The organism is uncultured Bradyrhizobium sp., assembly GCF_936928535.1.
Taxonomy (GTDB): Bacteria; Pseudomonadota; Alphaproteobacteria; order Rhizobiales; family Xanthobacteraceae; genus Bradyrhizobium.
Genome location: NZ_CAKZHY010000096.1, coordinates 1 through 57,671 on the forward strand (window position 1 = coordinate 1; position 57,671 = coordinate 57,671).

The 57,671-nt window shown below is 63.8% G+C and carries 51 protein-coding genes (1 of these 51 running past the window's edge); 34 read left to right on the plus strand and 17 right to left on the minus strand.

Features of this window, described 5'->3' with window-relative positions; translation table 11 throughout:
• Positions 1–95: 95 nt before the first annotated feature.
• Positions 96–1,166 carry a glycosyltransferase family 4 protein gene (locus tag Q0687_RS18630; protein WP_298879516.1) on the minus strand — a complete coding sequence of 357 codons (1,071 nt, stop codon included), beginning with the start codon at positions 1,164–1,166 and terminating at the stop codon, positions 96–98.
• A gap of 278 nt (positions 1,167–1,444) precedes the next feature.
• On the opposite strand from Q0687_RS18630, the gene Q0687_RS18635 reads away from it, so the two are divergent.
• The 4 genes from Q0687_RS18635 to Q0687_RS18650 are packed head-to-tail and all read left to right on the plus strand — an operon-like array spanning position 1,445 to position 7,362.
• Complete coding sequence (locus Q0687_RS18635) at positions 1,445–3,208, plus strand: ABC transporter ATP-binding protein (RefSeq protein ID WP_298879518.1); 1,764 nt, start codon at positions 1,445–1,447, stop codon at positions 3,206–3,208.
• 59 nt (positions 3,209–3,267) lie between these two features.
• Complete coding sequence (locus tag Q0687_RS18640; protein ID WP_298879520.1) at positions 3,268–5,472, plus strand: amylo-alpha-1,6-glucosidase; 2,205 nt, start codon at positions 3,268–3,270, stop codon at positions 5,470–5,472.
• A 22-nt stretch (positions 5,473–5,494) separates the two neighbouring features.
• Positions 5,495–6,028, plus strand: coding sequence for a PRC-barrel domain-containing protein (locus tag Q0687_RS18645; protein WP_298879522.1), 534 nt, complete (start codon positions 5,495–5,497; stop codon positions 6,026–6,028).
• Between the two features lie 23 nt (positions 6,029–6,051).
• Positions 6,052–7,362 (plus strand): MFS transporter, encoded by a 1,311-nt coding sequence (locus tag Q0687_RS18650; protein ID WP_298879524.1) that lies wholly within the window; start codon positions 6,052–6,054, stop codon positions 7,360–7,362.
• Positions 7,363–7,404: 42 nt separating this feature from the next.
• On the opposite strand, the gene Q0687_RS18655 is transcribed toward Q0687_RS18650, so the two are convergent.
• The 4 genes from Q0687_RS18655 to fixL all read right to left on the minus strand — a co-directional run bounded on the left by Q0687_RS18655 (position 7,405) and on the right by fixL (position 10,963).
• Positions 7,405–8,103 (minus strand): helix-turn-helix domain-containing protein, encoded by a 699-nt coding sequence (locus tag Q0687_RS18655; protein ID WP_298879528.1) that lies wholly within the window; start codon positions 8,101–8,103, stop codon positions 7,405–7,407.
• Positions 8,104–8,358: 255 nt separating this feature from the next.
• On the minus strand, positions 8,359–8,781 hold the full coding sequence (locus Q0687_RS18660; RefSeq protein ID WP_298879531.1) for a response regulator: 423 nt from the start codon (positions 8,779–8,781) through the stop codon (positions 8,359–8,361).
• 43 nt (positions 8,782–8,824) lie between these two features.
• Complete coding sequence (gene fixJ / locus Q0687_RS18665) at positions 8,825–9,442, minus strand: response regulator FixJ (RefSeq protein ID WP_298879534.1); 618 nt, start codon at positions 9,440–9,442, stop codon at positions 8,825–8,827.
• A 3-nt stretch (positions 9,443–9,445) separates the two neighbouring features.
• Positions 9,446–10,963, minus strand: coding sequence for a sensor protein FixL (gene fixL, locus Q0687_RS18670; RefSeq protein WP_298879536.1), 1,518 nt, complete (start codon positions 10,961–10,963; stop codon positions 9,446–9,448).
• A gap of 198 nt (positions 10,964–11,161) precedes the next feature.
• Here fixL and Q0687_RS18675 point away from each other — a divergent pair, with 198 nt between their 5' ends.
• The 12 genes from Q0687_RS18675 (at position 11,162) to Q0687_RS18730 (ending at position 22,952) form a co-directional block, all read left to right on the plus strand.
• Complete coding sequence (locus Q0687_RS18675; RefSeq protein ID WP_298879538.1) at positions 11,162–11,992, plus strand: universal stress protein; 831 nt, start codon at positions 11,162–11,164, stop codon at positions 11,990–11,992.
• A gap of 37 nt (positions 11,993–12,029) precedes the next feature.
• On the plus strand, positions 12,030–12,455 hold the full coding sequence (locus tag Q0687_RS18680; RefSeq protein ID WP_298879540.1) for a CBS domain-containing protein: 426 nt from the start codon (positions 12,030–12,032) through the stop codon (positions 12,453–12,455).
• Between the two features lie 280 nt (positions 12,456–12,735).
• Positions 12,736–14,385, plus strand: a complete 1,650-nt coding sequence (ccoN, locus tag Q0687_RS18685; RefSeq protein WP_298879542.1) for a cytochrome-c oxidase, cbb3-type subunit I — start codon at positions 12,736–12,738, stop codon at positions 14,383–14,385.
• Positions 14,386–14,395: 10 nt separating this feature from the next.
• A complete protein-coding gene (gene ccoO / locus Q0687_RS18690) occupies positions 14,396–15,130 on the plus strand; it encodes a cytochrome-c oxidase, cbb3-type subunit II (protein ID WP_298879545.1) in 735 nt (244 codons plus the stop codon).
• 13 nt (positions 15,131–15,143) lie between these two features.
• On the plus strand, positions 15,144–15,308 hold the full coding sequence (locus Q0687_RS18695) for a cbb3-type cytochrome c oxidase subunit 3 (RefSeq protein WP_085399669.1): 165 nt from the start codon (positions 15,144–15,146) through the stop codon (positions 15,306–15,308).
• 6 nt (positions 15,309–15,314) lie between these two features.
• On the plus strand, positions 15,315–16,190 hold the full coding sequence (ccoP, locus tag Q0687_RS18700; RefSeq protein WP_298879555.1) for a cytochrome-c oxidase, cbb3-type subunit III: 876 nt from the start codon (positions 15,315–15,317) through the stop codon (positions 16,188–16,190).
• A gap of 121 nt (positions 16,191–16,311) precedes the next feature.
• Positions 16,312–17,778, plus strand: a complete 1,467-nt coding sequence (ccoG, locus tag Q0687_RS18705; protein WP_298879557.1) for a cytochrome c oxidase accessory protein CcoG — start codon at positions 16,312–16,314, stop codon at positions 17,776–17,778.
• 15 nt (positions 17,779–17,793) lie between these two features.
• Positions 17,794–18,279 carry a FixH family protein gene (locus Q0687_RS18710; protein ID WP_298879560.1) on the plus strand — a complete coding sequence of 162 codons (486 nt, stop codon included), beginning with the start codon at positions 17,794–17,796 and terminating at the stop codon, positions 18,277–18,279.
• A 24-nt stretch (positions 18,280–18,303) separates the two neighbouring features.
• On the plus strand, positions 18,304–20,493 hold the full coding sequence (locus Q0687_RS18715) for a cation-translocating P-type ATPase (RefSeq protein WP_298879562.1): 2,190 nt from the start codon (positions 18,304–18,306) through the stop codon (positions 20,491–20,493).
• Positions 20,493–20,663, plus strand: a complete 171-nt coding sequence (ccoS, locus tag Q0687_RS18720) for a cbb3-type cytochrome oxidase assembly protein CcoS (protein ID WP_298879564.1) — start codon at positions 20,493–20,495, stop codon at positions 20,661–20,663. The genes Q0687_RS18715 and ccoS overlap by 1 nt, the downstream gene beginning before the upstream one ends.
• 129 nt (positions 20,664–20,792) lie before the next feature.
• On the plus strand, positions 20,793–21,935 hold the full coding sequence (locus Q0687_RS18725; protein ID WP_298879566.1) for a patatin-like phospholipase family protein: 1,143 nt from the start codon (positions 20,793–20,795) through the stop codon (positions 21,933–21,935).
• 66 nt (positions 21,936–22,001) lie between these two features.
• Positions 22,002–22,952 carry an oxygenase MpaB family protein gene (locus tag Q0687_RS18730; RefSeq protein ID WP_298879568.1) on the plus strand — a complete coding sequence of 317 codons (951 nt, stop codon included), beginning with the start codon at positions 22,002–22,004 and terminating at the stop codon, positions 22,950–22,952.
• 344 nt (positions 22,953–23,296) lie between these two features.
• Here the strand turns inward: Q0687_RS18730 and glgA are convergent, their stop codons facing one another.
• Positions 23,297–24,712, minus strand: a complete 1,416-nt coding sequence (gene glgA / locus Q0687_RS18735; protein ID WP_298879569.1) for a glycogen synthase GlgA — start codon at positions 24,710–24,712, stop codon at positions 23,297–23,299.
• 184 nt (positions 24,713–24,896) lie between these two features.
• On the opposite strand from glgA, the gene Q0687_RS18740 reads away from it, so the two are divergent.
• The 4 genes from Q0687_RS18740 (at position 24,897) to Q0687_RS18755 (ending at position 28,929) form a co-directional block, all read left to right on the plus strand.
• Positions 24,897–26,093 (plus strand): CoA transferase, encoded by a 1,197-nt coding sequence (locus Q0687_RS18740; protein ID WP_298879571.1) that lies wholly within the window; start codon positions 24,897–24,899, stop codon positions 26,091–26,093.
• An 87-nt stretch (positions 26,094–26,180) separates the two neighbouring features.
• Positions 26,181–27,248, plus strand: coding sequence for an alcohol dehydrogenase (locus Q0687_RS18745; RefSeq protein ID WP_298879573.1), 1,068 nt, complete (start codon positions 26,181–26,183; stop codon positions 27,246–27,248).
• Positions 27,249–27,417: 169 nt separating this feature from the next.
• Positions 27,418–28,497 carry an isocitrate/isopropylmalate dehydrogenase family protein gene (locus Q0687_RS18750; RefSeq protein ID WP_298879575.1) on the plus strand — a complete coding sequence of 360 codons (1,080 nt, stop codon included), beginning with the start codon at positions 27,418–27,420 and terminating at the stop codon, positions 28,495–28,497.
• Between the two features lie 33 nt (positions 28,498–28,530).
• On the plus strand, positions 28,531–28,929 hold the full coding sequence (locus Q0687_RS18755; RefSeq protein ID WP_298879577.1) for an ASCH domain-containing protein: 399 nt from the start codon (positions 28,531–28,533) through the stop codon (positions 28,927–28,929).
• 50 nt (positions 28,930–28,979) lie between these two features.
• Here Q0687_RS18755 and Q0687_RS18760 read toward each other — a convergent pair whose 3' ends face one another.
• The 5 genes from Q0687_RS18760 to Q0687_RS18780 all read right to left on the minus strand — a co-directional run bounded on the left by Q0687_RS18760 (position 28,980) and on the right by Q0687_RS18780 (position 33,681).
• Positions 28,980–29,258, minus strand: coding sequence for a hypothetical protein (locus tag Q0687_RS18760; protein WP_298879578.1), 279 nt, complete (start codon positions 29,256–29,258; stop codon positions 28,980–28,982).
• Positions 29,259–29,545: 287 nt separating this feature from the next.
• Positions 29,546–30,361 (minus strand): enoyl-CoA hydratase, encoded by an 816-nt coding sequence (locus Q0687_RS18765; RefSeq protein ID WP_298879579.1) that lies wholly within the window; start codon positions 30,359–30,361, stop codon positions 29,546–29,548.
• A 109-nt stretch (positions 30,362–30,470) separates the two neighbouring features.
• A complete protein-coding gene (locus Q0687_RS18770; RefSeq protein ID WP_298879580.1) occupies positions 30,471–31,835 on the minus strand; it encodes a L,D-transpeptidase family protein in 1,365 nt (454 codons plus the stop codon).
• A 395-nt stretch (positions 31,836–32,230) separates the two neighbouring features.
• Complete coding sequence (locus Q0687_RS18775) at positions 32,231–32,602, minus strand: helix-turn-helix transcriptional regulator (RefSeq protein WP_020608151.1); 372 nt, start codon at positions 32,600–32,602, stop codon at positions 32,231–32,233.
• 29 nt (positions 32,603–32,631) lie between these two features.
• Entirely contained in the window at positions 32,632–33,681 is a 1,050-nt protein-coding gene (locus tag Q0687_RS18780) for a LysR family transcriptional regulator (RefSeq protein WP_298879582.1), read from the minus strand.
• Positions 33,682–34,164: 483 nt separating this feature from the next.
• Between Q0687_RS18780 and Q0687_RS18785 the strand changes: the two genes are divergently transcribed.
• Complete coding sequence (locus Q0687_RS18785; RefSeq protein WP_128953071.1) at positions 34,165–34,431, plus strand: hypothetical protein; 267 nt, start codon at positions 34,165–34,167, stop codon at positions 34,429–34,431.
• 208 nt (positions 34,432–34,639) lie between these two features.
• Positions 34,640–35,371: a cytochrome c biogenesis protein CcdA gene (locus Q0687_RS18790; RefSeq protein ID WP_298879588.1), complete on the plus strand. Its 732-nt coding sequence runs from the start codon at positions 34,640–34,642 to the stop codon at positions 35,369–35,371.
• 39 nt (positions 35,372–35,410) lie between these two features.
• Here Q0687_RS18790 and Q0687_RS18795 read toward each other — a convergent pair whose 3' ends face one another.
• On the minus strand, positions 35,411–36,868 hold the full coding sequence (locus Q0687_RS18795) for a sensor histidine kinase (RefSeq protein WP_298879932.1): 1,458 nt from the start codon (positions 36,866–36,868) through the stop codon (positions 35,411–35,413).
• Positions 36,869–37,292: 424 nt separating this feature from the next.
• On the opposite strand from Q0687_RS18795, the gene Q0687_RS18800 reads away from it, so the two are divergent.
• On the plus strand, positions 37,293–37,526 hold the full coding sequence (locus Q0687_RS18800; RefSeq protein WP_298879590.1) for a hypothetical protein: 234 nt from the start codon (positions 37,293–37,295) through the stop codon (positions 37,524–37,526).
• 155 nt (positions 37,527–37,681) lie between these two features.
• Here the strand turns inward: Q0687_RS18800 and Q0687_RS18805 are convergent, their stop codons facing one another.
• Positions 37,682–38,956 (minus strand): serine hydrolase domain-containing protein, encoded by a 1,275-nt coding sequence (locus Q0687_RS18805; RefSeq protein WP_298879592.1) that lies wholly within the window; start codon positions 38,954–38,956, stop codon positions 37,682–37,684.
• Positions 38,957–39,115: 159 nt separating this feature from the next.
• Here Q0687_RS18805 and Q0687_RS18810 point away from each other — a divergent pair, with 159 nt between their 5' ends.
• Entirely contained in the window at positions 39,116–40,033 is a 918-nt protein-coding gene (locus tag Q0687_RS18810) for an intradiol ring-cleavage dioxygenase (protein WP_298879594.1), read from the plus strand.
• 12 nt (positions 40,034–40,045) lie between these two features.
• Here Q0687_RS18810 and Q0687_RS18815 read toward each other — a convergent pair whose 3' ends face one another.
• Entirely contained in the window at positions 40,046–41,779 is a 1,734-nt protein-coding gene (locus Q0687_RS18815; protein WP_298879597.1) for a bifunctional protein-serine/threonine kinase/phosphatase, read from the minus strand.
• Between the two features lie 86 nt (positions 41,780–41,865).
• A complete protein-coding gene (locus Q0687_RS18820) occupies positions 41,866–42,705 on the minus strand; it encodes a formate/nitrite transporter family protein (protein WP_298879599.1) in 840 nt (279 codons plus the stop codon).
• Between the two features lie 681 nt (positions 42,706–43,386).
• Here Q0687_RS18820 and Q0687_RS18825 point away from each other — a divergent pair.
• The 9 genes from Q0687_RS18825 to Q0687_RS18865 all read left to right on the plus strand — a co-directional run bounded on the left by Q0687_RS18825 (position 43,387) and on the right by Q0687_RS18865 (position 55,602).
• Positions 43,387–44,769, plus strand: a complete 1,383-nt coding sequence (locus Q0687_RS18825) for an MFS transporter (RefSeq protein WP_298879600.1) — start codon at positions 43,387–43,389, stop codon at positions 44,767–44,769.
• 123 nt (positions 44,770–44,892) lie between these two features.
• Positions 44,893–45,321 carry a globin family protein gene (locus Q0687_RS18830; RefSeq protein WP_298879602.1) on the plus strand — a complete coding sequence of 143 codons (429 nt, stop codon included), beginning with the start codon at positions 44,893–44,895 and terminating at the stop codon, positions 45,319–45,321.
• Between the two features lie 10 nt (positions 45,322–45,331).
• Complete coding sequence (locus Q0687_RS18835; protein WP_298879604.1) at positions 45,332–46,549, plus strand: FAD-dependent oxidoreductase; 1,218 nt, start codon at positions 45,332–45,334, stop codon at positions 46,547–46,549.
• A gap of 15 nt (positions 46,550–46,564) precedes the next feature.
• Entirely contained in the window at positions 46,565–49,273 is a 2,709-nt protein-coding gene (locus Q0687_RS18840) for a nitrate reductase (RefSeq protein ID WP_298879606.1), read from the plus strand.
• 128 nt (positions 49,274–49,401) lie between these two features.
• The gene (locus Q0687_RS18845) at positions 49,402–51,393 is read left to right on the plus strand and encodes a methyl-accepting chemotaxis protein (RefSeq protein ID WP_298879608.1); all 1,992 of its coding nucleotides are present in this window, start codon (positions 49,402–49,404) and stop codon (positions 51,391–51,393) included.
• Between the two features lie 152 nt (positions 51,394–51,545).
• Complete coding sequence (locus tag Q0687_RS18850) at positions 51,546–52,442, plus strand: SMP-30/gluconolactonase/LRE family protein (protein ID WP_298879610.1); 897 nt, start codon at positions 51,546–51,548, stop codon at positions 52,440–52,442.
• Positions 52,443–52,494: 52 nt separating this feature from the next.
• Complete coding sequence (locus Q0687_RS18855) at positions 52,495–53,334, plus strand: aldo/keto reductase (RefSeq protein ID WP_298879612.1); 840 nt, start codon at positions 52,495–52,497, stop codon at positions 53,332–53,334.
• Positions 53,335–53,520: 186 nt separating this feature from the next.
• The gene (locus tag Q0687_RS18860; RefSeq protein ID WP_298879615.1) at positions 53,521–54,462 is read left to right on the plus strand and encodes a DMT family transporter; all 942 of its coding nucleotides are present in this window, start codon (positions 53,521–53,523) and stop codon (positions 54,460–54,462) included.
• A gap of 60 nt (positions 54,463–54,522) precedes the next feature.
• Positions 54,523–55,602 carry a zinc-binding dehydrogenase gene (locus Q0687_RS18865; protein WP_298879618.1) on the plus strand — a complete coding sequence of 360 codons (1,080 nt, stop codon included), beginning with the start codon at positions 54,523–54,525 and terminating at the stop codon, positions 55,600–55,602.
• Positions 55,603–55,717: 115 nt separating this feature from the next.
• On the opposite strand, the gene ppk2 is transcribed toward Q0687_RS18865, so the two are convergent.
• Both ppk2 and Q0687_RS18875 read right to left on the minus strand, forming a co-directional pair.
• Positions 55,718–56,638, minus strand: coding sequence for a polyphosphate kinase 2 (gene ppk2 / locus Q0687_RS18870; RefSeq protein ID WP_298879620.1), 921 nt, complete (start codon positions 56,636–56,638; stop codon positions 55,718–55,720).
• A 91-nt stretch (positions 56,639–56,729) separates the two neighbouring features.
• Positions 56,730–57,191 carry an Lrp/AsnC family transcriptional regulator gene (locus tag Q0687_RS18875; RefSeq protein WP_298879623.1) on the minus strand — a complete coding sequence of 154 codons (462 nt, stop codon included), beginning with the start codon at positions 57,189–57,191 and terminating at the stop codon, positions 56,730–56,732.
• Positions 57,192–57,322: 131 nt separating this feature from the next.
• Between Q0687_RS18875 and Q0687_RS18880 the strand changes: the two genes are divergently transcribed.
• Positions 57,323–57,671, plus strand: the 5' portion of a protein-coding gene (locus Q0687_RS18880; RefSeq protein WP_298879626.1) for a transketolase. Its footprint extends 2,015 nt past the window's final position; the window shows 349 of its 2,364 coding nt (coding positions 1–349); its start codon is at positions 57,323–57,325; the stop codon falls past the right edge of the window.

The following is a 57,671-nucleotide window of genomic DNA, read 5'->3' on the forward strand; positions in this document are numbered from 1 at the left end:
CGAATCTTCGCAAGACGATCGCTGCGGCGTATGGGTCCCGGATCGGCGCGCGCTTTAGGCGCGCTCGTCCGGGACGACACCGTTGGTGAGGCTGCTTACTCCGCGCTGCTCACCAGCTTGATCCGCGGTGCCTGGGCCTCGGTCAGGCTGCGGTAGGCGGCGAGATAGTCGAGGGCCATCCGCCGCGCGGTGAAGCGCGTTTCGAACTGCTTGCGGATCGCGGCGCGATCGAGTTGCGCGAGGCGGCTCACGACGCCGGCGGCGCTGATGACGTCCTCGACGACGAAGCCGGTGAGGCCCTCGTCGATGATTTCAGGCACCGAGCCGCGGTTGAAGGCGACCACCGGCGTACCGCAGGCCATGGCTTCGATCATCACGAGGCCGAACGGCTCCGGCCAGTCGATCGGCAGCAACAGGCCAAGCGCGCCGCTCAGGAAGTCCGACTTCTCGTGATCGCTGATCTCGCCGATGAAATCGACCAGCGGATTACCCACGATCATGGGCTTGATCAGCTCGTCATAATAGTCCTGGTCCGCGCGATCGACCTTGGCCGCGATCTTCAGCGGGATGCCGCAATGCATCGCGATCTTGATGGCGCGGTCGACACCCTTCTCGGGCGCGATGCGGCCGAGCACCGCCAGATATTCTTGCTTGGCCGGCTTCGGCGTCAGAAGGTTTTCCGGCAGGCCGTGATGGATCGTCGTCACCCAATTGGCCTGCGGCACCGGCCGCCGCTGCGCGTTCGAGATCGAGATGACGGGCATCTTGGAGAAAGTGTTGAACACAGGCTGATGCTCCGGCAGATCGAGCCGGCCATGCAGCGTGGTCAGGAACGGCGTCGGCTGCCGGTAGAACAGCGACCACGGATAATAGTCGAGATGGAAGTGGAGGAAGTCGAACTCCTCGTCGTCACATTTCTGCCGCACGCGCTCCAGCAGCACCATGTGCAGCGCGTTGGGGTCGCGCACGGAACCGTCCAGGCGAAGCGCCCGGGGCCATAACGCATCCAGCTTCGCCGAGGTCTGGGAGTCGCCGCTGGCGAACAAGGTGACGTCGTGCCCGAGCGCGACCAATTCTTCCGTCAACCAATGCACCACCCGCTCGGTGCCGCCATACAGCTTGGGTGGAACAGCCTCCGTCAACGGAGCTACCTGCGCGATGCGCATCTCACCATCTCCTATGCGATCATGTGAACGTTGAAACCCCCGCCGTGTATCGGCACCGGCATGCCGACAAGGGAACGTTCCCGCAGTTGCGAAGTTCCTCTCAACAAACGTTACTTATTCGACACATCGCGCGCGCGTCTCGATGCTGCCATCTGATCTTCTCAGATCGTCCGCATCCGCATGTCGTGATGACGTTGCCCGGGAACCGAGGCGAACTGGTCGATGTTCACTCGATCAGTCAGAACAATTGAAATCATCACGACGGGGTCGAGTGTCACATGGATCATCTTTCTGGATACGCGCGCAGGCCATTTGCCTTTGTCTTGCGCTATCTACGGCGACGACTGGCGTCGCATCTGGTGATCCTGACCGCCGTGGTCGCAGCGGTTGCCTGCTCCGTAGGCACGCAGTACGGCGTCAAATCTCTCGTCGACGCCTTGTCGGCGGGAACCTCACATGGCGGAAGCGTATGGCTGGCATTCATCCTGCTCATGTCGCTCATCGCCGCCGACAATTTTCTGTGGCGGATCGCGAGCTGGACGGCGAGCTTCACCTTCGTCCGTGTCACGGGCGATTTGCGTCGTGATATATTTCGTCATCTGACCGGACACGCGCCGAGTTACTTCCTGGACCGCATGCCGGGCATGCTGACGAGCCGCATCACGGCCACATCCAACGCGGTGTTCACCGTCGAGAACATGTTCGTCTGGAATGTGTTGCCGCCGTGCATTGCCACAATTGCGGCGATCGGGTTGATTGGAACCGTAAGTCCATACATGGCGGCGGGCCTGATCGTGATCGCAGGCGGCATGGTGGTGGCGATGTTCCGCCTGGCCGCGGCGGGCAAACCGTTGCATGACGACTTCGCCGACAAGGCGGCCGCCGTCGACGGAGAGATGATCGACGTCATCAGCAACATGCCGTTGGTCCGCGCCTTCTGCGGCATTGGCCACGAGCATGAGCGATTTGACGCCACGGTGGGCCGGGAAGTCAACGCGCGCGGACGCAGCCTGCGTTATCTGGAGAAGCTGCGGCTGCTGCATGCGGCCGTGACCGTGATCCTGACGATCGCCCTGATGGCCTGGGCCGTCACGCTTTGGCAGCAGGGCGAGGCGACCACCGGCGACGTCGTGCTGGTCTGTACCCTCGGTATCTCCATCCTGAGCGCGACCCGCGATCTTGCGGTTGCGCTGGTCGATGTCACCCAGCACGTCGCGCGCCTGACCGAGGCGATCGCCACGCTGCTGGTGCCGCACGAGCTGCGCGATCACCCCGAGGCCGAGCCGCTGGTCAAGAGCGGCGCCGCGATCGCGTTCAACAACGTCACCTTTGGCTATCCGGGCGGCGAGAAGATTTTTGAACGCTTCAGCCTGCGGCTCCAGCCCGGTCAGCGCGTCGGCCTGGTCGGGCAGTCCGGCGGCGGCAAGTCTACCCTTTTCACGCTGCTGCAACGCTTCTACGATGTCGACGAGGGCAGTGTGATGGTCGATGGCCAGGACATCTCCATGGTCACGCAGCAGAGCCTGCGCGAGGCGATCTCCGTGGTGCCGCAGGATATCTCGCTGTTTCATCGTTCGATCCGCGAGAATATCCGCTATGGCCGGCCGAACGCGACGGACGACGAGGTGCTGCGCGCGGCGATCGCGGCACGCTGCGATTTCATCGATAGCCTGCCTGACGGTCTCGACACCATGGTCGGCGACCGCGGAGTCAAGATGTCCGGCGGCCAGCGCCAGCGCATCGCGATCGCGCGCGCCTTCGTGAAGGACGCGCCGATCCTGCTGCTCGACGAAGCCACCGCGGCGCTCGATAGCGAATCCGAGGAGGCGATCCGCGAGGCGCTGTCACGCCTGATGCGCGGCCGCACCGTGATCGCGATTGCCCATCGCCTCGCGACGCTACGCAATTTCGACCGCGTGGTCGTGCTCAGGAACGGGAAGATCATCGAGGACGGTGCGCCCGACCGGCTGATGCAGGGGCACGGCCCGTACCGTGAGCTGGTGACGCAGGAAATGAGCCGGCTCGCGAAGTTCGCCGCGTAAACCCAACAGTTGCGTTTGCGTTGGTCGCGTTCGAAACACTGGCAGCAGGGGAGCAGCTCATGGCAGCCGAAGCCGCAACCAAGATCATGTCGGCACCACAGACCATCGAGACCGTCGCGGAGCAGCCGTTCTACATTCCGATGACGGGGCCCGCCGCGCGGCCCCGTCGCTCGCTCAAGCACGACGACACCTTCATCGTGCTGGACAGCCATGGCGATATCGGCGCCTCCGCCGGGGGCCCGGACGGCCTGTTCAACCACGACACGCGCTATCTGGCGCGACTGGAGCTGGTGCTCGACGATCTCCAGCCGCTGCTGCTCGGCTCGAACCTGCGCGACGACAATTCGGGTCTGACGGTCGACCTCACCAACCCCGATATCTATCGCCAGGGCCGCATCGTCCTGCAAAAGGACCTGCTGCACATCGTGCGCACGATCTTTCTGTGGCGCGGTACGGCCTATCAGCGCATCGGGCTGCAGAATCACGGCGAGCAACGTGCCAGCTTCGAGGTGACGCTGCTGTTCGACAATGATTTTGCCGATCTGTTCGAAGTGCGCGGCGAGCGGCGCCCGCGGCGCGGCACCGGCACCAGCAAGTTGCTCGGACCGACCGACGTGCTGTTCGAATATCGCGGTCTCGACGAGGCCGAGCGCACCACCGGCCTGCATTTCGACCCGCGCCCGACCCGGCTCTCGGTGAATGCCGCGACCTGGCAGCTCGAGCTCGATCCGCACGAAGCCAAGTCGCTGTTCGTGGCCGTGTCCTGCAACCGGCCTCTCGCGGAGAAGCCGGCACGCTTCTTCCGGGGCCTGCTGGCGCATCGCCGCGAGATGCGGCAGTCGACGATCGGCGCGGCCAGCATCGAGACCTCCAACAACATCTTCAACGAGGTGCTGTGCCAGGCCATGGCCGACCTCAACATGCTGATGACGGAGACGCCGCAGGGGCGCTATCCCTATGCCGGCATTCCCTGGTATTCGACGACGTTCGGCCGCGATGGCCTGATCACGGCACTCCAGATGCTGTGGGTCGATCCGCGGGTAGCGAAAGGCGTCTTGCGCCGGCTTGCACATTTCCAGGCCAAGACGGTCGACCCGCTTGCCGATGCCGCACCGGGGAAGATTTTGCACGAGATGCGCGGCGGCGAGATGGCGGCGCTGCGCGAGGTGCCGTTCTCGCAATATTACGGCAGCGTGGATTCGACCGCCCTGTTCGTGCTCCTCGCGGGGCGCTATTTCGAGCGCACTGGCGACGAGAAGACGTTGACCGAGCTTTGGCCTGCGATCGAGGCGGGGCTTGCCTGGATCGACGGTCCTGGTGATCCCGATCAGGACGGCTTTGTCGAGTACCAGCGCGCAACCGAAAAGGGGCTCGCGAACCAGGGCTGGAAGGACTCCTACGACGCCATCTTCCATGCCGATGGCAAGCTCGCGGAAGGCAATATCGCGCTCGCCGAAGTCCAGGGCTATGTCTATGTCGCAAAGCAGCTCGCCGCGCGATGCGCGCACAAGCTCGGCAAACCCGATCTCGCGCGGAAGCTCGAGGCGGAGGCCAAGTCGCTCGCTGAACGCTTTGAGGCGGCGTTCTGGTGCGAACAGCTTGGCACCTATGCGGTCGCCCTCGATGGTCAGAAGCGGCGCTGCGAGGTCCGCACCTCGAATGCCGGGCAGGTGCTGTTCAGCGGCATGATCCGTGAAGACCGCGCCCGGCTCGTGGCCGCCGATCTGATGCGCCCGCACTTCTTCTCGGGCTGGGGCATCCGCACCGTCGCCCGCGGCGAAGTTCGCTACAATCCGATGTCCTATCACGATGGGTCGATCTGGCCGCACGACAACGCACTGATTGCGCTCGGGCTCGCCCATTACGGGCTCAAGCACTCGGTCGCGCACGTCTTCAAGGGCTTGTTCGACGCCGCGACCTACATGGATCTGAGGCGGTTGCCGGAATTGTTCTGCGGCTTCCGTCGCGAGAAGCGGCGCGGCCCGACGCTCTATCCCGTTGCCTGCGCGCCGCAGGCCTGGGCCAGCGCAACGCCGTTCACGCTGCTGGAGGCGGCGCTCGGCATCGAGTTCGACGTCGCGCGCCGCGAGATCCGGCTGCGCAATCCGCATCTGCCGGCATTTCTGAACGAGGTCATTCTGCGCGACCTGCACCTGGGCGAATCCAGCGTGGACTTGCGCGTCAGCCGCCACGGCCACGACGTGGCGCTGGAGGTGCTGCGCACGCGCGGCCAGATCCAGGTTTCGATCGTGCTGGCGCGCTAGCGGCGCCGGCGAGGAGGGTGTCATGCGTAACGCTGGATGGTTGTCCCTGTGCTTCGCGGTCGTCACGGGATTGACGATTGCCATATCGCGTGCCGCGGAGGAGCAGCCCGCCTCCGCCAATGCAGCCCCGACCGAGGCGAACGCACCGCCGACGGCGGCGCCGCCGGCTTCGGTCGTGCCCGTCACCCCGAAGGATGCCGCGCCGCCGCCATCGGTGACCATCATCGGCGCCAGCGACGCCCATGGCGTGCTCGGGCGTGACGTGCGCAGTGCGGCGGATGAGGACATGGGGCGAATCGTCGACGTCATCGTCGATCGCGAGGGGCATGTCCGCGCCGCGGTGATCGATTTCGGCGGCTTCCTCGGCGTCGGTAGCCGCAAGATCGTGGTGGATTGGAACGCGCTGCGGTTCGGCAAGATTGCCAACAAGAAGGAAAGCATCACGCTGGAATTGACCAAGGCGCAGGTCGCGGCCGCGCCAGAATACAAGGAGGACACGCCGATGGTCGTTCTCGGTGCGTCCGGCAGTCTTCAACCGCTGCAAGCCATCCAGTGAGGAGGGGGGAGGGCTGACCGCCTGTGCTCTTGTCGAGGAAGCCTGATCATGCAGATCGTCAGGGACGCGTTGAACAGGACAACGTCGCCGCGCCCCTGCTTGCGGTCATTCCGGAGCCGTCGCGACGAAGCCTGCGCGGTCTCGACTGGTTCATCTTCTTCCTCGCCGACGTGCAGACCGGCTTCGGCCCCTTCATCGCGGTCTATCTGACGACCCAGAAATGGACGCAGGTCGAGATCGGCTTCGTGCTGTCGATCGGCGGCATCGTCGCGCTGATCGGCCAGATGCCGGGCGGCGCCATCATCGATGCCGCGAAATCGGAACGACTGGTCGCGGCGCTCGCGATCGCGACCATTGGCTGCTGTGCGCTCGCCTATGCGGCGATGCCGATCTTCCCTGTGGTGGTGACGGCGGCAACGCTGCATGCGGCGGCGAGCTGTGTGTTGGGGCCGGCGATCGCGGCGATCAGCCTTGGCCTGGTCGGCCCGCTCAAGATCGGCGAGCGGCTCGGCCGAAATGCGCGCTTTGCCTCGCTCGGCAACGGCGTCGCCGCTGCTGTGATGGGCACGGCCGGCTATCTTCTCTCGAGCCGTTCGGTGTTCCTTGTCACCTTCCTGCTCGCGATCCCGACGCTGATCGCGCTGTCGCGCATCCGCGAGGAGGAAGTGGATATCGCGCGCTGTCACGGCGAGATGCCGCGCGAAGCGCCCGTTCCAGGCGACACCAACATCTGGCACCTGATCCGGCAACGGCCGCTGATCGTCTTTGCGCTGAGCGTGCTGCTGTTGCAGCTGGCGAATGCCTCGATGATGCCGTTGATGGCGAGCGCAGTGACGGCGCGGTCGAGCCAGTGGGCGACGGTGCTGGTGGCTTTCTGCATTGTCGTCCCCCAGGCGATCGTGGCACTGCTGTCGCCGACCGTCGGCCGCAAGGCTCAAGCGTGGGGACGGCGTCCGCTGCTGCTGATCGGGTTCGGCGCGCTGGCGATTCGTGGTCTTCTGTTTGCCACCGTGCGCGATCCCTATCTGCTGGTCGCGGTGCAGGTCTTCGACGGCATCACCGCGGCGGTGTTCGCGGTGATGATCCCGCTGATCGTTGCCGACGTGGCCTTCGGCAGCGGGCACTTCAATCTCGCCCAGGGCATTGTCGGCACAGCGACCGGCATCGGCGCGTCGCTGAGCACGGCGCTTGGCGGCTATGTCAGCGACAAGTTCGGCAATGCCACCGCCTTCTTTGGGCTCGCGGGCATCGCAGCGGCAGGGCTCTTGCTGGTCCTATTCGTGATGCCGGAGACCCGGCGCACCGGCATTGCGGCAAAAGAAATGGCCGGCTGAACGAGATCAGCCGGCCATAAGTGGGTGGGGAGGACGAAACGATCAGGCGTCGAGATTGTGCAGGCGCTGGCGGTTGCGCAGGACGATTTGACGGGCGCCGGAGAAACCGAGAATGCCCTGGCTGTGCAGCTGCGACAGCGCGCGCGACACGGTCTCGAGCGTGAGGCCGAGATAGTCGCCGATGTCGCGGCGGCACATCGGCAGTGCCATCATTCCGGCAACGGCGAGGCGGCGGTCCATTTCGAGCAGGAAGGTCGCAACCCGCTCCATCGCAGTCTTGCGACCGAGGAGCAGCATGTGGTCTTCGGCGTGGCGCAGCTCGCCGGCCGTCATGGCCCAGAGCTTGCGAGCGACCTGCACGTCGGTGCCAGCGGCCCTTTCGAGGCTGATGCGCTTCACCAGGCGCACATTGGTGTCGATGATGGCTTCGGCGGCGAGGCGGTGGCTGGCGCCGGATTCGAGGCCGAACACATCGCCGGGAAGATGGAAGGTGCCGATCTGGCGGCGGCCGTCCGAGAGGAGCTTGTAGGTGCGGACCGCGCCGGAGACGACCTGATAGACATATTCGGCCGGCTCGTCCTCGCCGTAGATTTCCTCGTCCTTGCGGTAGGAGAACTCGGTGGCGACCAGGCCGACGTGGCCGGTGATCGCGCCGAACTGGTCCGAAACGGGATGAGCAGGGGCAATCCTGCCACCGATTTGGGTGTTGATCGCCGGGGTGTTGATCGTCTGGGTCAGCATCTGCGCCATCTCCGTTGTGATGACGCTTGTCTACGCGGTATCGGGTGCTTCGAAAATTTCGCGAGATATCTTAAGGGGGGCGCCTTACGTAGAATCCCGTAGGTCGCGGAGTTGGTGGCGGAGCAAATCCGGGGCTGCTCACGACTGTCGTGCGGGATTGCGCTACGCCACATCCGGGCCACGGGACAGCTCTCACGGCGGCGAGCCGACGCGAATCTATGGTCCACCCAGCGAGATTTCGCTCTACGGAAGCGCCTAGTTTCCGCGGCTGTTCTTGATGACGCGACGGATGCGTTTGACCAGATTCTCGTCGAGAAGCGGCTTCAAAATCACGTCTTTCACGCCCGCCGCCTTCGCCCGCGCTGAGATGTTCTTGTCGGGATAGCCGGTGATCAGAATCACCGGCGTGTCGCGGTCGGACTGGTGCAAGCGGCCGGCGAGCTCGATGCCGTTGATGTCAGGCATCTTGTAGTCGATCACGTAGCAGTCCGCGCCAGACGGATCGGTCGCGTTGAGCAGCGCGGTGGCGTTCCTGAACGTCCGCACGGCGAAGCCGTCGGACTCCAGAAGGAAACGCAAGGACCCGAGCACCGCGTCATCGTCGTCGACCACGTAGACGGTAGGGCTTGCCGATGACGCCATGGGGAGCCTTGCATGGTGCGAGCCGATTTCGATCATTCGAACTGGCTAGCACAAGCCGAGGCAACCGCCTTGACCTGCCTCAATCCTTCAGCAAGCCGGCGCGCATGGCCAGCCGGACCAGCTCCGAAAGGCTGTTGGCCTGCATCTTGGTCATGACATTGGCCCGGTACACCTCGATGGTGCGCGGGCTGATGTCGTATTCGCGGGCGATCAGCTTGTTGGACAGGCCTGCGACCAGTCCTTCCATGACCTGGCGCTCGCGCGGGCTGAGGGATGCGACGCGGGCGGCAATGTCCTGGGATATGGCTTCGTTCTTGGCGGCCGGTTCGGCCTGCCGGATCGCCGATTCGATCATCGTGATGAGGCGGTCGTCCTCGAAAGGCTTTTCCAGGAAGTCGATGGCGCCGAGCTTCATCGCCTCGACCGCGAGCGGCACGTCGCCGTGGCCGGTCATGATCAGGATCGGGAACGGAGAGTGCTGCGCCTTCATCAGCTTCAGAAGCTCGATCCCATCGATGCCGGGCATGCGCACGTCGGAGAGGACGCAACCGAACGCGAGGCCGGGGAGGGCATCGAGGAAGCGTTGCGCGTCATCGAACAGGGTTACGCTGTAACCCGATGAATCGAGCAGGAAATTCAGCGAATCGCGCATCGCTTCGTCGTCGTCGATAACGTAGACAATTCCGTTGGTCGTCATGGCTCAGCTCTCGTCGGCTGCAGGCAGGGTAAAGCGGAACGTCGCCCCGCCCGATGTGTTGCTCTCGGCCCACATGCGTCCGCCATGAGCCTCAATGATCGAACGACTGATCGACAATCCCACCCCCATCCCGGTTTCCTTGGTGGTGAAGAAGGTCTGAAACAGATTCGGAAGGACGTCGTCCTGGAAGCCGGCGCCGGTGTCGGAAACCTCGATCTCGATCATGTCGTCACCGACGCGGGTGTTGGTGACGACGAGCTCCCGCCGCGGCGATTGCGCCATCGCCTCCAGCGCGTTGCGGAACAGATTGACCAGGACCTGCTGGATCTGGACCCGGTCGGCGAGGACGAGGTCGGCATTCTGATCCAGGCTGAACCGAAGCTGGACGTTCTGTTCGCGCGCACCAGCGAGCCCGAGCGCGCCGGCCTCCTCGATCAGCTTGGAGAGGCTTTCAACCCGCTTTTCGGACTCACCGCGTGCGACGAAATCGCGAAGGCGCCTGATGATCTGGCCTGCACGTACGGCCTGCTCCGAGGCGCGATCCAGCGCGCTTTCGATCTTCGAAAGATTCGGGTCGGCGCTGCCGGCGAGCAGCCGCCGCGATCCTTTCATGTAGTTGCTGATCGCGGCAAGCGGCTGATTCAACTCGTGAGCCAGCGCGGACGCCATCTCGCCCATTGCGCTCAGTCGCGAAACATGGACGAGCTCGGACTGCAATTCCTGGAGCTGCGCCTGGGTCTGCTGATGCTCGGTGAGGTCGCGGACGAAGCCGGTGAAATAGGGCTCGCCGCCCGACTGCATCTCGCCGATCGACAGGTGCATCGGAAAGGTGGTGCCGTCGCGGCGCTTGCCGGTCACGATGCGGCCAATGCCGATGATGTGCGGATCGTGGGTGGAGCGATAGCGGGCGATATAGCTGTCATGGCGGGAACGATCGGGCTCCGGCATCAGGATGCTGACGTTCTGGCCGATCGCCTCCTGCTCGGACCAGCCGAACAGGCGCTCGGCCGCCGTTGAGAACAGCTGCATGATGCCGCGACCGTCGATGACGATCATGGCGTCGGGAATGGTGTGAAGGATGGAGCGGAGGTGGGTCTCACGCGTGCGCAGCGCTTCCTCGACGTGTTTCTCCTCGTCGATATCGAGGAAGATGCCACTGAGATGACGGGCGGCGCCGGCTTCATCGCGGATCAGGCCGGCGCGGGCCCTGATCCATTTCTCCCCGCCGATCGCCCCGGACACTCTGAACGACACATCGAAGCCGCCGCCGTGCTCGGAGACGCGACGGATCGCGCTCTCGACCCGCTCGCGATCCTTCGGCTCGAGACACGATAGGAAGAGCTCGTAGCTCTCCGGCTGGTCTGGTGCGACGCCAAGCAGGGCCCGGGACGTCTCGGACCATTCCCATTCCATCGTCTTGAGGTCGAGATCCCACGTGCCGACGCCGAATCCCTCGATCCGGACGCGAAAATGTTCGCCTCGACGGTCATCTGGGGGATGCGTTACCCGGGTCGGCGACAAGCGATGCTCCTGATCCTGATGCGGTGGCGCCTGACGCCGTTACCGCTGCCGTAATGTCGCCCAAGCCCGGCCCGGAGGCAAGTTCCGTCGCTGGTCGGTGGGGAGCGCGAGCCACGCCGGGGTGCGCTTGATCTATCTCATCTCCGGGAATTCAGGCGGGCGTACATTGTAACAAACACATTGCACTGGAGGCTTCCGATGACATACGCGACGGTGATGGTCAGCTTGGCGCTCGGCCAGCCCAACGATGCGCGCCTTCAGGTCGCCGGCGAGCTTGCCGAACGTTTCGAGTCCGCGATCGTCGGGGTCGCCGCGGCGCAGTTCGCCCCGCCGCTCTATTTCACGGATGGCACCGCAGCTCAGCGGCTCATCGATCAGGAAGAAACCTCCATCAAGCGGCGCCTTGCCGATCTGGAGACGCAATTCCGCGCCGCAACCAAGGCCCGCGGCGGCCGGATCGAATGGCGCAGCGCCATGGACTTTCCCGCACGTTTCGTGCTGGCGCAGGCGCGCTGTGCCGACATCGTCGTCAGCGGCGGACAGAGCCCGGCTTTCTCCGATTCCTTTGCGCTCGCAAGCCCCAAGGATCTGGTGATGCAGACCGGCCGGCCGCTGCTGGTGGTGCCCGACGGGGTCAACTGGCTCGATCTGCGTAGCGTGCTCGTGGCCTGGAAGGACACCCCCGAGGCGCGGCGAGCGGTGGCTGACGCGCTGCCCATGCTGCGCAAGGCGAAGGAGGTCACCATCGCCGAGGTTCCGGAGGCGGACGACGACCGTTCGGTCGTCGCGGCGCGGGTCAGCGACGTCGCGGCCTGGCTCGCCCGCCACGGCGTCACGGCGACCGCGCGCGTCGTGGAGGCGGGGAACGAAACTGCCGCCGCGCAAGTGGAGAGGATCGCGGGCGACGTCGGAGCCGGTCTGATCGTCGCCGGTGCCTATGGCCATTCCCGCTTCCGCGAGCTGATTCTCGGCGGCGTCACGCAATATCTGGTCACGCAATCCGCGCGCTGTGTGCTGCTGTCGCATTGAAGGCGAGGCCGTACAGACAAATCGATGAGGACGTGCCGTGTACAAATTTCTTGAGCAGACCGCCGGCGGCTACATGACGCGCAACGTCAGGACGGTGCAGCGTGACCACAATTTGCTCGCGCTCAGCGAGATGTTCGAGCAGGACGATTTCAATTCCTATCCCGTGGAGGACGACGCACAGGTCGTCGGCATCGTCACCAAGTTCGACATCCTGAAGTGCTTTGCCTTCACGCCGAGCCAGATGTTGCCGCGCTACCATGACCTGATGAGCCGGAAGGTCGGCGACGTCATGACTCCGGAGTTCATCTATGTCAGTCCCGACACGCGGTTGACGCGTGTTCTCCAGATCATGGTCGAGCACCGCATCCGCAGCATCATCGTGCTCGACGGCGCCCAGAAGCTGGTCGGAATCATCGCGCGCGAGGACGTCATCGCGGCGCTGAAGGCGACCGCGACCGACTGAGGCTCGCTCGCAGCCTCCGTCATTGCGAGCGCAGCGAAGCAATCCAAATTGCCGCCTCAGCGAGATCCTGGATTGCTTCGTCGCAAGAGCTCCTCGCAATGACGATGCGGGAACAGCGGGCACCTTCAACTGGCTGCTCCGCAGAAATACGGGAGCAATACTGAAGATTGTCCCCAGATACTCAGCTCCGAGCTCTAAAAACGCATATCTTGATTTCAATCAATTCCCCGCGAGGGTGAATGTGGTTTTTGGCAGCGTGTTCTTTCAGAGAGAATCCGCGATGCCCCAGCTCTCCATCTCCAAATCTATGACGTCAGGTGAAAGCGGACTGGCTGCCCTGTTCGCAGTCACCGCCTTCCTCTGCGTGATCGCTGCGGCCAAGGCGCTCGATGCTCCTTTCGCCTTCCACGCCTCGCTCGGCGCGTTGGCCAGCATCGCCGCGGTGTTCTTCATCATCAACAATTACTACGACCGCCCGGCGGCTTTGCCCGCCCAAGAGATCAACGGCCGGCCCAACTACAACATGGGGCCGATCAAGTTCTCCTCCTTCATGGCGATGTTCTGGGGCATTGCAGGCTTCCTGGTCGGCCTGATCATCGCCTCGCAGCTCGCCTGGCCCGTGCTGAACTTCGACTTGCCCTGGATCCAGTTCGGCCGCCTGCGGCCGCTGCACACCTCCGCGGTGATCTTTGCCTTCGGCGGCAACGTGCTGCTCGCCACCTCCTTCTATGTGGTGCAGAAGAGCTGCCATGTTCGGCTCGCCGGTTATCTCGCGCCCTGGTTCGTTGTCGTCGGCTACAATTTCTTCATCCTGATCGCGGGCACGGGCTATCTGCTCGGCGTGACGCAGTCCAAGGAATATGCCGAGCCGGAATGGTATGCCGATCTCTGGCTGACGATCGTCTGGGTGACCTATCTGCTGGTCTTCCTTGTCACGATCATCAAGCGCAAGGAGCCGCACATCTTCGTCGCGAACTGGTTCTATCTCGCCTTCATCGTGACGATCGCGGTTCTACATCTCGGCAACAACCCCGCGCTGCCGGTCTCGTTCCTGGGCTCGAAATCCTACATCGCCTGGGGCGGCATCCAGGATGCGATGTTCCAGTGGTGGTACGGTCATAACGCGGTCGGCTTCTTCCTCACCGCCGGCTTCCTCGCCATCATGTATTATTTCATCCCGAAGCGCGCGGAGCGGCCGATCTATTCCTACCGGCTCTCGATCATCCATTTCTGGGCGCTGATCTTCCTCTACATCTGGGCCGGCCCGCACCATCTGCACTACACCGCGCTGCCCGACTGGACGCAGACGCTCGGCATGACCTTCTCGATCATGCTGTGGATGCCCTCCTGGGGCGGCATGATCAACGGCCTGATGACGCTGTCGGGTGCCTGGGACAAGCTGCGCACCGATCCCGTGCTGCGTATGCTCGTGGTCTCCGTCGCCTTCTACGGCATGTCGACCTTCGAGGGGCCGATGATGTCGATCAAGGTAGTCAACTCGCTCAGCCACTACACCGACTGGACCATCGGTCACGTGCATTCCGGCGCACTCGGCTGGGTCGGCTTCGTCTCCTTCGGCGCGCTGTACTGCCTGGTGCCGTGGGCCTGGAATCGCAAGGGTCTCTACAGCCTGAAGCTCGTCAACTGGCACTTCTGGATCGCGACCCTCGGCATCGTGCTCTACATCTCGGCGATGTGGGTGTCCGGCATCCTCCAGGGCCTGATGTGGCGCGCCTACACCTCGCTCGGCTTCCTCGAATATTCCTTCATCGAGACCGTCGAGGCGATGCATCCCTTCTACGTCATTCGTGCTGCCGGCGGCGCCCTGTTCCTGATCGGCGCGCTGATCATGGCCTACAATCTCTGGATGACCGTCCGCGTCGGCGAACAGGAAGTCCAGATGCCCGTCGCTCTTCAGCCGGCGGAATGAGGAGCTTCCCATGTCGTTCTGGACACGCCACCAAGTCTTCGAAAAGAACTCGATCATCCTGGTCGTCGGCATCCTGCTCGTGGTTGCGATCGGCGGTCTCGTCGAGATCACACCGCTGTTCTATCTCAAGAGCACGATCGAGGTGGTCGACGGTGTCAGGCCCTACACGCCGCTCGAGCTCGCGGGGCGCAACATCTATGTCCGCGAAGGCTGTTATCTCTGCCATTCGCAGATGATCCGGCCCTTGCGCGACGAGGTCGAGCGCTACGGCCACTTCTCGCTCGCCGCCGAGAGCATGTTCGACCACCCGTTCCAGTGGGGCTCGAAGCGCACCGGTCCTGATCTTGCCCGCGTCGGTGCCAAATATTCCGACGACTGGCACGTCACCCATCTGACCAATCCGCGCGCGATCGTGCCGCAATCGGTGATGCCGGGTTATCCCTTCCTCGCCTCGACGGAGGTCGATCCGGAGACCATCGCCGATCATATGCGCACGCTGCGGACCGTCGGCGTTCCCTATACCGACGACCAAATCGCCAACGCGGCCGCCGACATGAAGGCCCAGGCCGACCCGGACAATGCCGGCGCGGATGCTTTCACCAAGCGCTATGCCAAGGCCGTCGTGCGCAACTTCGACGGCAAATCCGGAACGCCGACAGAGATGGACGCGCTGATCGCCTACTTGCAGATGCTCGGCACGCTGGTCGACTTCAAGCTCTACAACGAGAAAGCCAATCTTCGCTGAGAAGGCATCACCGATGAAAGCCATCCTGACACTCGACAATCTCGCCTCCAGTCTCGTGACCACGATCTGGACGCCGGTCTTCGTCGCGATCTTTCTCGCGATCATCACCTACGCATTCTGGCCCCGCAACAAGGCCGCCTTCGATGAGGCAGCCCGTCTGCCGTTGCGGGAGGAGTAAGAAACCATGACCGATCATCAAGGTGAATTCGATTCCGTCACCGGCAGGTCCACCACCGGACATGAGTGGGATGGCATCAAGGAGCTCAACACGCCGCTGCCGCGCTGGTGGGTGATTACATTCTATCTCACCATCGTCTGGGCAATCGGCTACTGGATCATCTATCCGGCCTGGCCGCTGATCTCCAGCAACACGCGCGGTGTGCTCGGCTACTCCTCGCGCGCCGACGTCGCGGTCGAGCTCGCCAACCTCGACAAGATCAGGGGCGACAAGATGGTGGCGCTGGGTGCGGCCTCGCTGGCAGACATCGAGAAGGATCCGGCGTTGCTGGCGCTCGCGCGTGCCAAGGGTAAGACCGTGTTCGGCGACAATTGCGCGCCGTGCCACGGCTCCGGTGCGGCCGGCGCCAAGGGCTTTCCGAACCTGAACGACGACGACTGGCTGTGGGGCGGCACGCTCGACCAGATCATGCAGACCATCCAGTTCGGCGCACGCTCGGGTCATGCCAAGACCCATGAGGGCCAGATGCTCGCCTTCGGCAAGGACGGCGTGCTGAAGGGCGACGAGATCGTCATGGTGGCCAACTATGTCCGCTCGCTGTCGGGCCTTCCGACCCGGACGGGTTACGATGCTGCCAAAGGCGAGAAGATCTTTGCCGACAATTGCGTCGCCTGCCATGGCGACGGCGGCAAGGGTAATCAGGAGCTCGGTGCGCCGAACTTGACCGACAAGATCTGGCTCTACGGCTCGGACGAGGCGACCCTGATCGAAACCATCACGAATGGTCGCGGCGGCGTCATGCCGGCCTGGGAAGGGCGGCTCGATCCCGCCACTATCAAGGCGATGGCCGTCTACGTCCACTCGCTGGGTGGCGGAAAATAGCCTGAAACATCACGATCGGCGGCAGGCGGGGGCGAATTAAATCGCCCCCGTTTGCGCTGGATCAACTGACCCAGCGACGTCGGGTCTAGGTTTAATCGCACCTCCTGAGGCGACTTGAGCGATGAACAAGACCGTGAACCCGAAAGACCTCACATCGGATGACGACGTTGGGCCGCTCTACGCAGCCCGCAAGAAGGTCTATCCGCAGAGCGTCTCCGGCACCTTCCGCCGGATCAAATGGGGCCTGATGGCCTTTTGTCTCGGCGTCTACTACTTCCTTCCCTTCGTGCGCTGGAACAGAGGCCTGAGTGCGCCCAGCCAGGCAGTGCTGATCGATCTGCCCAATAGCCGCTTCTACTTCTTCTTCATCGAGCTCTGGCCCCAGGAGGTCTATTACTTCACCGGCCTCTTGATCGTCGCCGCGGTCGCGCTGTTCCTGATGAATTCGGTCGGCGGCCGCATCTGGTGCGGCTATCTCTGCCCGCAGACGGTCTGGACCGACCTGTTCTATGCGGTGGAACGCTTCTTCGAAGGCGATCGCCGCGAGCGGATGCGGAAGGACAAATCGGCCGGCGCGCTGACGCCCAAGCGTCTCTCCGAGATCGTGCTCAAACATGCGACCTGGCTGATGATCGCCTGGTGGACCGGCGGCGCCTGGGTGCTCTATTTCAACGATGCCCCGGCGCTGGTGAAGGAGCTCCTGACCTTTCAGGCGCCGATGATCGCCTACACGTGGATCGGCATCCTGACCGCAACGACCTACGTGCTCGCCGGCTACATGCGCGAGCAGGTCTGCACCTATATGTGCCCGTGGCCGCGCATCCAGGCCGCACTCACCGACGAATGGGCGCTCAATGTCACCTATCGCTACGACCGTGGCGAGAAACGCACATCCGTGAAGAAGGCCGCCGAGCTGCGCGCGCTCGGCGAGCATGTCGGCGACTGCGTCGACTGCTATCAATGCGTCGCGGTCTGCCCGACCGGCATCGACATCCGCAACGGGCCGCAGCTCGAATGCATCCAGTGCGGGCTCTGCATCGACGCCTGCGACAACGTCATGACCAAGATCGGCCGGCCGAAGCGGCTGATCGGCTATGACAACGACATCAACATCCACCGCCGCCAGGAAGGCAAGGCGCCGATCTATCGCGTCGTCCGTCCGCGCACCATGGCCTACAGCGCGATCATCGCGGCCGTCGGCGGCATCATGATCTACGTGCTGGCGACCCGCACTCTGCTCGACATCAACGTGCTCCACGACCGCAACCCGGTTGCGGTTAGGCTCAGCGACGGGTCGATACGCAATGCTTACACCGCGCGGCTCCTGAACAAGAGCGGACATGACCGCGTGATCGCGATCGATGTCGACGGCCCGGTCAATTCGACGATCCATGTCGTCGGTGTCGATTCCGTGACGCCGGATCGCCCGATGATCGTGATCCCCCGCGACACCACCAGCGAGCTGCGCCTGCTCGTCACGGCGCCGGCCGAGGGCAATCCGGAGAAGTCGATTCCGGTTCGCTTCCGCGTCACAGATATCGGACTCGGCGAGGCTGCATCCACCACAGACAATTTCGTCGCGCCGTAGGACCTGGAGACTGCCATGGCAACCAAGCCGCTGACCGGAACAAAGGTCTTCCTGATGCTCGTCGCCTTCTTCGGCGTCGTGATCGGTGTCAACGTCACCATGATGAAGCTCGCGATCGCGACGCTGCCCGGCACCGACGTCGACAGCCCCTATGCCGCGGGCCTCGCCTATGACCGCGAGATCTCGGCGGCGCAGGACCAGGCCGCGCGCAAATGGCAGGTCAACGCCCATATCGAGCGGCGCGCCGACGGCAATGCCGTGCTTCAGGTCGAGGCGCGTGACGCAGCAGGCCAACCGGTGACCGGATTGAAATTCGGCGGCCGCCTGGAACGGCCGACCGACAAGCGCGCGGATCTCGCGGTCGAGCTCGCGGAATCGGGCATTGGCATCTATCGCGGCAATGCCGCTTCCGTCGCGCCGGGCCTGTGGGATCTTGTCATCGAGGGCGATGCGAAGGGTGAGCGCGTGTTCCTGTCGCGCAACCGCGTGATCCTGAATTGAAGGTCTTGCGATGAAGGTCTTGCCATGCAGGTGACACGCGATTTCTCCCACTACGTCCGCGCCGCGGGCGCGGGCCACCAGCACATCGACCTCGCGGTCGAGGGCGTTCACTGTGCCGGCTGCATGGCCAAGATCGAGCGTGGCCTATCCGCGATTCCCGATGTCACGCTGGCGCGGGTGAACCTTACCGACCGGCGCGTCGCGCTGGAATGGAAAGAGGGCACGCTCGATCCCGCCCGCTTCATCGACCGGCTCGAGGAGCTCGGCTACAAGGCCTATCCTTACGAGACCGAGAGCGCGGAAGCGACCGAAGTCGCGGAATCGCGTTTCCTGCTGCGCTGTCTCGGCGTTGCTGCCTTTGCCGCCATGAACGTGATGATGCTGTCGATCCCGGTGTGGTCGGGCAACGTCTCGGACATGCTGCCCGAGCAGCGCGATTTCTTCCACTGGCTGTCGGCGCTGATCGCGCTTCCGGCCGCGGCCTATGCGGGCCAACCGTTCTTCCGCTCCGCCTGGCGGGCGCTGTCGAACAAGACGACCAACATGGATGTCCCGATCTCGATCGGCGTGTGCCTTGCGCTCGGCATGTCCGTGGTCGAGACCGTGAATCACGCCGAGCATGCCTATTTCGACGCGGCGATCATGCTGCTGACGTTCCTGCTGGTCGGTCGCTTCCTCGACCAGAACATGCGGCGGCGGACCCGCGCGGTCGCAGGCAATCTCGCGGCACTGAAGGCGGAGACCGCGGCGAAATTCGTCGGGCCCGATGAGATAACCCAGGTGCCGGTCGCCGCGATCCACCCCGGCGACATCGTGCTGCTGCGGCCCGGCGAGCGCTGCGCCGTCGATGGCACCGTGATCGAGGGACGCTCCGAAATCGATCAGAGCCTGATCACCGGCGAGACGCTCTATGTCACGGCCGAGCACGGCACGCCTGTCTATGCCGGCTCCATGAACATCTCCGGCACGCTGCGGGTGCGGGTGTCGGCCGCCTCGGAAGCAACGCTGCTTGCCGAGATCGCCCGCCTGCTCGACAACGCGCTTGCCGCCCGATCGCGCTATATGAGGCTCGCCGATCGCGCCTCGCGCCTCTATGCGCCGGTGGTGCATGCGACGGCGCTGATCACGGTTCTGGGCTGGGTCATCGCGGGCGCGAGCTGGCATGATGCCATTGTGACAGGCGTCGCGGTGCTGATCATCACCTGTCCCTGCGCCCTCGGGCTTGCAATTCCGACCGTGCAGACGGTGACCTCGGGCGCGATGTTCAAGTCCGGCGTGCTGCTGAACTCCGGCGATGCCATCGAGCGTCTTGCCGAGGCGGATCATGTCATCTTCGACAAGACCGGCACGCTGACGCTGCCCGATCTCGATGTGACCAATGCGGCCGACATTCCCACCAACATGTTTGAACTTGCCGGCCGCCTCGCGCTGTCGAGCCATCATCCGGTCGCGGCCGCGGTCGCACAGGCCGCTGTTGCAAAGTCGCCGATCGTGGGCGCGGTCGAGGAAGCCGGGCAGGGCGTCCGTGCGGTGGTGGACGGTGTCGAGATCCGCCTTGGTCGCCCCTCCTTCTGCGGCGCCGAGGCGCTGGTCGTCGGCGCCGATCTCGATCCGGAAGCGTCAATCGTGGCCTTCAGCAAGGATGCCGAAAAGTTCATCCTCTCGGTGCGGCAGGGCCTGCGGCCGGATGCGCAGGCCGTGATCGCTGCGCTGAAGGATCGTGGCATCGGCGTCGAGATCCTCTCCGGCGACCGGGCGCCTGCCGTGATTGCGGCGGCCCAGGCGCTTGGCATCGCCGAATGGCGTGCCGGCGTGACTCCGGCCGACAAGATCGCGCGGATCGAGGAGCTGAAGCGGCGCGGCGCCAAGGTGCTGATGGTCGGCGACGGCATGAACGATGCGCCCTCGCTGGCGGCAGCCCATGTCTCGATGTCGCCGATCTCGGCGGCTCATCTAAGCCAGGCCACCGCCGATCTCGTCTTCCTCGGCCGGCCGCTGGCCCCTGTCGTTGCGGCGATCGATTCCGCGCGCAAGGCGCTGCGTCTGATGCGGCAGAATCTGTGGCTTGCGATCGGCTATAATGTGCTGGCCGTGCCGGTCGCGATCAGCGGCGTGGTGACGCCCTTGATTGCCGCAGCCGCCATGAGCGGATCCTCGATGCTTGTCATGCTGAACTCGCTGCGGGCCCGCAGCGCTTCGCGGGAGATCGTGTGATGGAAATCCTGGTCTTCCTGGTGCCGTTGGCGCTGATGCTTGGTGGGGCTGGCCTGGTCGCCTTCCTGTGGTCGCTGAAAAGCGGCCAATACGACGATCTTGACGGTGCCGCCTGGCGCGCGATTGCGGATGACGACCCGCCGCCGCAAGAAGCGCCAGCAAAGCGTTAACGCATCCCTGGTTCCGCAAGCCTTCTGCACTCCCTCCCGGACGATGGTTGCTGGACGGCCGATGGCCGTCGGGCGTAACAATGACGGAGGAATTTGCGTAAGGCTCTCAGGAGCAGGAGTGCGACGGGCATGCAGGGAAATGCCGGGATGTGCAGGCCGAGCGACCTGCCTGGACAGATCGTGCTGGTGCTGCAAGGCGGCGGCGCGCTCGGCGCCTATCAGGCGGGCGTCTACCAGGCCCTGCACGAGGCCGGCATCGAGCCGGATTGGGTGATCGGCACCTCGATCGGCGCCATCAATGCGAGCCTGATTGCCGGCAATGCGCCTGAGAACCGGCTCGCGCGCCTGAAGGAGTTCTGGAAGCGGATGGAGCAGAAGCCGGCCTGGCCGCTGTCGACCGGCATTCCCGGCTTCGATGACACGCTGGCATATTGGTCGACCGTCGCCCAGGGCATTGCTGGCTTCTTCCAGCCCAATCCGCTGGCGCATGCCGGCGAATCCTTTCCGCTCGGCGCCGATCGCGCCGGCTATTATTCGACCGCGCCGCTGGAGAGCACGCTGCGCGAGCTCGTCGATTTCGGCCTCGCCAATTGCGGCGCGCCGCGCCTCACGGTTGGCGCGGCGCATGTCGGCTCCAGCCAGATGCGCTATTTCGACAGCCGCGACTGCGCGCTGACGGTGAAGCACGTGATGGCCTCGGGCGCGCTGCCGCCGGCCTTCCCGGCGGTGCGGATCGACGGGGAGCTTTATTGGGACGGCGGCATTCTCTCGAATTCGCCGACAGAAGCCGTGTTCGACGACAATCCGCGCCGGGATTCGCTGATCTTCTCCGTGCATCTGTGGAATCCCGTCGGCAGCGAGCCGACGACGATGGGCGAGGTCCTGACCCGGCACAAGGACGTGCAATATTCCAGCCGGATCGCGAGCCAGATCGAGCGCCAACAGCAGGCCCATCGCCTGCGTCACGTCATCAACCAGCTTGCGGCGCGATTGCCCGAGGGCGAGCGCGACGATCCCACGGTGAGGGAGTTGATCGGCTACGGCTGTTCGACGCGCATGCATGTGGTGCGGCTGCTGGCGCCGCAGCTCGCGCGCGAGACTCATACCAAGGACATCGACTTCAGCCCATCCGGCATCAAGCAGCGCTGGGACGCCGGCTATGCACACACGAGATCGGTGCTGACGCGCGCGCCGTGGATCGGCGAGTTCGATCCGTTGTCGGGCGTCGTGCTGCACGAGTCTATAGACGAGATGCCGATCGCCGCAGAATAGCGTCGCTTCATTGAATTGCCACAGGCCTTGTGGATCGTCAGAGGTCCGCAATCGAAAGGTCCGGCATTGGTATCCGAGAATGATCTGGAAGCCGCTCTCGATAAGGTCCGCGCTGATGCGGCTGGGCCAGTGGCCGGTGTGTTCGGCCCGGACTCCGTGACGTGGCGGATCGACCGCGAAGCCGCTGTCTTTCTCGGCGCCGGCCGCGCGCTGCTGCTGCAACTGGCGCATCCCTGGGTCGCGGCCGCCATCGCCAAGCACTCGACGACCTTTGTCGATCCGATCGGCCGCTTTCACCGCACGTTCGACGTCGTCTTTGCCATGGTGTTCGGCTCGCTGGACAGGGCGCTGCTGTCGGCCCGGCAACTCTACCGACGCCACACCATGATCGTCGGTGAGATGCCCGAAACCGTCGGCCCGTTTGCGGCCGGGTCGCGCTACTGCGCCAACGACATCCCGTCGCTGCGCTGGGTTCATGCGACGCTGGTCGGGTCGGCGCTGATGGCGCATGACCTGGTTCTGCCGCCGCTGACTGTCGAGGAGCGCGAGCGCTACTGGGCGGAGAGCCGGACCTATGGCGCGCTGTTCGGACTGAGGGATGATGATCTGCCGGCGGACTGGGCTGGCTTTGCGGCGTATACGGCGGAGATGATGCAGTCGGAGACGCTGACCGTCAGTTCGGCCGCGCGCGAGATCGCCGCGCAGATCCTTGGCGGCGCGCGGCCCTGGTTGCGACCGCCGCGCTGGTATCGGGCGCACACCGCAAAGATGCTGCCCGAGCGTCTCCGCGCTGACTTCGGCCTTGCGCTTGACGAGCGGGACGCGAGGTCTGCCGACACAGCGCTGCGATGGATCCGGCGCGTCTATCCGAAACTGCCCGACAGGCTGCGCTATGCCAGCCCTTATCACGAAGCGCAGGCGCGCTTGCGCGGCGAGCCGCAGCCGGACTGGATGACCCGCTGCCTCAATCGCGCCTGGATCGGCCGCCCGCAAATGGATGTGCGCGGGAAGGGGTGAGGGAGCTCAGCAGTTAATCCGTCATCCTGAGGTGCGAGTGGGGCGATGCAACGCATCGCGCCAGGAGCCTCGAAGGATGCACGGCCCCGCCGCCGCAGCCGGGCCGTCGCCCTTCGAGGCTTGCTCAACGGCGCTGTCGCGCCGCTGAACGCGCACCTCAGGGTGACGGTGATGGATGAGTGCCGGCTGCTCCCACATCTTCATTGCGAAAAGCGAAGCGACGAAGCAATCCGGACTATCTCCGCGGGGGGACTCTGGATTGCTTCGTCGCATCCGTGCAAAGCTGCTACACAACTTTGTCACGAGCTCCTCGCAATGACGGTGTTTGCAGATGCACCTCGGCCTCACGCCGCCGCCAGCTTCCTGTACAGCCTGCTATAGCTTCCCGCCGAGATGCTCCACGAGAACGATCGGCCCATCGCGCTGCGGCGCATGGTGTCGAGCTGGTCATGGGCCATGAACGCCTCGAAGGCGCGGCGGACGCCGCCGAGGAAGGATTCGTGCGATGGGCGTGAGAACAGAAAACCGGTCTCGCCGTCGGTGATGGTCTCGGCAAGGCCACCGGTCTGGTGGCCGATCGGCAGCGAGCCGAAGCGCTGGGCGTACATCTGGCTGAGGCCGCACGGCTCGAACCGCGACGGCATCAAGGTGAAATCGCTGCCGGCAAAGATGCGGCGGGCCTGCGCGTCGTTGAAGCCGATCGCAACGCCGATGGCGTCGGGGCGGCGGCGATGCGCGTCGATCAGCGCCTGCTCGAGCGCCGGCTCACCGGAGCCGGTGACCACGATCTGCCCGCCGGCGTCGATGATCTCGTCGGCAGCCGACAGCACGAGGTCGATGCCCTTCTGGTGCACGAGGCGCGCGACGATGCCGAACATCGGTCCGCGCGAGACCGCGAGGCCAAACTGCTTGCGCACATAGTCCGCATTGGCCTTCTTGCCGACCCAGTCGCCGGCACCGAATTGTTGGGCGAGCTGGGCGCAGGAGCGCGGGTCCCAGCTCTCGTCGATGCCGTTGAGAATGCCGGTGAGCTCGGATGCGTCCGAGCGGACGCGCAGCAGGCCTTCGAGGCCGCAGCCGAATTCCTCCGTCGTGATCTCGCGCGCATAGGTGCCGCTGACGGTGGTGAGGTGCGAGGCGTAGACGAGGCCTGCCTTGAGGAAAGACAGCTGGTCGTAGAATTCGACCCCGTCAATGTGGAAGGAGCTTTCGGGGACGCCGATCCGCCGCAGCGACTCCTTTGGGAAGAGCCCCTGATAGGCGAGGTTGTGGATGGTCAGGATCGACGGCAGCTTGGCGCCTTGCCAGGCGAGATAGGCCGGCACGAGCGCGGCCTGCCAGTCGTTGGCATGGATCAGGTCTGCTGCCCAATTCTTGTCCAGCTTGCCCATGGCAAGCTCAGCGGCCGCCGAAGCAAAGCGCGCGAAGCGGATGTCGTTGTCCGGCCAGTCGTGCCCGGACTCGTCACCATAGGGGTTGCCGGGACGATCGTAGAGTTGCGAGCACAACAGCACATAGACCGGCAGTCCGTCCTTGGTCGCGGCCCGTCCAAGTGAGCAGGCCGGCATCTCCGCGAATGCCGGGCAGCGTCCAACGATCTGAATATGCGTGAGTTGCTCGATGATGTCGCGATAGCCGGGCAGCATGATCCGGATATCGGCCAAGGGGCGGAGCGCTCTTGGGAGGGCAGCGGAAACAGCACCAAGTCCGCCGACGCGGACGAAGTCGTCCATCTCTGTCGTGACGAATAAGACCCTCAAGAACTGGTGCCCTCTTCCGATCCCGATTGCTGCTATGCAAGATCGGGTCCAGTTGCCCCTGGAAATCTCAGCCCGCCCACGAGACGCGTTCGTTCGGTAAAGACTTTCCTACTCAGCCGCCGCCCTCTAGGGTCGGCGCATCAACAAGACAGAACAACGATAGTTCCTAAGGGACGGGCCGGGGATGCATCTACCAGATAAGCACGAAGCCACGACGACAAAGGCCTTTGCGGGCCTCAGGGTGCTGGATTTTTCGACCACCATCGCCGGCCCCCATTGCGCGCGGATGCTGGCCGACATGGGCGCCGAGGTCATCAAGATCGAGACCGAGGAGGGCGAGACGATGCGGACGCGGCCGCCGCTGCGCAACGGCTGCAGCACCGTGTTCGGTCAGCTCAATGTCGGCAAGAAGAGCGTGGTGCTCGACCTCAAGTCCGAGGACGGGCGGGAGGCGGTGCGGCGTCTGGTCGCGACCGCAGACATCCTGGTCGAGAATTTTCGCCCGGGCGTGATGCGCCGGCTGCGGCTCGACTACGATAGCCTCCGCGCGGTCAATCCCAGGCTGATCTATTGCTCGATCTCGGGCTACGGCCAGACCGGTCCCTCGGCCGAGCTGCCGGCCTACGCACCGGTGATCCATGCGGCCTCCGGCTACGACATGGCGCATCTTGCCCACCAGCCCGGCCGCAACAGGCCGGACTATTGCGGCATCTACCACGCCGACGTCGTCACCGGGACCTATGGCTTTGGCGCGATCGCGTCTGCCCTCTATCAGCGTACCGTGACCGGACTCGGGCAGCACATCGACGTCTCGATGCTGGAGTCGATGCTCACGCTGACGGTGATCGAATTACAGAATTCGCAGTTCGCGGTGAAGCCGCCGCCGCGTCCGATGTTCGGCCCGACCGAGACGGCCAATGGCTACGTCATGATCACGGTCGCGAGCGAAAAGACCTTTCAGGCCTTGATGGGTGTGATCGGCCGCCCCGAATGGATCTCCGATCCGCGCTTTTCTTCTTACGCTCCACGGCGCGAGAACTGGGCCGACATGATGGACGGCGTCGAGGCCTGGTCGCGGCAGCTGTCGACCGACGCCTGCCTTGTCTCCTTGGGCGCCGCCGGCGTACCGGCCTCGGCCTATCGCACCATCAAGGAAGCCCTTGATGATCCGCAACTCGCGCACCGGCAGGCGCTGTCATCCGTGGAGGATGGAGGCGGTTCGTTCAACGTGCTCAATCTGCCGTTCCGGATGACGGGCGCCGACACGAGGCCCTGCAAAACGATCTCGGCGCTTGGCGAGCACACGGATGAACTGCGTGACGAGATTGGCCTGCCCAGTGCAGCGCCAATTCCGTCGGGCAGAACGGCCGCGCAAGGCTGAGGACAAGTCTGGAGCAAGGTCGTGCGTTTGTCTCGCCCCACCAGCCATGGCATGGTGGCGCGACGAGAAACGTGCCGGGAGGATGCCATGAGGAGTTTCAAGGTCGCCGATTTCAAGGCGCCGCTGCAGGAGTTCGATGAGGCGACGCCGCAGCCCACGGGCACGCAGGTGCTGATCAAGGTGAAGGCCGCCGGCGTCTGCCACAGCGACCTCCACATCTGGGAGGGCGGCTATGACCTCGGCCACGGCCGCAAGCCGCTGTCGCTGAAGGACCGCGGCATCAACCTGCCGCTGACCATGGGCCATGAGACCGTCGGCGAAGTGCTGGCATTCGGTCCTGACGTGAAGCCGACCGACCAGGGCGATCTCAGGCACGGCGATGTCGGCCTCGTCTATCCCTGGATCGGCTGCGGCAAATGTGCGACGTGCCTCGCCGGTGACGAGAACATGTGCCTGACGCCGCGCTCGCTCGGGGTCTATTGCGACGGCGGCTATTCCGACCACATGCTGGTGCCGCATCCGCGCTATCTGCTCAATCTGAAGGGGCTCGATCCCGCATCGGCTGCGCCTTACGCCTGCTCGGGCGTCACCACCTACAGCGCGCTGAAGAAGGTCGAGCAGTATTTTGACACGCCGATCGTGATGTTCGGCGCCGGCGGCCTCGGCCTGATGGCGCTGTCGCTGCTGAAAGCCATGGGCGGCAAGGGCGCGATCATGGTCGACATCGACGCCAGGAAACGCGAAGCGGCGGAAAAGGCCGGCGCGCTCGCGACCGTCGATCCGAAGGCGAGCGACGCGCTCGAGCAGCTCGCGAAGAAAGCGGGCGGTCCGATCCGCGCGGTGATCGACCTTGTCGGCAATGCCGCAACGACGCAGCTTGGTTTCGACTGCCTCACCAAGGGCGGCAAGCTCGTCATCGTCGGTCTGTTCGGTGGCGGCGCAACCTGGGCTCTGCCGCTGATTCCGATCAAGGCGGTGACGATCCAGGGCAGCTATGTCGGCAATCTGCGCGAGACGCAGGAGCTGCTCGACCTCGTGCGGGCCAAGAAGGTGCCGCCGATCCCGGTGACGACGGCGCCGCTCAGCAAGGCCAACGACGCGCTGTTGCAGTTGCAGCAGGGCGCGGTGGTTGGACGCACGGTGCTGACGCCGTAATCCGACGCTCTCTCCTCCGTCATCGCGAGCGAAGCGAAGCAATCCAGAAATCCCGCCGCGGAGACAGTCTGGATTGCTTCGTCGCTTCAGTGCAAAATTGCTTTGCAATTTTGTCACGAGCTCCTCGCAATGACGAGGCTACACCTTCTCCCTTCAGGATTTCCTTCACATGTCCGCAAACAACGCTTTCCACATCGCCGTGCTCGCCGGTGACGGCATCGGCCCTGAAGTCATGGCACCGGCGCTCGAGGTGCTGCGCAAGATCGAGACGAAATCGGACTTGCGCTTCCGCTTCACCGAGGCTCCCGCCGGCGCCAACAATTACCTCGCGACCGGCAAGTCGATGCCGGACAGCACGATCAAGCTCTGCGAAGAGGCCGATGCGATCCTGCTTGGGGCCTGCGGCCTGCCCTCGGTGCGCTACCCTGATAATACCGAGATCGCACCGCAGATCGAGCTGCGCTTCATCTTCGATCTCTATGCCGGCGTGCGGCCGGCGCGTCTCATTCCGGGCGTGCCGAGCCCGATCGTCGGCGCCGACAAGCGCGGCATCGATCTCGTCGTGATCCGCGAGTCCACCGAAGGCCTGTTCGCCTCGATGGGCAAGGGCGTCGTCACCCATGACGATGCGCGCGAGACCATGGTGATTACGCGCAAGACGTCCGAGCGCCTTTTCGAATTCTCGTTCCGCCTCGCCGAGCGGCGCAAGGCGCGCGGCAAGCCGGGAAGCCTTGCCTGCGTCGACAAGGCGAACGTGTTCAAGGCGTTTGCGTTCTTCCGCGGCATCTTTGACGAGATCGCGAAGAAGCACCCTGACGTGAAGACCGACCGGCTCTATGTCGATGCCTGCGCGGCCATGGTGGTCAAGCGTCCCTGGGATTTCGACGTGATGGTGATGGAGAACATGTTCGGCGACATCTTCTCCGACATCACTGCTGGCCTGATCGGCGGCCTCGGCATGGCACCGTCGGCCGACATCGGCGACAAATACGCCGTGTTCCAGCCCTGTCACGGCACCGCGCCCGACATCATGGGGCAGGGCAAGGCCAATCCCACCGGCATGATCCTGTCGGCGGCGATGATGCTGGACTGGCTCGCCGACAAGCACGGCGTCGAGAGCGCGGCGGAAGCCGGCGAACGAATCGAGCGGGCGGTGGACCAGGTCTACGCCGGCGGCCTCAAGCCGATGGAATTCGGTGGCAGCAACGGCACGGCTGATATCACCAAGGCAGTGCTCGCGTCGCTTTAGCTAACGCAGGTCGAGATCGGGGGCTGGAAGGTCATGAGCAAGCCGGTCCCCGAGCACTATCGACACCTCCGGACCTTCACATTCGGCGACAGTCCCGCGCTGGCGGACGAATTGCTCAAACTCGTCGTCACGGGCGTCAAGACCGCGACGTGCAGCACTGAAGACGAACCGAACACGTCGAGGCCCGGCGAGCGCTGGGTTGTGCTCGACGGACGGGGGGACCCGCGCTGCGTCATCGAGACCGTCGAGGTCTCGTATCGGAGGTTTCACGACGTCGACGCCGCCTTTGCCTGCGACGAGGGTGAGGGCGACCGAAGCCTTGATTACTGGCGCAACGCTCATCGCAACTATTTCGGACGGCTCGGACGTTTCAGCGAAGATATGATGCTGATGTGTGAACGCTTCCGCCTGATTGAGGTGTTTGGCGATTGACGGCTTGCGAGGTCTTGCAAGAAAAAGGGGCCACAAGGCCCCTTCGTCATCTACCAGCGGCGCCAGTGACGATGGCCCCAGCCCCACGGACGGCCGTAAAACCGTCGCGGTCCGCCATAGTAACCGTAGGCGCCATAATAGTTCGGACGCCACCAGCAGCGGCCCCAGGCATTGCAGACCATCCGCACCTGATCGACATGTACGGCCGGACCGCCGGCGACCTGATCGGCCTGCGGAATGCCGTTCGGCATCGCCGCCAGCGCTTGTCCCGACGCCAGCGCGGCGCTGCCGAGTGCAGCCAGACCTAGAACAGCAAGCTTGAGTTTCATCGCGATCTCCCTCGTTGGTGGCGGGAGAACCTGCAGCGGATCAATTGGTTGCTATCGCGATGCGGGAAGACGAGGAATTTAATCTTCGTGAATGGGTGTTCAGATCTGCTGACTTGCGAAGTTCGGGGTCGAGGCGTTCGAGGTCGCCGACGCTCTCTCCACGTCGTCATTGCGAGCGTAGCGAAGCAATCCAGAATCTCTGCGTGGAAAGATTCTGTATTGCTTCGTCGCAAGAGCTCCCCGCAATGACGGTAGAGAGGGCGGACTCACTCGCAACGACGAGAAAATCACTTCCCCTGGAACTGCGGCTTGCGCTTGTCCATGAAGGCCTGCCGTCCCTCGCGGAAATCCGAGGAGTCCATGCAGGCGGTGCCGATCGCCTTGATCGCGCCCATGTCGCGCGCGCTTTCGTCCTTCAGCACCTCTGCGATGGTGATCTTGGCGGCCTTGATCGCGAGCGGCGCGTTCTGCGAAATCGTCATGGCGATCGCCATGGTCTCGCCCCAGAGCTGGTCATCCGGGATGACGCGTTCGACGAGACCGATGCGCAGCGCCTCGGTGGAATCGATGCGCATGCCCGTATACATCAACAGCCGGGCCCAGGATGGGCCGACCAGCGACACCAGGTGCTTCAACCCGTCGTAGCCATAGGCGATGCCGAGCTTCGCCGCGGGAATGCCGAACTGGCTGTCATGCGCGGCGATCCTGATGTCGGCAAGCATCGCGACCTGCATGCCGCCGCCGAGACAAAAACCCTGGATGCAGGCAATCGTCGGCTTGGGATAGTCGGCGAGCAGCGCGCGCTGGGCCGCGCTGCGCTTGCTATATTCCTCGGACGCCGCCGCGTTGTGTCTGGTTTTCTCGAATTGGCTGATGTCGGCGCCCGACACGAACGCCTTGCCGCCGGCACCGCGCAGGATCACGACTCGCACCGCCTCGTCGTCGCGCAAATCAGTCAGCGCCTCGCCGAATCCCTCCCACATCTCCAGCGACATCGCGTTGCGCTTGTCGGGATTGTTGAACGTGATCACGCCGACGCCGTCGGTGACCTGCTTGAGGATCTTGCCGTCGGCGTAGGGAGTGGCTTGGGACAGATCAGGCATCGCGCGCTCGCTTGTCGTTTGGCGAGGCGCAATGTGCTGTCAGGCCGTGGCCCGGGTCAACCGCGGCGGGGGATGCAGTCCTGCATCCGCCCGTGCCGCGATTGCATGCCTACTGCGCCATATGCGCGGTCAGCGGATGGTTGCCGGCATTGCTGAAGAATGCCGCCTCTTCGGCGGTTGCTTCGAGCAACTGCTCGTCCTGGTTATAGACGTCGTTACGGAACTGGATGGTCTGGTCCTTGGTCATCCAGGCCGTGAGATAGATCCAGGCCACCGGCACCTTCCTGGCCATGGGGACTTCGAGGTGCTGCCCGGTGGCGATCTCCGCGTCGATCGCGGCGCGCGTCCATTTCGGCTGGTCCTTGAGCAGCCAGGCGGCGAGATCATGCACATTGTCGACGCGGGAGCAGCCATGGGAATCGAAGCGGTAGTCGTCGCTGAACAGGCTACGCTGGTTGGTGTCGTGCATGTAGACCGAATACGAGTTCGGCATGTCGATCTTGACCGCGCCGAGCGCGTTGAAGGTGCCGTTCTGCTGGCGCACGGTGAAGTTCGGCGTGTGCGTGCCCGACCAGTCGACCGAATGCGGATCGATCGGATTGTCGTGGGCGTCAAGCACCTCCATGTGCATGCGCGCTAGGTAAGTCGGGTCCTTGCGCATATGCGCTGATATCTCGGTCTTGGCGATCGAGGACGGCACCGTCCAGGTCGGGTTGAGCACCACGCCGGTGATCTGCGCCGTCAGCGTCGGCGAGGGTTTTTCGGTCTTGCCGACGATGACGCGATAGCGCCGCACCACGACGTCGTTCTCGACCGCTTCGGCGAAGGCGGCAGGAATGTTGACCACGACATAGCGCTGGCCGAAGGAGAAATTCGTGTTCTCCAGCCGCTCGAGCGAGGCTTCGAGTTGGCGGATGCGCTTCTGCACCGGCACGTTCATCGCGGCCAGCGTGCGCGGCGTCATCGTGCCCGTGGGCGCCAGGCCATGGCGGGCCTGAAAGCGCCTCACGCCATCAGCCAGATCCTGGTCGAAGGCGCCGTTCGCTTTGTCGGCCGCGAGGTCGCCGCTCAGGATCAGTCGCTTGCGCAGGAGGTCGTCATTGGCGCCCTGGACGCCGAGCGCGAACTTGGCGTCGGCGGGAATCGTGGGCCAGCCGCCGCGCACCGCGAGATCGGAATAGCTCAGCGCCGCGTCCTTGATCCGCTGGGCGGTGCCTTCGTCAAAGGTCGGCTCATGCGTCAGCGCCAGCGCCGCGGCGGAACGGCTCTCGGCGGTTGATGCCGGGGCTGCGGTAGCGGCCTTGGGCGCGGCGGCGTGAGCTGGGCTCGCGGTTGCCGGCACGGTACCGGACGGAGCGGCAGGTTTGGGGCCGGCCTGGCCCGTGGTCTCTGACTGCGCGAACGCGGACGCGCTGGCGAGGAGGCCCGTCGCGAACAGATTCATGGTAATGATCACGGCATGGCGTTTCGACATCTGTGTTGTTTTCCCCATGAGGACGAGGCCCGCAACGGACGCTCGCATTGGCAATTCCCGGCCGCCGTGCCGTGCGCCAAATCGGTAAAATCGGCGGCAATCTAGGTCATCAGGGTTGAGGCCCCATTAAGCACGGCGAATCAAAAACCCCGCGCCTTGCGGCGCGGAGGCTCTCGATTGGTCGCTGCAAAGCAGGAATGGGTTCGCGAAATCAACGCCGAATGGCGGGACAAATTTGGCAAAGAAAAAGGGGCGGCCAGGCCGCCCCGAGAAGCCGTGCCCCGCGCGAATGGCGCGCAGGCCCAACTCGAATCCGTCAGGTCTCGCCAATCCGGCCGCGTCCCCGCGACGCGGCGGATTGAACATTGGCCACGAAGGCCAGACCGCAGGTCGGCTCAGCTTTCGTTCGCTGCGATCGATTCCATCAGCGAGACGAGCTGACGCTGCACCGTCTGATCCTTGATCTTGCTGTAGGCGCGCAGCAGGCGGAGGCTGAAAGCCGAGTCCAGGAACAGGAGGCTTTCGACTTCGCGGGCCTTGTTGTCGCCGTCGTAGAAGAAGGTCACGGGCACGTCGAGGGCGGAGGCGATCTGCTGAAGCCGAGCCGCGCCGACGCGATTGACGCCCTTCTCGTATTTCTGGACCTGCTGGAAGCTCACGCCGAGCTTTTCGCCGAGCTCGGCCTGCGAGATCTTCATCTCGACGCGCCGCAAGCGGATTCGCTTGCCAAGCTCGATGTCCGGCTTGCCGGCACTGCGCTGCTTCATTCTCTTCGCCGCTGCTTTCATCTTAGTTTTCACCTTTGTTCTTCGGTTGAAAATCCCCCGAAGAGCTGGGTCAGGGGTTCGCCCATATACGAGTCCTTGAATTCATGCGGGTGCACGAATTCTTCCTTAAACCACGGGAAGCGAGCCGGATTGAAAGCGTCGATCAGCCAGTCAATCATGTGCCGCACGCGGGGAATCCGACCGCTACCGGGATGGTAAGACAACCAGATATCCAGCGGTCGGTTCAATTCGACCTCCAGTGGAATCAATTTCCCGCCAAGCGCAATGGCGTAGCTCGGGAAGACGCCGATGCCGGCGCCGTTCGCGACCGCCCAGTAGTTGGCGCTTGAGACGTTGGTCTTCATGACCAGGAGGTCACGTTCCTGAACGCCCGGGAAGAAGCTCTCAAAGGTTTCCTTGGCGGCGAGCTGGTCGGCGAATTGCAGCACCAGGCGGTGCTTGATCAATTCGTGGGCCGAGCGCGGCGTGCCGTATTTCTCAAGGTACTTTTCCGAAGCCCAGAACATCAGATGCATGCGGCCGAGCCGCACCAGCTTGACGTCGAGGGCGGAGGGACGCGACAGGTGGATGGCGACGTCGGCCTCGTGGCGGGAGACGTCGGCCGATCGCATCGCGCAATGCAAATCCACCAGCACTTTCGGATAGGCCTGCTGGAATTCGACCAGCCGCGGAGCGAGCCAGAACGTCCCCAGCCCTTCCGTCACGGCGACGCGGACCTCGCCGGTGAGGGCGTTGGCGGCGGAATCACTGGTGCGCAACACGTCGAAGGCCGCCGCCTCCATGCGCTCGACGGCGGACACCACCATCGCGCCTTCATCGGTCAGATGGGTTCCGTGGACGTCGCGGGTGAACAGGGTCGTGCCGGTCTGGCGCTCGAAATCATCGATCCGGCGGCGGACGGCGTTGATCGACAGGGACAAGCGTTCGGCCGCCGAGCGAAAACTTCCGCATCGAACGACTTCCAGAAAGATACGGGCCGCGTCCCAATCGGAGAGGCCGCTGATGTTGGTTTTCAGGCGTTCCTCCAGAGGAACGCCCCTTTCCGCCAAGGAGTGCATACAAGTCCCTTCGGACCGCTAAACTGGCAGAATCTAGCGCAAACCACAACCACGACGGGTTGGGGAACGGTGAGTTTTGAACGCCATACTTACCGCGCCCGATGTGGTATTGGAGTGTTGCTAGCGTAGGGAATCGGGCAAATTGTTGCTCGGAAAAGGGGTAGTTGTGCGTTCCGTTGCGAGCCTTGATGTGGCTGCGGGATTGCCGGGTCCATGTGGATCTCAGGACGGCGTGAGATATGACGCGCGTTCTCGTCGAAGTTCCCTTGGAATGGATCAATCACACCTCGACCTGCGTTTCATCTTCGACCGTTCCGACTTGCGCCGCGGAGCGACGCGGTCGGGAACCGCTGTTTCGACGCAAAAACGCAGTGTAATCGTATTCGAGGGCTCGGAATCCTCGTGCTATCCTATGGTCTCTTTGGCGGCCGAGGACATCGTTTCAAGCACGTCTCGCAGCCCGAAATAACGGAAAGAACGCCGGTGTCGCATACAGACGAACAATTGCAGTCGGTGCTCGAGACGCTCGAGGAGTGCCGCAAGGTTCTCAACGAGAGCAACAGCCGTGAGTCGGCCGAGTTGCTCTCGATCGTCATCCTCGATGTCAGGATGAAGCTCAAAGGAATTGACAGTGCCGATCTCAAGGCCCTGTGCGACGAAATGCTGCGGAGCGCTGCCAGCGAGCCGCTGCCCCCTTCCAAGCAGACGCAGGACCAGCCCCGGCGTCCGCTGCTCCGCGTGGTGAAGTAGCCGCGCCGCCTGATCTCGCTTTTTGGCGAGATTTGTGCGCGTCCCGATGCCGCATCTGTGATCGCAGACGGCATCGGGAGGAGCCTTGGTTTGATCGCGCCTCTGTTGCGCATTCCGCGGCATCGGCTACACCAGAGCTGGTGCGGCCCCGGCCCCGCGCGCATTCCCCGCGCGCAGCTTGGCGGCCGCAGATGGCTCCGACTGCATCATGCAAAATGTTTCGATTCCCGCGGCGATGATTGCCGGTCTCGTCAGCTTCCTCTCCCCGTGCGTCCTACCCCTGGTCCCGCCCTATCTGATCTATCTCACCGGCGCCACGATCGAGCACGTCGAAAGCGACGAACCGGCTGCCGCCTCGAAGCGCGCGATCATGATGTCGGCGCTGCTGTTCGTGCTCGGCTTCTCCACGGTGTTCGTGGCGCTCGGCGCCAGCGCCTCGCTGATCGGTGGGTTGATCCGCGCCTGGTCGGCGGAATTGTCGATCCTTGCCGGCATCGTCATCATCGTGATGGGCCTGCACTTCCTCGGGCTGACGCGTATCGGCCTGTTGATGCGTGAAGGCCGGCTCCCGATTCCGAAGCCGGTCGGGCTCTGGGGCGCCTACATCATGGGTCTTGCCTTCGCGTTCGGCTGGACGCCGTGCATCGGTCCGATCCTCGCCGCGATCCTCTCGATCGCGGCGGCCGAGGCGACCGTGACGAAGGGCGCGGGGCTGCTTGCGGTCTATTCGGCAGGCCTCGGCATTCCCTTCCTGATCGCGGCGCTGATGATCGAGCAGTTCTCAAGACTGTTCGCGCGGATGAAGGGCCATCTCGTCAATGTCGAGCGCGCCATGGGCGTGCTGATGGTCATCACCGGCATCGGCTTCCTCACCGGCGCGGTCTCGAATGTGAGCATCTGGCTGCTGGAGATGTTTCCCGTGTTGCAGACGATCGGGTAGGGCCGCGCAACGAGCAGGTTCCCGCGCGCCGTATTCTGCTCACCTCGTCTCGTCCAGCGCGCAGGTCACCGTGCAGACCACGCCGCGCGGCAGGAAGTCCACCGTTGCCTCGCCGCCGAGCTGGTCGCGGGCGCTGCGCTCGATCAGGCGCGAGCCGAAGCCGCGCCGCACCGGCTCCGTCACCGGCGGGCCGCCGATCTCGGTCCAGATCAGCCGGAGCCGCGGCTTCGGTGCATCGGCGATGACCTCCCAGTCCAGCGTCACCCGGCCGGTCTCGTTGGAGAGCGCGCCGTATTTCGCGGCGTTGGTGGCGATCTCGTGCACGATCATCGACAACACCACGGCGAGCCGCGGTGACAGCGGCACCGAGGGTCCGGCCATGCGGATGCGGTCGGGATTGGTCAGCAGGAACGGCTGAAGCGCGCGGGCGATCACGTCCCGCAGCTCCGAGCCCGCCCATTTCTCCTGGCTGAGAAGATTGTGCGCTTCGGCGAGCGCGCCGAGGCGTCCCTCGAACTTGGTCCGCTCGTCGCGGCTGGCGCTGCGGAAAGTCTGCACCGCGATCGCCTGCATCAAGGCCAAGGTGTTCTTGACACGATGGTTGAGCTCATCGATCAGCAGATTGTGCAGCATCTCGCCGCGCGCGATGGTGGTTGCCATTCTGACCGCAAAGGTGAGACCGATCAGCAGCATCACGCCGCCGATCAGGCTGGTGATCGCGATGTTGCGCCAAAGCGGTGCGATCAGCGAACTCTCGGTGACGCCGGCGGCGACGGTCCAGCCGGTCAGCCGCGATCGCGTATAGGCCGACGCGAGCGCGACGCCGTCGAGAGAGACGCTCGACAGCGTTGCCTCGGGTGTGCGGAACATCGCCTCGTAAAGCGATGGCGAAGCTTGCTTACCAAATGTCTCGTTCAGATTGGGGACACGCGCAAACACGATACCCTTGCTGTCGAGCAGCGACACGGTCCATTGCTCGTCGGGGCGCTGCCGTTCGACCAAGTGCTGGAAGATGTCGATCGGCGGGCTGAAAGAGAGTGTATAGACCACCTCGCCGTCGTGCAGCACGGGAACTTCGACGGTGACGATCGGACGCTTCTTTGACGAGCCGGTGAACAGATCCGAGAATTGCGGTGTTTTGCTCGCAAAGACTCGCTCGACGATTTCGCGGTTGCTGCGTGTCGGTAAGCTCGCGGTATCCGTCGTCAGCGTCGAGAACAGCTGGTGCCCGGACCTGTCGGCCAGCAGCAGGACGCTGTCCTCGCCATATTGGTTGATGAACCCGGCTGCCAAGCGGCGGAAGCTGTCGAAGTCGCCCCTCCTCAAGGACTCGCTGAGCGCGAGCACCTGCAGCCCGCCTGTCATCCTTTGCACCTCCGAGTCGAGCACGAGGCGCATGCTGCGTACCGTCTCGAGCACCCGGCGCGCCGCGTCGGTGCGGTCCTGGCGATAATTGGAATAGGCGATGCCGACGGCGAAGACGATCAGCGGCAACATCGTTCCCGTGACCAGGAGAGCGAGCCGGACCGGCAGGGTGAGCTTTGACAAACGCGGGCGTCCCGGTTCCAGCGCAGCTGCGCCGGATTATGATTTTGAAGAGAACAATACGGGCAGGACGTGCGGGGCGCCACGATTTTCGGATCGCTCCAGCAGGCCGAACCGGATTTTTGCAGCGCAGTTGCGGACGCTTCAGCTCATGCTGATTGCGGTGAGCAGGAGGCACACCGCGTACACGGTGGCCAGGCTCAGCCCGGCGATCCGGGCTTCTCGTTGCGTTGTCATGTCATCGACTCCGAGAGGGCGATCCCTCCGTCAACTCCTCTCAAAAAGTGACGTTCCCGATCGATAGGAACAAATTGCTACTTTTTCCCGTTTGCAAATCGACCGGGCGCGGAACGCCCGGCAATTGGAGGAGGAGAGAATGAAGCTGAGGATCGCAACCGCGGCACTGATGGTTGCTGCGTTTTCACTGCCGGCGTTCGCGGCCGACGAGTTCTACGTCGTGCAGGACGTCAAGACTAAGAAGTGCACAATCGTCGACAAGAAGCCGACGGACACGAGCACGACCGTCGTCAGCCCCTCGGGCACGATCTACAAATCGCGCACCGAGGCTGAGAGCGGCATGAAGACCGTCAAGGTCTGCACGTCGAACTGAGGAGGATGCACATGCCAGTCTTGATTTTGTGGGCCGTGCCGGCCGTGCTGGTGGTTGGCGGCGGCATCTATCTGATCGGCCATTTCCACTGAGCTGAAAATAGCAACGGGCTCCGCGATCAATCGAGGAGCCCGTTGCAAAAAATGTTAGGAACGTCAAAGATTGCTGTCGGTGATCGCGGCGTAGACCATGCTGCGCAGCTCGCGCCGGATCGGATAGGCGCTCGACGGCAGCACCTGGGTCATGAAGATGGCAATCAGTTCCTCCGCCGGATCAATCCAGAACGAGGTCGTGGCGGCGCCGCCCCAATTGTATTCGCCGGGGCTGCCGGCGATCAGCGTCTCCGCGGGGCGCATCGTCACTGCAAAGCCGAGACCGAAGCCGATGCCGTTGTAGGTCGCTTCCGAGAACAGCGAGCGCGACACGTCCGGCAGCGCCCGTCCGCCCGGAATATGGTTGGTCGTCATCAGCGCCAGCGTCTTCGGCCCGATCAGCCTGACACCGCCAAGCTCGCCGCCGTTGAGCAGCGCACGGCAGAAGGTGAGATAGTCAGCCATGGTCGAGCAGAGCCCGCCGCCACCGGAAATGAGAGAGGGCGGTGCCAGAAACGAGCTCCTGGCCGGATCGTCCTGAAGCGTCAGGCCCTCGCGGCGCTGGCCGGCATGCATGGTGAATCCACCGCCGGGATCGGCGTTGTAGCAGGCGGCGAAGCGATGCGCCTTCGAGGCCGGGACGTGGAAATCAGTGTCGGTCATACCGAGCGGATCGAGGATGCGTTGCTTCAGGAATTGCTCGAAGGGCATCCCTGAGATCTTGCCGACGAGGTAACCGAGCACGTCGGTTGAGACCGAGTAGTTCCAGGCCTCCCCGGGCGAGAATTCGAGCGGGATCTTTGCGAGGCTCTCGATCATGCCCTGAAGCGTGCCTGATTTCTCGACCTCGCCGATCTTCTCGGCGCGATAGGCGGCATCGACATTGGAGCGCTGCTGGAAGCCATAGGTCAGCCCGGACGTATGCCGGAGCAGGTCGACGATCAGCATTGGCCGGGACGGCGGCCGTGTCAGGAAGTTCGGATGGCTGCCGGCGACGAACACCCCGAGATTCTTCCATTCCGGAATGTATTTTGCGACCGGCTCGTCGATCGCGACCAGCCCCTGCTCGACCAGCATCATGAAGGCGACGCTGGTGAGCGGCTTGGTCATGGAATAGATGCGGTAGATGGTGTCGTCCTTGACCGGTGCCTTGCGCTCGACATCGGCAAAGCCCTGGACGGTGCTGTGGGCGACCTTGCCGCGGCGGTAGACCAGGAGATGCGTGCCCGGGAAACGGCCGGCATCGATGTACCTGGCCTTCAGATGGGCGTCGACACGGTCGAGCGCGGCCTTGGACATGCCCACGGATTCGGGCGAGGCGGGGGTAGGGGCGAGCATCAGTTCCTCCGGGCAGTTTTCTCAGGCGTTGATAGCCGAAGTGACGGCCTTATTCCAAGCGGGTCTCGCTTAACGCGAGGCCGCCTGATGGTGTAGGCTCCAATCTGGAACGCCAAGGAGCCCAGCCGGGCCAACGAGAAAACTCAGGGTAAACGCACCATGACCCAGTTCAACGAGACCGAACTCACCGAGGCTGTCGTCAAAAGCTTCGACAACACGCCCAATCCACGTGCCAAATTCCTGCTCCAGGAATTGGTGAAGTCGCTGCACGATTACGTGAGCAAGACCGGTCTCACCTTCGAGGAGTGGGAATACGCCATCGAATTTCTCACGCGCACCGGCCAGAAATGCACCGACACCCGCCAGGAGTTCATCCTGCTCTCCGACGTGCTCGGCGTCTCCATGCTGGTCGACGCGGTCAATCATCGCGACCGCGAGGGCGCAACGCAAACCACCGTGCTCGGCCCGTTCTATGTCGGCGAGCACAAGGTCACTGCCCACGGCACCGACATCTCGCCGAACAATCTCACGGGGGAACGGATGTTCGTGCAGAGCCGGGTCACCGATCTGCACGGCAAGCCGCTCGCGAACGTTCCGGTCGACGTCTGGCACGCCGACGATGACGGCTTCTATGATTCCCAGAAGGCGAATTACGACGAGGTCGGTGCCTCGGCGCGGGCACGCTTCATCACCGACAGCGACGGCCGCTTCTTCTTCCGGACGATCTTGCCTTGCAGTTATCCGATCCCGACGGACGGGCCGGTGGGCGAGATGATCGTGCAGACCAGGCGCCATCCGATGCGTCCCGCGCATGTGCACTTCCTGGTCAATGCCAGGGGTTACGAGCCGCTGATCACCCACGTCTTCATGGAGGGCGACAAATATCTCGATTCCGACGTGGTGTTCGGCGTCAAGGACGATCTCGTCGCCAAGGTCGAGCCGCGCAACGAGCCTGAGATGCCCGACGGCGGCAAGGCGAACGGGAAATGGCATCTGATGAGCTATGAATTCCATCTCAAGCCGGGCGGTGGTATCGCGCCAAAGCCGCTGGGGACGAAAGCGGCCGAGCCGGCCTGAGCGATCATCACGCTAGCGCGCGTGCAGCAACGCGAGCAGGACCACGACGACGCAGGCCAGCGTCACGCTTGTCACCTTCCAGAACAGCAGCGGATTGCGCTCCAGCAAGGGCGTGGTCCGCGTGCCGAGATAGGCTGGATTGGGGTTCCGGAGCTCGTAAGTGAACTCCGGCAGGTCTTCGTGGCGCTTGTTGGGATCGGGATGCAGCGCTTTCCGGAGCGCGCCATCGATCCAGACCGGGACCGCGCGGTCATCGTGGCTGGCCGGACGATATCTGAGTTTCCACGCATCCGATCTTCCTCTGATGCGGGCGAGCTGGGCGCCATAGGGCAGGCTTCCGGTCAGCATCTGGTAGCAGATGCTCGCCAGTGAGAACATGTCCGACCGCGGCGAGCCGCCTTCGCCGAGAAAATATTCCGGCGCGGTGTACTGAACCGTGCCGAGGATCTCGGCATCATCAGGATTGGGTGCTGCCTCGACGACGCCGGCGACCTTGACCGCTCCGAAGTCGATGATCTTCGCCGTGCCGGTCTTGTCGATCAGGATGTTGTCGGGCCTCAAATCCTGATGCAGCATCTCCATGCGGTGGAAGGCGCGCAAGCCTGATGCGACCTGGTCGATGATGCCGCGCACGGTCTCGAGGTCGGGTCGCGGATTGTCCAGCATCCACTGCCTCAGCGTCTGCCCCTCGATGAACTCGGTGGCGACGTAGAGATAGTTGCGCCGCCTCGACCGTGAGCGCGGCTTCAGGACGTGGGGATTGTCGATCCGGCGCGCGATCCACTCCTCCATCAGGAAACGCTTCAGATAGGCGGGGTCGTCGCGCAGATCGATCGACGGAATCTTTAGCGCGACCATCTCCTCGCTCTCGGTGTCGACCGCGAGGTAGATGTGGCTGCGGCTAGAGGCATGCACTTCGCGGACGATGCGGTAACCGTCGAACAAGGCGCGCGGCTCCAGCAGCGGCGGCAGCGGCAGTTCGGCCGTGCCACCGAAAATATCGACCGAGCCGACTTGCGGCACTTCGTCGATACGCAGGATCTGCACGGTGATGTTGTCGTCGCTGCCGCGCCGATAGGCTTCCTCGACGATGGTTTGCGCGGCCGCGTCGAGATCGGCGGCAGACGCCGCGAGGGTGCTCGTGACGAAGCGATGATCGACGAATTCGTAGGCGCCGTCCGTTGCCAGCAGGAAGATGTCGCCAGGCTCGACCTGGACGGCCTGGTAATCGATTTCGATCTGCGGATTGATCCCGAGCGCGCGGCCGAGATAGGTCTGCTCGGACGAAACGATGATGCGGTGATCGTCGGTGAGCTGCTCGAGCGCCTTGCCGGCGACGCGGTAAATCCGGCAATCGCCGACGTGAAAGATGTGGGCCGTGGTCGACTTGATGACCATGGCCGTGAAGGTGCAGACGTAACCCTTGTCGCGATCGTAAGCATATTGGCTGCGCCGCGTTTCCGCGTGCAGCCAGGAGTTGGTCGCCTCCAGAACGCGCCGTGCCGAATTCTTCACCGTCCAGGATTCGGAGGTGCAGTAATAATCGGTCAGGAAGCTCTTGACCGCCGACTCGCTCGCGACCTGGCTCACCGCGCTGCTCGAGATGCCGTCGGCGAGCACGATTGCGATGCCCTTCAGGCTGAGCAGCGGCTCGGTCGGAATCAGCGCGCCGTGAAAGTCCTGGTTGACCGGCTTGCGGCCCTTGTCGGAGTGCTGCCCGATAGAAATCTTCAGCCCGCGGCTCATCCTCGCCACCAATGCAAAGGGAGCTTCACCTTAGCAGGCAAAGCTCCCTTGTCAGACAAGGCTTCCTCGCTCAAACAGCGATTGCTTTAGGCCGCAGCGCGCGGCTTGGCCTTCGCCGCCACTTCGCGCTTCGGCTTCGTCAGCACATGCGTGGTGTAGAGGGTCAGGCCGGTGAAGGCGAGGCCGCCGACGAGGTTGCCCAGCACGGTCGGGATCTCGTTCCAGATGAAATAGTCCAGGATCGAGAACTTGGCGTGCAGCATCAGGCCCGACGGGAACAGGAACATGTTCACCACGGAGTGCTCGAACACCATGTAGAAGAACACCAGGATCGGCATCCACATCGCGATCACCTTGCCCGGCACGGTGGTCGAGATCATCGCGCCGACGACGCCGGTCGAGACCATCCAGTTGCAGAGCATGCCGCGGATGAACAGCGTCGCCATGCCGGCGGCGCCATGGGCGGCGTAGCCGAGCGTGCGGCCTTCACCGATGTTGCCGATCGCCGTGCCGACCTTGTCGGGCTCCTGGGTGAAGCCGAAGGTCGTCACGAACGCCATCATGAAAGCCACGGTCAGCGCGCCGCCGAAATTGCCGATGAAGACCAGACCCCAGTTGCGCAGGACGCCGCCGAGCGTGACGCCGGGCCGCTTGTCGAGCAGCGCGAGCGGGGAGAGCACGAAGACGCCGGTCAGAAGGTCGAAGCCCAGCAGATAAAGCATGCAGAAGCCGACCGGGAACAGCAGCGCGCCGACGATCGGCTGGCCGGTGTTGACGTTGATGGTGACGGCGAACCACGCCGCGAGTGCCAGGATAGCGCCGGCCATGTAGGCGCGGATAACCGTATCCCGAGTGGACATGAAGATCTTGGATTCCCCAGCGTCCACCATCTTGGTGACGAATTCCGAAGGCGCGAGATACGACATCAGCCATTCCTTTGTGCGTGTGAAACTCGAGGCGCGACGGTTGCCGGAGCGCGCCCCGGTCAATCCGATGAACTGCACCCCGTGGGGCGGGAGCGAACTGGGCGATGTCGGCATGCACTGGGATAGCGTCACGATGACCGCGGTTCAGCGAACAGGCTTCGCTATCCTAGTGGCCGTCGGAAGCGCGATGCCCCAGGCTCACTGCAGTCATCGTTGACCTGCACGTTAAGAAGCAATCGATGTGCCAAAGGCGAGGCGGCCCGGGGCGGCTGTCTGGAGAGGGCTTCTGCCCCACATTTGCAGGCGATCGCGCCACGAAAATTGGCTCTCGTCGGCTGCCAAAGGGGGCCTGTGGCGAAAAGTCGGGCGGCTGCACAACTCTTGTGCGACGCACAATCAACGGGCGAATCAGCATTCAAGAATTGAGCGAGAAGCCGAAGTTTGATGCAATTATAGGCCTGTCTAAAAATCATCAATTTATATAACATATTGTTTTTGAACATGTTTTGTTTCGGGCCGCCGTTGGCACAAGGCTTGAATTACCAGTTCTGACGCCATCGACGCCGTCACAAGCAATCAACCAATCTGTGACACCGCCCAATCGGGGGCTTTCCCCGAGCGTGCCGCTTTGCGTCCGCGATTTGTCGGTGTCGCGCCTTCCTAGTGAAAGGGATTTTTCCAATGAGGGAAGACAGTCCGACCTGGATCTCAGAGTGGAGACCGGAGGATGAGGAGTTCTGGAATGCGACAGGCAAGACCATCGCCCGGCGTAACCTGATCTGGTCGATCGTGGCCGAGCATATCGGCTTCTCCGTGTGGCTGATCTGGAGCATCGTCGCGACCAAGCTGCCGCAGGCAGGCTTCCACTACTCGACTGATGAGCTGTTCCAGCTCGTGGCCGTCCCCGGCCTGATCGGCGCGTTGATGCGCTTCCCCTATACGTTTGCGGTGACGACTTTCGGCGGTCGCAACTGGACCATCTTCAGTGCGGCAATCCTGTTCATTCCGACGCTGTCGCTCGCCTACTTCGTGAGCCAGCCCGAGACGCCGTTCTGGCTGATGCTGCTGATCGCTTCTACGGCGGGCCTCGGCGGCGGCAATTTCGCCTCCAGCATGACCAACATCTCGTTCTTCTTCCCTGACAGGATGAAGGGCTCGGCGCTGGGCCTCAATGCCGCTGGCGGCAATATCGGCGTCTCCAGCGTGCAGCTCCTGACCCCGATCCTGATGACCCTCGGAATCATCAACCTGTTCCAGGCGAGCCCGGTCGGCGGTGTGTACTTGCAGAATGCGGGCCTGATGTGGGTGCTGCCGATCGCGATCGCGGTGTTCGGCGCGGTGTTCTTCATGAACAACCTGACCTCGGCCAAGTCGTCGGTGAAGAACCAGCTCGCGATCGTCAAGCGCAAGCACACCTGGATCATGGCCTATATCTACATCGGAACATTCGGCTCCTTCATCGGCTACTCTGCTGCGTTTCCGCTGCTGATCAAGACGCAGTTTCCGACGGTGACGATCTCGATCGCGTTCCTCGGACCTCTGGTCGGGTCGCTGGCACGCCCGCTCGGCGGCTGGCTCGCCGACAAGATCGGCGGCTCCGTCATCACCTTCTGGAATTTCATCGCGATGGCGGCGGCGACGATCGGCGTGCTCTACTTCGTCGGCCAGAAGGACTTCACCGGATTCCTCACGATGTTCCTGATGCTGTTCGTGACGACCGGCATCGGCAACGGCTCGACCTACCGCATGATCCCGTCGATCTTCCGCGAAGAAAACCTCTTCAAGGTGCGCGGCAAGGGCGATGCGGCGCGCGCGATGGCGCTGAAGACGGCAAGCATCGAGAGCGGTGCGGCGGTCGGCTTCATCGGCGCGGTCGGTGCCGTCGGCGGCTATTTGATCCCGAGCAGCTTCGGCAAGTCGATCGCCGCGACCGGCGGTCCGCAGGTCGCGCTCGCGATCTTCCTCGTGTTCTACGCCTCCTGCCTTGCTCTGACCTGGTGGTTCTACTTGCGTCGCGGCCCGCAGACTGAAGGCGCGCCAAGCCTTGCCGAAGCGCGCGTGTAGACACTTGGCATGAAACACGCTTCTCCCCGTACGCGGGGAGAAGCCGCTCTGATGACGTTTGACCCATGAACTTTTTCCGCAACGACGCGGACAAAGGCAGACCGAAACAGACAGGAGACCATCATGACGCCTGAGCAGATCGCCCTCGTGCAGCAAAGCTTTTCCAAGGTCGCACCGATTTCAGAAGCAGTCGCCGTGCTGTTCTACGACCGCTTGTTCGAAGTGGCGCCGTCCGTGCGCGCGATGTTTCCCGAGGACATGACCGAGCAGCGCAAGAAGCTGATGGGCATGCTCGCTGCTGTTGTTGGCGGCCTCTCGAATCTCGAAACGATTCTTCCCGCGGCCTCGGCGCTCGCCAAGCGTCACGTCGCCTACGGCGCCAAGGCCGAGCACTATCCCGTGGTCGGCGCGACCCTGCTGTGGACCCTGGAGAAGGGCCTTGGCGAGGCCTGGACGCCCGAACTTGCAACCGCCTGGACGGACGCTTACGGCGTGCTGTCCGGCTACATGATGTCCGAGGCCTACGGCGCAACTGCGCAGGCCGCCGAATAGGAGATGCCTTGTGAGTGAACCGCTCGTCATCGTCGGTAACGGTATGGCAGCCGCTCGTCTGGTCGACGAGCTCGCCAAGACCGCGCTCGGCCGCTACGCGGTCGCTGTGATCGGCGAGGAGCCGCGGCTCGCTTACAACCGCGTGCTGCTCTCATCCGTGTTGGCCGGCGAGACCGGCTCGCACGAGATCGAGCTCCGGCCGGCGGACTGGTGGCGTCATCGCGGCGTCACGGTGCGCTACGGCTATCGCGTCACCGAGATCGACACCGGCCGCCGCGAGCTCAAGATCGAGGGCGACGAGAGCATGGAATATTCCAAGCTCGTGCTCGCGACGGGATCGACGCCGCTGCGGCTCAGCGTGCCCGGCGCCGATCTCTCAGGCGTGCACACTTTTCGCGACACGCGTGACGTCGATCTGCTGCTGACGCTGGCGGCGGCGAAGAAGCGTGTCGTCGTGGTCGGCGGCGGCCTGCTCGGCCTCGAGGCGGCCTATGGCCTCGCCAAAGCCGGTGCGCCCGTGACTTTGCTGCATCTGATGGACCGGCTGATGGAGCGTCAGCTCGATGGGCCGGCCGCCGAGCTGCTCAAGACGCTGGTCGAGCGCAAGGGCATCCGCGTCATGCTCAATGCCTCGACCGACCGCATCCACGGCGAGCGCCATGTCGAAGCCGTGGAGCTGGCCGACGGCAGCCAGATCGAGGCGGACGCCGTGATCTTCGCTGCCGGCATCAGGCCCAACATTGCGCTCGCCAAGGACGCCGGCATCGCGGTCAACCGCGGCATCGTCGTCAACGATGTGATGCAGACGGCGTCTCCCGACATCTTCGCGCTCGGCGAATGCGCCGAGCATCGCGGCACCTGCTATGGACTGGTCGAACCCGCCTATGAGCAGGCACGCGTTCTGGCGCGGCATCTCGGCGGCCGCCCCGCCGCCTACCAGGGCAGCGTGGTGTCGACCAATCTGAAAGTATCCGGCGTCAGCGTGTTCTCGGCCGGCGACTTCATGGGCGGTGAGGGCAGCGAGAGCCTGGTCCTGTCGGACCGTCGGCGCGGCACCTACAAGAAGCTGGTGATTTCGGACGGATGCCTCACCGGCGCCGTGCTGATCGGCGACACGGCGGACGCGCTCTGGTACCTCGAGCTGATCCGCACCCGCGAGAAGATTGCCGCCATCCGCGCCGACATGATGTTCGGCCGCGCGCTCGCGCTTCCTTCCAAAGCTGCTTGATGGAGGCGGCTTGAGATGACCGTCATCGATCCCACGCTTCGCACCACCAAGACGACCTGTCCCTATTGTGGTGTCGGCTGCGGCGTGCTCGCAACGCCCGATGGCGCAGGTGGGGCTGCGATCGCGGGCGACCCCGACCATCCCGCCAATTTCGGCCGGCTTTGCTCGAAGGGCTCCGCGCTTGGCGAGACGGTCGGGTTGCAAGGCCGGCTGCTCTACCCGATGATCCGCTGCAAGGGCGTGCTCGAGCGCGTGGCCTGGAGCGATGCGCTCGACCATGTCGCGCATCGCATGAGGCACATCGTTGCGCGCGATGGCGCTGACGCGGTCGCGTTCTATTTGTCCGGCCAGCTCCTCACCGAGGATTATTACGTCGCCAACAAGCTGATGAAGGGCTTTGTCGGCACCGCTAATGTGGACACCAATTCGCGCCTCTGCATGTCGTCCTCGGTCGCCGGCCACCGCCGCGCCTTCGGCGCCGACACCGTGCCTGGCAGCTATGAGGATCTCGACCAGGCCGATCTGCTGGTTTTCGTCGGTTCGAACGCCGCCTGGTGTCATCCGGTTCTGTTCCAGCGCATGCTCAAGAACCGCGCGGAGCGCGGCGCGCGGATGATCGTGATCGATCCGCGACGCACCGACACCGCAAGCGACGTCGATCTGTTCCTTGGCCTCAAGCCCGGTACCGACACCGCGTTGTTCTCCGGCCTGTTCGTCTATCTCGCCGACAGCGGTGCGCTGGACCAGGACTATATAGCGCGCAATACTTCAGGCTTCGACGACGCGCTGGCGCGGGCGCGCAACATCGCCGGAAGCATCATTGCGACTGCGCTTGCGACCGGCCTCTCCGAGCAGGACGTCGCCACCTTCTTCAGGATGTTCCGCGACACGACGCGCGTGGTCACGCTGTACTCCCAGGGCGTCAACCAGTCGGCGCAGGGCACCGACAAGGTCAACGCGATCCTGAATTGCCATCTCGCCACCGGCCGCATCGGCAAGCCCGGCGCCTCGCCGTTCTCGCTCACCGGGCAGCCCAATGCGATGGGCGGCCGCGAGGTCGGCGGCCTCGCCAATATGCTGGCCGCGCATATGAGCTTCACGCCACCCGATATCGACCGGGTCAGGCGGTTCTGGAAGGCGCCGCGCATCGCGACCCATGAAGGGCTGAAGGCGGTGCAGCTGTTCGAGGCGATCAACCGCGGCGAGGTCAAGGCGCTGTGGGTGATGGGCACCAATCCCGCGGTGTCGATGCCCGACGCCGATGTCGTGCGCGAGGCGCTGAAGAAGCTCGAGCTGTTCGTCGTGTCCGAGAACGTGCTCGCCAACGATACGGTCGAAGCCGGCCCGCACGTGTTGCTGCCGGCGCTGGCGTGGGGCGAGAAGTCGGGCACGGTGACCAACTCCGAGCGCCGCATCTCGCGCCAGCGTTCGTTCCTGCCCGCGCCCGGCGAGGCGCGGCCGGACTGGTGGATCCTCAGCGAGACCGCCAAGCGTCTCGGCTTCGGCGACAGTTTTAATTACAAATCCGCTGCCGAGATTTTCCGCGAGCACGCCGCGCTCTCGGCCTTCGAGAACGATGGCAGCCGCGACTTCGACATTGGCGCGCTGACGTCGCTATCCGACGAGGATTTCGACGCTCTGAAGCCGGTACAGTGGCCGGCGCGCGAAGGCGCAGAACCGAAACAGCGGTTCTTCGCGGGGGGTGGCTTCTTCACCAACGACGGCAAGGGACGCTTCGTTGCGCCCGAGGTGCCGGCGCTGCGCGGCGAGACCGGCCCGTCGCGGCCCATGAGGCTCAATAGCGGGCGCATCCGCGACCAGTGGCACACCATGACGCGTACAGGCCTCAGTCAGCGGCTGGGCGCGCACCTGCCCGAGCCCTTCGTCGAGATCCATCCCGGCGATGCCAGCAAATACGGCATTGCTCACGACGGTTATGCCCGCATTACCACCGACTACGGTCAGTGTATCCTGAAGGTCGTCGTCAGCGAACGGCAGCAGCGCGGTACGCTGTTCGTGCCGATCCACTGGAGTGCGATGAACGCTTCGCATGGGCGCGTCGGAGCTCTGGTGCAGTCCTTCACCGATCCGTTCTCGGGGCAGCCGGAAACGAAGGCGACGCCAGCCGCGATCGCGCCTTATGAATTCGTCTTCCGCGGTTTTGCGCTGTCGCGAAAACAGTTCAATCTGCCGCCAAACCTGCTGTGGACACGCGTCACGGTCAGCGGCGGCTTCGGCTATCTCTTTGCCGACAACGCTGACCTGTCGCGCTGGCCGGCCTGGCTCGAGAGTGTCGCCGGCGAGGATGTGGCAGAGTACCGCGATTTCGGCGGCGGCGTTTTCCGCGCGGCTTCGTTTTCGGGCGACCGTATCGAGACCTGTCTGTTCGTCGGCCCCGCGCATGATGCCGGCGACTGGGAGGTGGTGAAGAGCCTTTTCGCGGCCGATCGCGTCACCGACGATCAGCGCCGGATGCTCTTGTCCGGCAGGTCCAGCGAAGGTGCCGCCTCGACCGGCCCGATCGTCTGCGCCTGCTTCGGCGTCGGCCGAGGCACCATTTGCGAGACCATCGTATCAGGCGCGCGCACGACGGCCGAGATCGGCGCAAAACTCAAGGCCGGCACCAATTGCGGCTCCTGCATCCCCGAACTGAAGCGCCTGATTGCGACAACGGAAATAGTCGCAGCGGCTGATGAGGCCAAGCTGGCGGGCGCGGCCGGGTAGGTCGCGTCCGGCACCCCATTTTGGGTATCGGCCGGGAGCCGGCTAACTGATGGTTGCCAGAATTTTAAGCAATTCCCGCTAACGTGCATTAATTCTTACAAATTGATACTCGTTAGGGCTGGAAACGCATGTTGAGCAGACTTCGGTTGGCGCGCCGCTTTCAATCCGGCACGAGCAAAGTCCATCTTGGTCTGCGAACGCAGGTCCTTCTGCTGGGTGTCACCGGCGTGGTCGTGGTCGGCATGATCTATCTTGCCGGCCGGCAGATCGAAGACCGGAGCCGCGCTGTAGCCGATCGCTTCACGAAGCTGGAGTCAGAGACGGCACGTCTGTCCGAGAGCCTGCTTCAGGGCCGCGAGATCGCAACCGGCTTTCTTCAGAAGCCCAACGACAAGAAGGTGGCCGCGCATGACGAGACGATGCGAGCCGCGACCGCTCATTTGACGGGAGTCGAGGAGATTGCCGGCGCGCTGCCCGAGGACGATCCGCTGCGCAAGGCGCTGTCATTCCGTCCGGTCATCAGCAGTTATGCCACCCGCTTCTCCAACGTTGTCGCCGCCCAGAAGCTCGTCGGCTTCAACGAGAATGACGGTCTCCAGGGCAAGCTCCGCGCGGCCGTGCATTCGGTCGAGAGCAAGCTCAAGACCTTCGACCAGCCGAGGCTTGCTGTCCTGATGCTGATGATGCGGCGGCATGAGAAGGATTTCATGCTGCGCGGCGACGACAAATACAGCGACGAGCTGGTCAAGCGCGTCGGCGAGTTTTTGCCCGAGCTTGCGAAAGCCGATTTGCCCGACGATGCCAAGGCCGAGATCAGGAAGCTGATCGACAGCTACAAGGGCAGCTTCCTCGCCTTCTCCGCCGGCCAGAGCACGCTGAACGACGAGGCAGAGGATCTGGCGCAGATCTACGACCGGCTGCGGCCCAATCTCGAGGGCGTCAGAAACGCAGCTGGCGCACGGCTCGATGCTGTCAGGGACGAGCTTCTGGTCGTGCAGCGCTATGTCGTCTGGTCCATCGGCATCACCATCATCGTGATGATCGCCACGGCGTTCTGGTTTGGGCGCCGGCTCACGGCGCCGCTCACCCGCATGGTCAGCGCGATGGAGCACCTTGCTGATGGTGATCTCGATCGTCCGATCGAGCGCATCGATCGCCAGGACGAGATCGGCAAGATCTCGTCCTCGCTCTCCGTCTTCCATCACAAGCTGCTCGAGAACCGACAATTGTCCGAGGCTCGCGAGCAGGCCAAGCGTGATGCGGATGTCCAGCGCAGGCAGGGCATGCTCGAGATCGCCGATCGTTTCGAGGCCGCGGTCGGCAATATCGTCGATGCCGTCACAGCGGCGTCCTCCGAAATCGAGCTCGCCTCGAACGGATTGTCCAATACGGCGGAGGCGACCAACGCCTTGTCGACGACGGTTGCTGCCGCGTCGGGGCAATCCTCGGCAAGTGTTCAGTCGGCGGCCGCGGCGTGCCAGGAGATGGTCACCTCGGTCGGCGAAGTCGGTCGCCGCGTCGCGCAGTCGCACGAGGTCGCGCTCGCCGCTGTCGCGCAGGCCAACCGGACCAACAGCCAGATTGATGCGCTCTCGCAGACGGCAGACCGCATCGATGAGGTCGTGCGGATGATCTCGGCCGTGGCCGGGCAGACCAATCTGCTGGCGCTGAACGCGACGATCGAGGCGGCGCGCGCCGGCGAGGCGGGCCGGGGCTTTGCGGTCGTCGCCTCAGAGGTGAAGGCACTGGCTGGTCAGACCGCGAAAGCGACCGACGAGATCGGCCGCCAGGTCGCGCAGATTCAATTGGCCACGCGGCAGTCGGTCGACTCCATCAAGGAGATCGGTGGCACCATCGAATCCATGGCGGACATCGCCTCCTCGATCGCGGCCGCGGTGGAACAACAGGGCGCTGCCGCGCAGGCAATCGCCCGCGACGTTCAGCACGCCGCGCAAGGCGCCTCCGAAGTGTCGACCAGCGTCGAGAATGTCAGGCGCGGCGCCTCCGAAACCGGCGCGGCCGCCGGCCAGGTCCATGGCGCGGCGCTCGCTCTGCTCGACGAGAGCAAGCGACTTGGCAGCGAAGTCGAACAGTTCCTGGCGACGGTGCGTGCGGCTTGAGTTGCGCTCGGGAGCTGGCTCTCTGCTCCGTCATTGCGAGCACAGCGACGATAGTGGTGAGGGCGATGGGCTGCCATGATCCGCGTGCCGGTCGACGCCCATAGTGTTGTCGCTTATGTTGTTGCACCTCAGCCAACAGCGACAACTAAAAAATGTACCTGGAAACGCCGCCGCGCCTGATCGAAGCCAGAATCTTCTCGGCCATGCCCGACACATTCCGCCGCAAGGGTGTGCGGACGGATTGGGCCGATGCCAACCGGCCGGGCGCGCCGACGGATAGCTTTATCGAAGGTCCGTCCTTCGACAAGGATGGCCATCTCTACATCGTCGACATCCCGTTCGGCCGCATCTTTCGCATCGCGCCTGATGGTGTTTGGTCGCTCGCCATCGAATATGAGGGCTGGCCGAACGGGCTGAAGATCGCGGCTGACGGCCGCATCCTGATCGCCGACTACATGCACGGGATCATGGAGTTTGATGACAAGACTGGCCGCATCAAGCCCATCCTCACCTCGCGCAATTCGGAGTCGTTTCGCGGCTGCAACGACCTGCATCTCGCTTCCAACGGCGACATCTATTTCACGGACCAGGGACAGACCGGGCTGCACGATCCCACCGGCCGGGTCTATCGGCTGGCGGCGAACGGCCGCCTCGATCGTCTGATCGACACCGGCATCAGCCCGAACGGGTTGGTGCTCGATCCCACCGAGACCGTGCTGTTCGTGGCGATGACGCGCGACAACGCGGTGTGGCGGTTGCCGTTGATGAAGGATGGCGCCGTCTCGAAGGTCGGCCGATTCTGCTCGTTGTTCGGCACATCAGGCCCTGATGGCATGACCATGGATGCAAAGGGCCGCCTGTTCGTCGGCCACGCCTCGCTCGGCCACGTCTTCGTGTTCGCGCCGAACGGCGAGCTGATCGCGCGGATCAAGTCATGCGCCGGGCCGAACTGCACCAATGTCGCCATCGGTGGCGCGAACAGCGATCGGCTCTATATCACGGAGTCGGCGACCGGCTGCGTGCTCGTCGCCGACATCAGTGGACTGTAGTTCTTTACCGCTCCCCGCGTGCGGGAAAAGAAAATCGACGATTGGAACAAACATGAACAAGCGTCCCTTCGGCAAAACCGGCGCCAACGTCTCCGTCATCGGGCAGGGCACCTGGTATCTCGACCATGGCGACCGCAGGCGCGCGATCGCGGCGCTGCAGCGTGGGCTCGATCTCGGCATGACCCATATCGACACGGCCGAGATGTACGGCGATGCCGAGCTCGTCATTGCCGATGCGATTGTCGGCCGCCGCGACGAGGTGTTCCTGGTGTCGAAAGTGTTGCCGAGCAACGCCTCGCGGCGCGGCACCATCACGGCCTGCGAGCGCTCGCTGAAGCGGCTGAAGACGGATCGGCTCGATTGCTATTTGCTGCACTGGCGCGGTTCGTATGATCTTGAAGACACCGTCGCCGCATTCGAGGAGCTGGTGAAATCAGGCAAGATCAAATCCTGGGGCGTCTCCAATTTCGACGCCGACGATCTCGACGAGATTCTCGAGGTTGCAGGCGAAGGCAAGATTGCCTGCAATCAGGTGCTCTATCATCTTAAGGAGCGCGCGATCGAGCACGCGGTGATCCCGTGGTGCGAGCGGCACGGTGTTGCCGTCGTCGCCTATTCGCCGTTCGGGCACGATGATTTTCCGGACGAGCGTAGCAAGGCCGGCGCGGTGCTGGCGCGCATTGCGGAGGCGCGTCGTGCGACACCGCGCCAGGTCGCGCTGAGCTTCCTCACCCGTGCGACTACGGTGTTCGCGATCCCGAAGGCGTCGTCTGCGGAACATGCCGGCGAAAATGCCGCAGCAGGCGATCTCGTGCTGACGAACGACGAGATCTCGGCACTGGATGCGACGTTTCCGCGCGGCCCGAAGCCGCGCGGCCTGCCCATGCTGTAGCGCACAAACTCGCAATATTAACGGGGCGTTGACGCGCGTGGACGTCAGCGCATATCGGCATCCTGTTTTCGGAAGTTGTGAACGCGGCGCATTTGTCGTTTTTATAGACCGTCTCGATTCGCAATTTCCCCAGGTCTACCAGTGACACCGCCGCCCGCCGTAGCCGCAAGGCTCGACAGTATTCCCATGCCCTTGCCGGAAAAGAAGCAGGAGGCTCGCCGCGCGCCTTCGCGTGTCGATCATCCCTTCAAGGGCATCGCGCTGGTGCTGCTGTCGACGGTGTTCCTCGGCTGCTCCGACGTCACGGCGAAATATCTCTCGTCGAGCCTGCCATCGATCGAGATCACCTGGATCCGCTTCCTCACCTTTGCGCTGATGTTCACGCCGGTGATGCTGCCGGGCTCGCCACTGCACGCGATGCGCACCGAGCGTCTCGGGCTGCAATTGATGCGCGGCGTCGCACTGCTCGGCTCCTCGCTGTTCTTCATCACCGGCCTGCGCTTCCTGCCGATCGCGGAAGCCTCTGCCACCGGCTTCGTCTCGCCGCTGTTCGTCACCGCGCTCTCGATCATCTTCCTCAGCGAGAAGGTCGGCATGCGACGCTGGATCGCCACCGCGATCGGCCTCGTGGGCGTGATGATCATCCTGCGTCCGGGTTCGAACGCGTTCCACGTCGCCGCCTTCTTCCCGATTGTCTCGGCGTTCTGCTGGGCCGCCGCGCTGATCATGACGAGGATGATGAGCGGTCGCGAGGCCGTGCTCACCACAATGGCATACTCGGCTCTTACGGGCGTCGCGATCCTCAGCGTGATGGTGCCGTTGGTCTGGGTCACGCCGAGCTGGACCGCAATCGGGCTCGGCATCTTGATCGGCCTTGCCTCCACCGTCGGGCAGTGGATCATCGTGCTCGCCTATCGCTATGGCGACGCCTCGGTGCTGGCGCCGTTCTCCTACACGCAATTGCTGTGGGTCAGCATTTTGGGCTTCTTCCTGTTCGGTGAAGTGCCCGATGTCTGGACCGTCACGGGTGCGGCCTTCATCGTCGCCAGCGGTCTCTACATCGCCCATCGCGAGCGCGTCCGCCGCGCCCAGCTTTTGGTGCAGGCGGCGCGGTCTCCGAACCCCTGACGCAAGTTCGCGCGTCCTGATACGTGCTATCAACGGTTCCAACATTTTGGGAGGAGCCGGATGCGCGCTGCGATTTTCAGGAACGGTGAGATTGTCGTCGGTCAGATGGCCGAGCCGAAGCCCGGCCCGGGCCAGGTGCTGGTCAAGACGCTCGCCTGCGGCATCTGCGGTTCCGACCTGCATGCGCGCCAGCACGCGCCGCGGATGGTCGAGATGGCGAAGAAGACCGGGCGCACGCCGATGGATCTGTCGCGCGATGTCGTGTTCGGCCACGAGTTCTGCTGCGAGATCCTCGATTATGGCTCTGGCACCGCGCGAAAACTCAAGCCGGGCACGCATGTGTGCTCGCTGCCCGCCTTGCTGACGTCCGAGGGCATCAAGGGTATCGGCTATTCCAACGACTTTATCGGCGGCTATGCGGAGCGGATGCTGCTCAGCGAGCCGCTGCTGCTGGAAGTGCCCAACGGCCTTGCGCCGGAACATGCCGCATTGACCGAGCCGCTGGCGGTCGGCGTTCACGCGGTCGAAAAAGCCAACATCAGGGGCGGCGAGGTTCCTCTGGTGATCGGCTGCGGCCCGGTCGGGCTTGCCGTGATCGCGGCGCTGAGGATCAAGGACTTGCATCCGATTGTCGCCGCCGACTATTCACCGTCGCGGCGGGCGCTCGCCGCAAAGCTCGGTGCCGATATCGTCGTCGATCCCAAGGTGGCGCAGCCCTATGCGACCTGGGCCGAGCACGCTCAGATGTCGGAGGCGGAGAAGGCGGCGCGGTCGCCGTTGCAGGCCATGCTGCCGGCGCTGAAGCCCGCGGTCATTTTCGAATGCGTCGGCGTGCCCGGGCTGCTGCAGCAGGTGTTCGAGGGCGCGCCGCGCGATGCCAAGATCGTCGTGGTCGGCGTCTGCATGGAGAGCGACAGAAACGAGCCCATGCTCGGCATCATGAAAGAGCTCAACGTCCAGTACGTGCTCGGTTACACGCCGGAGGAATTTGCAGCCTCGCTTCGGCTGATCGCGGAAGGGCAAGTGGATGCGGCGGCGATGGTGACGGAGGAAGTCGGCATCGACGGTGTCGCAAAGGCCTTCGCCGATCTCGCCAACCCCGAAGCGCACACCAAGATCATCGTGCAGCCGTGGAGATGAGGTGGCGTAGGGTGGGCAAAGGCGCAGGGCGCCGTGCCCACCATGCATCTGCTTGATTGGTCAGAGTGGTGGGCACGCTACGCTTTGCCCACCCTACGGGACCTCCGAGACCTTCTCAGTACTTCGCAGGCACGTACATCTCCGACGGGATCGGGCCCCGGTGATAGTCGGGATTGCGCACGCGCGCCGGCAGCACCACCGACGCATGCGCCACGTCCTGGTACGGGATCTGGCTGAGCAGATGCGAGATGCAGTTGAGGCGCGCGCGCTTCTTGTCGACGGCATCGACGATCCACCATGGGCTGTCAGGCAGATGCGTGTGCTCCAGCATCGTCTCCTTGGCCTTGGTGTAGGCCTCCCAGCGGCTGCGGGCCTCGACGTCCATCGGGCTCAGCTTCCACTGCTTGAGCGGATCCTTGATACGCATGCTGAAGCGGAACTGCTGCTCGTCATCCGTGATGGAGAACCAGTATTTGACCAGGATGATGCCGGAGCGGATCAGCATCCGCTCGAACTCCGGCACGGTCTGGAAGAACTCCTGGTACTGTTCCTCGGAGCAGAAGCCCATCACGCGCTCGACGCCGGCGCGGTTGTACCAGCTGCGGTCGAACAGCACGATCTCGCCGCCGGCGGGCAGGTGCGATACGTAGCGCTGGAAATACCATTGCGTGCGCTCGCGCTCGCTCGGGGCGGGCAGCGCCGCGACGCGGCAGATGCGGGGATTGAGGCGCTGGGTGATGCGCTTGATGACGCCGCCCTTACCGGCGGAGTCGCGCCCCTCGAACAGCACCACGACTTTCTTCTTCTCGCTGTGCACCCAGTCCTGAAGCTTGACGAGTTCGCCCTGAAGACGGAGCAGCTCCCGGAAATAGAGCCTGCGATCGGCCGTCGGACCGACCGCGTCGGTCTCGTCCAAGAGCTCGTCGAGACGGGCGTCATCCAGCTCCATCTCCAGCTCCTCGTCGAGATCATCGGTCATTTCCCGGATGATGCGCTCGCGTTTGGCCATTTCAGGGGTGCGGTCGGATGCAGTCATGGGTCTCTTCTCTTTCGGCAGGACTACCTGTCGCCCCCGACCATCTGCGGGGTTTATTGCGACCATGTGACAGCGGTGGCCCGGTAGGCCGTCAGACCGGCAGCGCGATCGAATATTTGACCTGGCTGAGCGCAAAGCTCGACTCGATCGAGGCGATGCCGTCGAGCCGTGTCAGTTTTGTCTTCAGAAAGGTCTCGTAGGAGGCGAGGTCTGCTGCAACCACACGGAGCAGATAGTCGCGGTTGCCGGTCATCAGATAGCACTCTAGCACCTCGTCCCATTTCGAGATCGCGCGAGCGAAGCGATTGAGGTCCTCCTCTTTCTGCCGCGCCAGCTTGATCGAGATGAAGACGCTGACATGCAGGCCGAGCGCCTTCTGGTCGACGGTCGCGATATAGCGCGAGATCACGCCGCGCTCTTCCAGCAGCTTGACCCGGCGATGGCAGGGCGAGACGGAGAGCCCGACCTTGTCGGCAAGCTCCTGCATGGTCATCCGGCTGTCGTTCTGGAGATGGAAGAGGATCTTGCGGTCGATGGCGTCGAGCTCGGTCATTGGGATAAAACCTGTATATCATGGCCTGATCTTGGTATGCTATCCTAATATCGGCGGGTATGACGCGAAAGATTGAGAAATCTGGCGCCGCCGCCAGGGGTATGATCCGCCTTATTTTCCGGAGCATCGCCATGCCCGTCGATTCCGCGCGTCTCGAGACCCTGACAGCCCTCAGCCGCAAGGCGCTATGGCTGTCGTCATGGACCATCCACCACGCCAACCATGTCCGCTCGAATTCGGATGGGCTGAAGGTCGGCGGCCACCAGGCATCATCGGCCTCGCTCGCCACCATCATGTCGGCGCTGTATTTCCACGTGCTGCGACCTGAGGATCGCGTCGCGGTGAAGCCGCATGCGAGCCCCGTGTTCCACGCCATCCAGTATCTGTTCGGTCGGCAGAGCCGCGAGAAGCTGGAGAACTTTCGCGGCTTCAAGGGCGCGCAGTCCTATCCCTCGCGCACCAAGGATGTCGACGACGTCG

Excerpts from the sequence above, each read along its gene's own strand:
- Q0687_RS18630 (WP_298879516.1), bottom strand. The coding sequence starts at position 1,166 with ATGCGCATCGCGCAGGTAGCTCCGTTGACGGAGGCTGTTCCACCCAAG.
- Q0687_RS18635 (WP_298879518.1), top strand. The coding sequence starts at position 1,445 with ATGGATCATCTTTCTGGATACGCGCGCAGGCCATTTGCCTTTGTCTTG.
- Q0687_RS18640 (WP_298879520.1), top strand. The coding sequence starts at position 3,268 with ATGGCAGCCGAAGCCGCAACCAAGATCATGTCGGCACCACAGACCATC.
- Q0687_RS18645 (WP_298879522.1), top strand. The coding sequence starts at position 5,495 with ATGCGTAACGCTGGATGGTTGTCCCTGTGCTTCGCGGTCGTCACGGGA.
- Q0687_RS18655 (WP_298879528.1), bottom strand. The coding sequence starts at position 8,103 with ATGCTGACCCAGACGATCAACACCCCGGCGATCAACACCCAAATCGGT.
- Q0687_RS18660 (WP_298879531.1), bottom strand. The coding sequence starts at position 8,781 with ATGATCGAAATCGGCTCGCACCATGCAAGGCTCCCCATGGCGTCATCG.
- fixJ (WP_298879534.1), bottom strand. The coding sequence starts at position 9,442 with ATGACGACCAACGGAATTGTCTACGTTATCGACGACGACGAAGCGATG.
- Q0687_RS18675 (WP_298879538.1), top strand. The coding sequence starts at position 11,162 with ATGACATACGCGACGGTGATGGTCAGCTTGGCGCTCGGCCAGCCCAAC.
- ccoN (WP_298879542.1), top strand. The coding sequence starts at position 12,736 with ATGCCCCAGCTCTCCATCTCCAAATCTATGACGTCAGGTGAAAGCGGA.
- ccoO (WP_298879545.1), top strand. The coding sequence starts at position 14,396 with ATGTCGTTCTGGACACGCCACCAAGTCTTCGAAAAGAACTCGATCATC.
- Q0687_RS18695 (WP_085399669.1), top strand. The coding sequence starts at position 15,144 with ATGAAAGCCATCCTGACACTCGACAATCTCGCCTCCAGTCTCGTGACC.
- ccoP (WP_298879555.1), top strand. The coding sequence starts at position 15,315 with ATGACCGATCATCAAGGTGAATTCGATTCCGTCACCGGCAGGTCCACC.
- ccoG (WP_298879557.1), top strand. The coding sequence starts at position 16,312 with ATGAACAAGACCGTGAACCCGAAAGACCTCACATCGGATGACGACGTT.
- Q0687_RS18710 (WP_298879560.1), top strand. The coding sequence starts at position 17,794 with ATGGCAACCAAGCCGCTGACCGGAACAAAGGTCTTCCTGATGCTCGTC.
- Q0687_RS18715 (WP_298879562.1), top strand. The coding sequence starts at position 18,304 with ATGCAGGTGACACGCGATTTCTCCCACTACGTCCGCGCCGCGGGCGCG.
- ccoS (WP_298879564.1), top strand. The coding sequence starts at position 20,493 with ATGGAAATCCTGGTCTTCCTGGTGCCGTTGGCGCTGATGCTTGGTGGG.
- Q0687_RS18725 (WP_298879566.1), top strand. The coding sequence starts at position 20,793 with ATGCAGGGAAATGCCGGGATGTGCAGGCCGAGCGACCTGCCTGGACAG.
- Q0687_RS18740 (WP_298879571.1), top strand. The coding sequence starts at position 24,897 with ATGCATCTACCAGATAAGCACGAAGCCACGACGACAAAGGCCTTTGCG.
- Q0687_RS18745 (WP_298879573.1), top strand. The coding sequence starts at position 26,181 with ATGAGGAGTTTCAAGGTCGCCGATTTCAAGGCGCCGCTGCAGGAGTTC.
- Q0687_RS18750 (WP_298879575.1), top strand. The coding sequence starts at position 27,418 with ATGTCCGCAAACAACGCTTTCCACATCGCCGTGCTCGCCGGTGACGGC.
- Q0687_RS18755 (WP_298879577.1), top strand. The coding sequence starts at position 28,531 with ATGAGCAAGCCGGTCCCCGAGCACTATCGACACCTCCGGACCTTCACA.
- Q0687_RS18760 (WP_298879578.1), bottom strand. The coding sequence starts at position 29,258 with ATGAAACTCAAGCTTGCTGTTCTAGGTCTGGCTGCACTCGGCAGCGCC.
- Q0687_RS18765 (WP_298879579.1), bottom strand. The coding sequence starts at position 30,361 with ATGCCTGATCTGTCCCAAGCCACTCCCTACGCCGACGGCAAGATCCTC.
- Q0687_RS18770 (WP_298879580.1), bottom strand. The coding sequence starts at position 31,835 with ATGTCGAAACGCCATGCCGTGATCATTACCATGAATCTGTTCGCGACG.
- Q0687_RS18775 (WP_020608151.1), bottom strand. The coding sequence starts at position 32,602 with ATGAAGCAGCGCAGTGCCGGCAAGCCGGACATCGAGCTTGGCAAGCGA.
- Q0687_RS18780 (WP_298879582.1), bottom strand. The coding sequence starts at position 33,681 with ATGCACTCCTTGGCGGAAAGGGGCGTTCCTCTGGAGGAACGCCTGAAA.
- Q0687_RS18790 (WP_298879588.1), top strand. The coding sequence starts at position 34,640 with ATGCAAAATGTTTCGATTCCCGCGGCGATGATTGCCGGTCTCGTCAGC.
- Q0687_RS18795 (WP_298879932.1), bottom strand. The coding sequence starts at position 36,868 with ATGTTGCCGCTGATCGTCTTCGCCGTCGGCATCGCCTATTCCAATTAT.
- Q0687_RS18800 (WP_298879590.1), top strand. The coding sequence starts at position 37,293 with ATGAAGCTGAGGATCGCAACCGCGGCACTGATGGTTGCTGCGTTTTCA.
- Q0687_RS18805 (WP_298879592.1), bottom strand. The coding sequence starts at position 38,956 with ATGCTCGCCCCTACCCCCGCCTCGCCCGAATCCGTGGGCATGTCCAAG.
- Q0687_RS18810 (WP_298879594.1), top strand. The coding sequence starts at position 39,116 with ATGACCCAGTTCAACGAGACCGAACTCACCGAGGCTGTCGTCAAAAGC.
- Q0687_RS18815 (WP_298879597.1), bottom strand. The coding sequence starts at position 41,779 with ATGAGCCGCGGGCTGAAGATTTCTATCGGGCAGCACTCCGACAAGGGC.
- Q0687_RS18820 (WP_298879599.1), bottom strand. The coding sequence starts at position 42,705 with ATGTCGTATCTCGCGCCTTCGGAATTCGTCACCAAGATGGTGGACGCT.
- Q0687_RS18825 (WP_298879600.1), top strand. The coding sequence starts at position 43,387 with ATGAGGGAAGACAGTCCGACCTGGATCTCAGAGTGGAGACCGGAGGAT.
- Q0687_RS18830 (WP_298879602.1), top strand. The coding sequence starts at position 44,893 with ATGACGCCTGAGCAGATCGCCCTCGTGCAGCAAAGCTTTTCCAAGGTC.
- Q0687_RS18840 (WP_298879606.1), top strand. The coding sequence starts at position 46,565 with ATGACCGTCATCGATCCCACGCTTCGCACCACCAAGACGACCTGTCCC.
- Q0687_RS18845 (WP_298879608.1), top strand. The coding sequence starts at position 49,402 with ATGTTGAGCAGACTTCGGTTGGCGCGCCGCTTTCAATCCGGCACGAGC.
- Q0687_RS18850 (WP_298879610.1), top strand. The coding sequence starts at position 51,546 with ATGTACCTGGAAACGCCGCCGCGCCTGATCGAAGCCAGAATCTTCTCG.
- Q0687_RS18855 (WP_298879612.1), top strand. The coding sequence starts at position 52,495 with ATGAACAAGCGTCCCTTCGGCAAAACCGGCGCCAACGTCTCCGTCATC.
- Q0687_RS18860 (WP_298879615.1), top strand. The coding sequence starts at position 53,521 with ATGCCCTTGCCGGAAAAGAAGCAGGAGGCTCGCCGCGCGCCTTCGCGT.
- Q0687_RS18865 (WP_298879618.1), top strand. The coding sequence starts at position 54,523 with ATGCGCGCTGCGATTTTCAGGAACGGTGAGATTGTCGTCGGTCAGATG.
- ppk2 (WP_298879620.1), bottom strand. The coding sequence starts at position 56,638 with ATGACTGCATCCGACCGCACCCCTGAAATGGCCAAACGCGAGCGCATC.
- Q0687_RS18875 (WP_298879623.1), bottom strand. The coding sequence starts at position 57,191 with ATGACCGAGCTCGACGCCATCGACCGCAAGATCCTCTTCCATCTCCAG.